Consider the following 57,671-nt stretch of genomic DNA (forward strand, 5'->3'; position numbering starts at 1 on the left):
CCCAGGATACACTCTGTCCCTACACGACGCTCTTCCGATCTGCAGTTCGCCTACACGCCCGTGGCGGGCGAGAATGTCGTGGCGGTGCGCGTCTCGCCACCGCCGCACCCCGGCATCCCGCACGAGCAGTCGGTCGCGGCGGGCGTCGGCGAGAACGGCGGCCAGCTCGCGATCGACGGCCCCACCTTCGTCGCGACCGAGGGCTGGGACTGGATCCCCGGCATCCGCGATCGCAACACCGGCATCTGGCGGCCCGTGGAGCTGGTCGCGACCGGCGACGTCAAGATCGGCGACCCACATGTCGTGACCGACCTGCCGCTGCCGCGCATCGACAGCGCCGATATCTACATCACCGTGCCGTTCGAGAATCGCGGGAGCGCTGCGCAGCCGGTGACGATCCGCGCGGCGTTCGACGATGTGACCGTGGAGAAGACCGTCACCGCGCAGCCCGGCAAGGGCGAAGTCCGCTTCACCCCCGCCGAGTTCCGCCAGCTCGCCGTGCGCAATCCGAAGCTGTGGTGGCCGAACGGCTATGGCGACCCGGCGCTGCACGACCTCAAGATCGATCTCACCGCGAGCGGCCAGCCGAGCGACACGCGCGCGCTCCGCTTCGGTATCCGCGAAGTGAGCTACGATCTTTCGCTGTTCGACCATCTCGGCCAGCTCCGCCGGGTGAACGTGCAGACCACCGATGGCGGCCTGGCCGGCCAGCAACTGATCGACGTCCGCCACGAGGCGCTCAAGCGCAGCCCCACCGGCTGGGCTGAGTCGCTCACCCTCGCCGGCGAGACCTCCAAGGCGGTCACCGCCATTCCCGACGAGACGCTGCCCGAGCCGCATCTGGCACTCCGCGTCAACGGCGTGAAGATCGCCGCGCGCGGCGGCAACTGGGGCATGGACGATGCGATGAAGCAGGTCAGCCGCGAGCGGCTCGCCCCCTATTTCCGCCTCCAGCGCGAGGCGCACATGAACATCATCCGCAACTGGATGGGCAACAACGACGAGGAGGAATTCTACGAGCTTGCCGACGAGAACGGCATGATGGTGCTCAACGATTTCTGGCAGTCGACCCAGAATTTCCAGGTCGAGCCCGACGACGCCGCGCTGTTCCTGGCCAACGCCCGCGACGTGGTGGCGCGCTATCGCAACCACCCCTCGATCGTCGTCTGGTTCGGTCGCAACGAAGGCGTGCCCTATCCCACGCTCAACGAGGGGCTCGACAAGCTGATCCGCGAGCTGGACGGCACCCGCTGGTACACCGGCAGCTCGAACGAGGTGAACCTGCAGGGCTCGGGCCCCTACAACTACCGCAAGCCCGAGGGGTATTTCACCGATCTCGCCACCGGCTTCTCGGTCGAGACCGGCACGCCCTCGCTCTCCACGCTGGAGTCCGTCGCCGCGACGATGCCGGCCAAGGATCGCTGGCCGCTGTCGGACACGCTCGCCTATCACGACTGGCATTTCGGCGGGAATGGCGACACCAAGACCTTCATGGCCGCGCTGACCGGGATGTTCGGCCAGCCGCTCAGCTTCGAGGATTTCGAGCGCAAGGCGCAGATGATGAACCTCGAGACGCACAAGGCGATGTTCGAGGGGTTCCTGGGCCATCTCTGGACCAAGAACAGCGGCCGGCTGCTGTGGATGACCCACCCGGCCTGGCCGTCCAACACCTGGCAGATCTACAGCTGGGATTACGACACCCAGGCTTCCTATTACGGCGCCAAGAGCGCGGCCGAACCGGTGCACATCCAGCTCAACCTGCCGGACAACCAGCTGGTGGTGCTCAACACCACCCGCGACGATCTGCGCGGGCTGACCGCCAAGACGCGCGTGGTCAGCCTCGACAATGTCCAGCTGTTCGCCCGCACCGACAAGGTCGATGCGCGTGCCAACCGGGTGACCACGCTGGACGACGTGCCGCTCGACCGGCTCTATGCGGCCAGCCCGATGCTGCTCGTCGAGCTGACGCTGACCGACGCCAAGGGCATTCAGCTATCGCGCAACTTCTACTGGCGCGGCCGCGACGATACCGCCTATCGCGCGCTGGAAAGCCTCGCCTCGGTGCCGCTCGACGTGCAGGCAAGCACGCCCAAGGTCGACGGCGAGGACAAGGTGATCGCGGTCACCGTTGCGAACAAGGGCACCGTGCCGGTGCTGAACGCCAAGCTCACCCTGGTCGATGCCGAGGGCAAGCGCATCCTGCCCGCCTTCTACAGCGACAATTATGTCTCGCTGCTCCCCGGCCAGCACCGCGTGCTGAGCGTGCGCTATCCGGCGAGCGTAACCGCGGCGGCGCACCTCGCGGTGCGCGGCTGGAACGTCAACGCCGCCAACGTCGCCGCGACGGGGAAATAAGTCAGCGGCCGGCGGACTGCAGGTCCGCCGGCGTGCTGCCGGATGCCAGGTACAAGGCCACGCTGTCCGCCAGCCGGGCGCTCTTCGCCTGAACCAGCTGCACCGACGCCTGCGACGCGGCCGACGCGGCGTTGAGAAGCTGGAGCGTGCCGAGCGCGCCCAGCTCCACCTGCCGCCGCGTCATCGCCAGCGTGCGGCTTGCCGCTGCATCGGCGCGCGCGGCTGCATCCAGCGCGTCGGCATCGGTGCGCAGGCCTGCGATCGCATCGTCGACATCGAGGAACGCCTGCAGCGCGGTTGCGCGATACTGCGCCTTGGCCTCGTCGAGCGCAGCTTCCGCCGCCCGCTGCTGGTGCTTGAGCTGGCCGGCATGGAAGATCGGCTGGGTGATGCCGCCGACGATCGAGAAGAACGGGTTGCCGTCCTGGAACATGTCGAGGAACTTGGTCGCCGAGCCGCCGGCATTGCCGCTGAGCGTGATCGACGGCAGCCGCGCCGCGATCGCCGAGCCGACATCGGCGGCGGCACCGCGCACCTGCGCCTCGGCCGCGCGCACGTCCGGGCGCGCCGCGACGATGTCCGCCGGCAGCGCGACCGGCAGGCTGGCGGGCAGCTGGAGCTCGGCGAGCATCGGCAGGTCGCCCGCGGTGCCCGGCGCCTGGCCGGTCAGCGTCGCGATCAGCCCCGCCTGATGCTGCGCCTGGCGGAGCAGCGGCGGCAGGGTCGCCTCGATCGTGGCGAGTGCGGTCTGCTGCGCGCCGACGTCCGCCTCGCCGATATCGCCGAGCTTGCGGCGCTTCTCGAGCAGGTCGACCAGATCGCGATTGTCGCGGATCGCCGATTGCGTCGCCTCGATCTGCGCCTGCAGCGCGGCATGCTGGATCACCGCCAGCACCAGATTGGCGATCGCGGTGGCCTGCGCCGCATGCAGCCGGTGCGCCGCCACGTCCGCCGCCGCACGCGCGGAACGGACCTTGTTGCGCCCGGCACCGAACAGGTCGAGCGGATAGGCGACGGTCAGCTGGGCAGTGTGCAGCGTGTAGAGATAGTCGTTCTGATCGGCGAGCGGGCCGGACAGCGCCTTCGATATCCGCGTGCGCTGCGCCTGGTAGTTCGCATCCACCTGCGGCCCGGTGCTGCCCGAAGCGGCTTTGGCCAGCTCCTGCGCCTGGCGCAGATTGGCCTCGGCGGCGGCAAGGTCGTTGTTGTGCGCCAGCGCCTGCGCGACGAGCGCATCGAGCCTGGCGCTGCCGAAGCCCTGCCACCAGTTGGGCACCACTGCCGCACCGGCGACCAGCTGCTGCGCAGCACCGCTCACCGGCGCGATCGTTCCCGGCGCCTGCGCAGGCGGCGTCGGCACGGGGTTGGTCAGGTCGTGCGGGCCCACCGTGCAGCCGGCGAGCAGGACGAGCGGGATCATGGAAGTGCGGCGCATCATGCCTGCTCCGTCGGGGTGCCGTCGACATGGTGGCGACGGACGGTGTGGCCATGCGCACCCTGGTGGCGCGAGAACTTGAGGATCAGCGGCGGCAGCACCAGCAGGATCAGCAGCGGCGCAAGCGTCATGCCGCCCACAACCACCAGCGCCAGCGGCTTCTGCACCTGGCTGCCGATGCCGGTCGACATCGCCGCAGGCAGCAGGCCGATCGCGGCGGCGAGGCAGGTCATGATCACCGGGCGCAGCGAATGCTTCACCGTCGCCGCCATCGCGGCGGTGTGATCCATGTCCTCGTTGACGTTCTGGTTGAACGTGCTGACCACCAGGATGCCGTCCATCACCGCGATTCCGAACAGCGCGACGAAGCCGATCGCGGCGGAGATGCTGAACGCCGTCCCCGTCAGCGCCAGCGCCAGCACCCCGCCCACCATCGCCATCGGGATGACGCTGAACGCCAGAAGCGTGTCGCGGATCGAGCCGAAGTTGGCGAACAGCAGGACGAGGATCAGCACCAGGCTGATCGGCACCACCACCTCCAACCGGTTGACCGCGTTGGTCAGGTTGCCGAGCTCGCCGGCCCACTCGAGATGGTAGCCTGGAGGAAGCTGGACATGCTTGGCGATGCGGGCCTGCGCCTCGCCGATCGTGCTGCCCAGATCGCGTCCGCGGACGCTGAACTTGATCGGGACATAGCGCTCCTGATGCTCGCGATAGATGAACGACGCACCGGAGGTGAGCTTGACGGTTGCCACTTCGGACAGCGGGACCTGGATGATGCCGTTGCCGGTCGGCGACGGTGCACCGATCTGGATGCGGCGGATCGATTCGATGTCGTCGCGCTGCGCGGCATCGAGCCGGACCACGATCGGGAAATGCCGGTCGGTCGACTTCTCGTACAGATCGCCGCTCGACTGGCCGCCGACCGCCGCAGCGACGGTGGAATTGATGTCGTCCGGCGTCAGTCCGTAGCGGGCAGCGGCGGCGCGATCGACGTCGATTCGGACGGTCGGCTGGCCGAGCGAATCCGAGATGCCGAGGTCGGCGACGCCCTTCACCTGCGCCATTTGCGCCTTGATCTGGTTGGCGATCGATTCGAGCGTCTCGAGGTCGCTGCCATAGATCTTGAGCGAGTTGGAGCTCTTCACCCCCGACGACGCCTCTTCGACGTTATCCTGGATGTACTGCGAGAATTCGAACTCGACGCCCGGGTACTTCGCCTGCAACCGGGCCTGGAGCTCGGCGGTGAGCTTCTCCTTGGTCACCCCGCTCGGCCAGCTGTCGAAGGGCTTGAGCGGAGTGTAGAATTCCGCGTTGAAGAAGCCGGTGGGGTCGGTGCCGTCATCCGGGCGGCCATGCGTCGAGACGACGCGATCGACCTCGGGATAGCTGGCGATGATCTTGCGGATGCCGTTCACCGCATCCTCGCCCGCTTCCAGCGAGATCGACGCCGGCAGGCTGGCGCGGATATAGAGATTGCCTTCCTCGAGATGCGGCAGGAATTCGACGCCGAGCACACGGATCGTTGCGAAGGAGCCGAGCACCAGCAGCCCGGCGAGCGCGAAGGTCAGCACGCGATTGGCGATGGCGAAGGAGATGGCGGGCTCCAGCACGCGGCGGATCTGCCGCACCACGAACGTGTCGACCTCCTTCAGCTTGTCCGGCAGCAGCAGCGCGGAGAGCACCGGCGAGACGGTGAACGCCGCGAGCAGGCCGCCGGCGATGGCATAGGCATAGGTCTTCGCCATCGGGCCGAAGATATGGCCCTCCACGCCGGTCAGCGTGAACAGCGGCAGGAAGCTGGCGATGATGATCGCGGCGGCGAAGAAAATGCCGCGGCTCACATCGCTGGAAGCGTGCAGGATCGCCGAGAAGCGGTTGGCGGGGCTCGCATGGATCCGCCCTTCGGAGATCGCGGTCGATCGGTCCGCCAGCCTTCGGAAGATCGCCTCCACCATGATCACCGCGGCGTCGACCACGAGGCCGAAGTCGAGCGCGCCGAGCGACAGGAGGTTCGCCGATTCGCCCTGGATCACCAGGATCAGCACCGCGACCGAGAGCGCGAACGGAATGGTGATCGCGACGATCAGCGCGCTGCGCAGGTCGCCGAGGAACAGCCACTGCAGGATGAAGATCAGCAGCACACCTTCGAGCAGGTTGTGCATCACCGTCTTGGTGGTGACGCCGATCAGGTCCGAGCGATCATAGATGCGCTCGATCTTGACCCCCGGCGGCAGCACGCCGCTGGTGTTGATCGCCTCGATCTCGGCCTTCACGCGGTTGATCGTCGGCAGCGACTGGGCGCCGCGCTGCATCAGCACGATGCCCATGACGATGTCGTCGTCCTGTCCCTCGCCCGCCACGCCCAGGCGCGGCAGGTTGCCGATCTTCACCTGGCCGACGTCGCGCAGCAGCACCGGGGTGGTGCCGGCGGTGCCGACCAGCACGTTGTTGATCGCGTCGACCGACTGGATCAGGCCCACGCCGCGGACGATCGCCGCCTGCTCGCCGAAATTGACGGTTTGCCCGCCCACATTGGAATCGCTCTTGCCGATGGCGCTGAGCACCTGCGGCACGGTGATGCCGTGCGCGGTCAGCTTGTCCCGATCGAGCTGGACTTCGTAGGAGCGCAGCTTGCCGCCCCAGCCGGTTACGTCGATCACGCCCGGGATGCGCTTGAAGCGGCGCTGAAGCACCCAGTCCTGGAGGGTCTTGAGGTCCATCACCGAATAGCCGCTCGGGCCGGTGAGCCGATAGCGGTAGATCTCGCCGATCGGGCTGGTCGGCGAGATCAGCGGCTGCGCGTTGCCCGGCAGGTTGCCGAGCTGGGACAGGCGGCCGAGCACCATCTGCTGGGCCTGTTCGTGCGTCACGTCATAGCTGAACTGGATCTTCACGTCGGACAGGCCGAACAGCGAGATCGAGCGCACTGCCGTCAGGTGCGGCAAGCCCGCGATCGCCACTTCGATCGGGGTGGTGACGTTGCGCTCCATCTCCTCGGCGGAGATGCCGTCGCTCTGCGTCACCAGCTCCACCATCGGCGGCACCGGGTCGGGATAGGCCTCGATGTTGAGGTTGAGGAAGCCGAGCACGCCTGCCGCGATCATGCCGATCAGCAGGGTGAGCACCAGCATCCGCTGGCGCAGCGCCATTTCGACGAGGCGGTTCATTCGCCGAGACCCGCCTCGTTGACGAACAGCGCGCCCTTGGCGACGATCCTGTCGCCGGGATTGAGGCCGCTGAGCACGCGGGTCAGCCCGCCGTCGGTTTCGCCGATCTGTACCGGCCGGCCATAGATCAGGCCGTCCTTGGCCTTCACCCACACGCGGGTGGTGTCACCCTCATGGATCACCGCGACCGCGGGCACGAGCACGCCCTTGCCGTTGTCGACCGGGCGGCGGATCGTGAACGACGCGAACATCTGCGGCTTCAGCTCGCCGCCCGGATTGGCGATCGTCGCGCGCACCGGCAGGCGATGCGTCGTCGGATCGAGGCCGGCGGCGACATTGTCGACCGTCGCGGTAAATTCGCGGCCGGGCAGCGCCGGAGTGGTGACCACCACCTGATCGCCGACGCGGATGCTCGCGGCTTCGCTTTCAGCGAGCTGCGCGACGAGCCAGACGCGCGCGGGATCGGTGATCGTCATCACCGGCGTTGCGCTGCCGCTGCTCAGGAACTGCCCCGGCGCGACGTTGCGATCGGCGATGATGCCCGAGACCGGCGCGCGGTACACGGTATAGGCCGAGGTGCCGACACCTTCGGTCTTGCCGAACAGTGCGAGCCGGTCCTGCGCGGCGCGCTGGGCCGACTCGGCCTGGCGGGCAGCGGACTGGGCGGCGACGAAGTCGGCCTGCGCCTGGAGATAGTCCTTCATCGCGCCGCCGGCGGTCTCGTAGATCGCCTTCTGCCGGGTGACGTTGCCCTGGGCGATGCGCAGCGCCTCGGCCGCGCTGGCGCGCTGGGCGCTTGCCGCGAGCAGGGTATTGCGCGCATCGATCAGCTCGGGCGAAGCGATGCGGAGCAGCGGCTGGCCGCGCGTCACACGCTGGCCCGGCTCGACCAGTACCTGGAGCACCTGGCCCGAGAAGGGCAGCACGATCGGTGTGCTGTGGTCGCCGTCCGCCTGGATCGAGCCGCTGGCGCGGACCAGCTCGACATTGGCGCCGCCTTGGACGGTGGCGAACTGCAGCTGCGCAAGCTGCTGCCGGGTCGGACGGAAGGCGCCCGACGGCACCGGTGTTTCGGGGACGGGCTTGGGGGTCAGCGCCGCCTTCACGACCATCGCCGCCACGAGGATCGCCACCACCGCGATCACGATCGCACCCACCAGCAACCCTTGCGAGCGCGTCGTCATCCGGCGCGCTTCGGGCAGGGGGTTGCTTTCCAAATTATGTCCAGTCACCAGAACCACCTCTCGGGTGCAATATAGCAGACACACATCCGTTGCGGTCGATGCTGCACCGCGCCATTATTGGACCCGACTGACAGGAAGCTTACGGGAAGATGAAAACGTGCGGGTGCTGATCATCGAGGACGACCAGCCGCTCGCCACCGCGCTGACCGAAGCGCTGAAGCGGCGGGGCGTGCAGAGCGATGTCGCTGCCAATATCGCGGACGGCCGCCAGATGCTGGAAGCGGCACGCTATGCCGCGCTGCTGCTCGATCTCGGGCTGCCGGACGGCGACGGGCTGGCGCTGATCCGCAGCCTGCGCGCGCAGAACGACCCGATTCCGGTGATCGCGGTGTCTGCCCGCAGCGCGCTCGATGCGCGGATCGCCGGGCTGAACGCCGGGGCGGACGACTATGTGGTCAAACCGTTCGATGTCGACGAACTGACCGCCCGGCTCCACGCGGTGCTGCGGCGGCAGGGTGCGCTGGCCGGCGCCGAGCTGCGCTTCGGCAATGTCCGCTTCGACACGGTTTCGGGCGACCTGACGGTGGGCGATGCCGCCGTTCTGCTCACCGCCCGCGAGCGCCAGTTCGCCGCACTGCTGCTCCGCCGCTTCGGCCAAGTGGTGAGCAAGCAGTTCGCCGAGGACCAGCTCTACGGCCTCACCGAACCCGTGGGCTCGAACGCGCTCGAGGTGCAGGCCTATCGGCTGCGGCGCAAGCTGGAGGCGGCGGGCGCGACGCTGCGCATCGAGACGATCCGCGGCGTCGGCTACATGATGCGCGACATCGCCGCCTGATGGCGGGGCAGCCGGCCATGCGATAGACCGGCGCAATGAAATTCTGGCCGCGCTCGCTGATCGCCCGCATCCTGCTGCTCGAACTGGGCGCGATCGCGATTGCGGCCGTGACGCTGCCGATGCTGCTCACGTCCTTCCTCCGCACCGAGGCCCACCGCTACGAACAGCGCATTCTTGCCGAGCAGGCGCGGGCGATCGCCCGGGGCATCGGCGGCGGCCCGAACGGCCCCGCCGTCCGGCTCGCTCCCGCAATGGTCCGCCTCTATGCCTCGCCCTATGACGGCCGCGCCTTCGTCGTCGTCGATGCGGCAGGCCGGACGCTCGCCGAGAGCCCCTATGCCGATCTTGTGCCCTGGCGAAACGCGCCGCGCGCGGCCGAGCAGGTTCCGTTCCGCGCAGGCGCGTTCGTGGGCGTCAGCCAGCCGGTGCGGGTGGGCCCTACCCGCATCTGGGTCATCGTGACGCAAGACCGCACCGGCCCCGGCGCCATTCTCGACGATGTCATCCATGGCTTCATCCGCCGCTATGATCCGGTACTGATCTCGATCCTGCTGCTCCTGCCGCTGATCAACAGCGCGCTGATCGCCCGACTGTTCTTCGCCGTGCGCGGCGCCTCGCGCCAGGCTGCGGCGATCGGCCCGCACAATCTCGATGTTCGCATCGAAGAAGCCGGCCTGCCGCTGGAAGTGGCGCCGCTGGCCCATGCCACCAACGATCTGCTTGCGCGCCTCCAGGCGAGCTTCCGCAATCAGTCCGAGTTCGTCGCCAATGTCGCGCATGAACTGCGCACGCCGCTTACCGTGCACCGGGTAGAGCTCGAAGGCGTGGCGGACCCCGTCCTGCATGCCCGGCTGCGCGACTCGGTCGATCGGCTGGGCCATGTCGTCGCCCAGCTGCAGGATCTCGCGGCGCTGGAGGTGGCAGCCGAGGACAGCTTCGAGACCTTCGATGCGCGCCTGCTCGCGCAGGAAACGATAGGACTGCACGCACCGCAGATCTTCGCCGCGGGCAACTCGATCGCGCTCGACGCGCCGCCCCGCCCGGTGTCGATCCGCGGCAACCGGGTGCTGGCGGGGCTCGCGCTGGCCAACCTCATTACCAACGCCAGCCGCCACACGCCCGCCGGCACCGCAATCGAGGTGCTGGTCGCGCCCGACGGCGTGCTGATGGTGAGCGATGATGGACCGGGCATCGCCGCGTCCAACCCCCAAGATGCTACCGAACGCTATTGGCGGGCCGACCATCAGCGCTCGGACGGCGCCGGCCTCGGCCTGTCGATCGTCCGCCGGATCATGGACGTGCACCATGGCAGGCTGGTGGTGCAGAGCCGGCCCGGCGAAGGGACTCGCGTCTCGCTACGCTTTCCGCTCGCCCCCGAGGCGGCGGTCACCAGCCCGTCGTAATCCCGATCCGCACGTTGCGCGGCCGCAGCGGGGTCAGCTGATCGCGCAGGCCGAGGCTGAACGGATTCCCGAACGCGAACTGGTTGGCGCGGCGATCGGCGAGGTTGTTCAGCGTTACACTCAGCTCGGCCCTTCCGATGCGCAGCGCAGCGAAGGCGTCGGCAGTCCAGTAGCGCCCCTGGCTCACGTCGAGAAAGTCTCCCGTGCCGAGTACCGAGCGACCGGTATAATCGGCCGAGAGCCCGATCCGCGGCTGCACGCGCGATTCCTCCCACGCATAGGAAAGGCCCGCATGCGCCGCGAAGGGCGGCGTCTCGGGCAGGCGCCGGTTATTGCGCTTGGAGAGGTCCGCGATCGGCCCTTCGACATGATTGTCGGTGAACAGGAACAACGCCTGCGCGCGCAGGCCGCGCACCGGCACCCAATCGAGATTGCCTTCGACCGTGACGATCTTCGCGTTGCCGATATTGGCGGTATAGGGCTGGCCCAAGCGCGTGATCAGATCGGCCTGGACATTTTCCCACCAGGCGGCGGAGATGCTGCCTGAGGCGGCGAGCCCCGTTGGACCACGCCGCAGCTTGCGGATTCCTCCCTCCGCCACCGTGATCGCGTCGGACTTATAGTCCGCCACCCGGCCGATTCCCGGCGCCACCGCGAGACCGCCGGTGCGGTAGCCGGTCTGGAAGCGCGCGAACAGCGCGAGGTCGGATGCCAGCCGCCACGAGGCGGCGAGGGTGGGGTCGAAGCGCTGCGTCAGCCGTCCCTTGACGAAGTTGGACGGGCGGGCCTGCGCCGAGGGATCGCCATCGGTGCGCGCGCTCGAATAGCGCCCTCCCGCCGTTATCGACAGATTGGGCGTGAGCGCAAAGGTCGCCTCGCCGAAACCGGAGACCGCATTGGTGACGTTGGTGACGCCGACGATGCTGACGTCGCGCCCGGTCTGGGCGACGCTGCGAGTCAGCACGTCGCGGTCGCTGACCAGCGTAAAGCCGGCGACCCAGCTGTTGCCGTTGGTCAGCGAGCGCGACAGCCGCGCCTCCTGGCTGAGCAGTTGCTTGTCGTGATTGGCGCGGTAGATCGTCCGCGGCCCCAGCACCGCGCCGCGGGCATTGCGCTGGGTCGCATCGAAGATCTCGCGCGTGTCATAGCCCGTGATCCCGCTCGCGGAGACGAAGCGGAGGCCGCTGTCCCAATCCTTGCTGACCACCAGCCGGCCGAACAGCAGCCGGTTGTCGAACGGCTGGGCAAGCAAGGTGCGGCGCGCGAGCATGCCCTCGGCGCGCTCGGCATATTGGCCGTCAGCGGCGTCGATCCACTGCCCTGCCCCGCTCGCCTCCACCTGCCAGCTGTCGCCGGGGGCGACCCGGATCGCCGCGCGCAGGCCGCCCGTATTGCTGCGGTTGACGTCACGGATCCTGCGGTCCTCGTCGCGCAGATAGCCGCCGTCGCGGATGTGATAGCCCACCAGCCGCACCCCTGCCTTGTCCTGCAGCAGCGGCAGGTTGAGCATGCCGGCAAGGTCATAGCCGGGCTCGGCGCCGCCTGTTGCGGTGATGCCCACCGTGGCAGCCGTCGCGACCTCGTGCAGGTTCACCGGGTTCGAGGTGAGCCGGATGACGCCGCCGATCGCCCCCGAGCCATACAGCGTACCCTGCGGCCCTTCGAGAATTTCGACGCTGGCCATGTCGTAGAGCCGCAGGCCCGGCTCGGGGCCCGAATAGTTGAGCTGGACGTCGTCGAGATAGACGCTGGTCGGTGCCTGGGTGCTGCCGTTGAAGCTACTGTCGGCAATGCCGCGGATGAACACCTTGTTGCGACCGGCGCCCAACTGCGTGCTCTGCAGGATCGGTACCTGGTGGGCGGCGTCGCTCAGCGTACCGGCGGCGGTGCCCGGCAGCGCGGTGCGGTCCGCAACCTGGGTCAAGCTCCCCGGGTAGCGGAGCAGGGTGATGCGCTGCTTGCTGGCGGTGACGACGATGTCGGGATCCGGGGCCGGGGGCGGCGGCGGGGCGACGCGCGGCGAGGCCGGCGTCGGCTTGCGCACGGTGGGCAGCGGCCCGCGTTCGATCCTGTAGCCGCCGCCCGCAAGGCGTCGGGCCCGATACCCCGTGTTCCGCAGCAACTGTTTCAGCGCGGCATCGATGCTCAATGCGCCACGAACGGCAGACGTGCGGACAGACCGCAGCTCTGCGTCGGTGCTGACGATGTCCGCACCGGTCTGGCGCGCCAGCTGGCCTATGGCGACGTCGAGCGTGGTGGCCGGGAGCGAAATCGTGCTGCGCTGGGCGCGTGCAGGTGCCCCCGGCAGCGCCAGGGCAAGCGCGAGGCTAAGGGGCGCTAGGCCCCTGCTCCGCCATAATCCACCGCCCCCCGTCACGACGCCACGTCGCCCCGATCAATTCGGCAAGACGCGGCACATCGCGATCGGCGACGCCCGAGAAATGAACGACACCGGTGAACGGCCTTTCCGACAAGGTGCCCCGCAGGGCGATATCGGTGCCGTAAAGCCGTTTCAACGCCCCTGCAACCTCATGCAAGGGTTGACCGGCAAAGCTCAGACGCCCGCTGCGCCAGCCGCCGACCAATGCCGGCGCCACGCGGGTGCGCGCGACCTCGCCGCCATCGCCGCGCGCCGAAAGTGCGTCACCCGCGCGCAAGGTCACCGCCGCGCTGCCCGGCTGGAACGCCACCGATCCTTCGGACACGGCGACGCTCATGCGGCCGTCGAGATGCGTGACGTTGAATACCGTGCCCAAGTCCTGCACCGCGACGTCGCCCACCTTGAGCGTGAACGCCGCCGCCGAATCGTGGCGGACATGGAAGAGCGCCTCGCCGCGATCGAGCGTGGCGACGCGGGCATTGGCACGATCCAGCGTCAGCTGGGTGCCGCCGCTCAGCTCGATCCGGGTGCCGTCGCCAAGCGCTACCGTCCGCCGCTCGCCATCGCGGGTGGCGACCTGATAGGTCTGCGCGCGCGGCTGGATCGTCGGAACGACCGCGAGCGCGAGCGCTGCCGCAGCCGCGGCGCCGCCCGTCCACCAGAGCCAGCGGCGCGGTGCGGGCAGGTTGTCGTTTTCGCCCGCCGGAGCAGGCGCGGGGAAACGAACCTCAGCGATCAGCCGGTCCGCCGCCGCGACGCGGTCATAGGCTGCGGCATGCGCGGGGCTTTCCTCAAGCCAGGCGACGAACGCGGCCCACACGGCTTCGTCTGCCTCCGCCAGCCGCAGCTGCCAGGCAATCGCCGTCTCGATCGCATCTGTCGTCTCAACCTGCACGGTCGGAACCCCTTTCATAATCGAGACGACGCAGGCCGGCCGAATCCGCACCATTGGAATCGAGCCGCTCCTGAATTTTCTTGTAGGCGCGTTGCAGCAATTTTTCGACGCCGCTCACCGTGATCCCCAATTGCTCGGCGATTGCGCGCTGGGGCTGCTCCTCCAGCCGGAATAGCCGCAATGCCGTCGCCATCCGTTCGGGCATGTCGGCGATCGTTTCTTCCACCGCCTGCCATTCGCTGCGTGCGACCAACGTGCGCTCGGCATCGGGCACTTCTTCCGCACCGGGCTGCGTTTCCATCCAGCCCGCATCCCGGCTGCCGCGGCGGCCCGCCGCAATCCGCCGATCGGTGGCGAGGTTGGCGGCGACGCGGAAAAGAAACGCAGCAGGCTGGGCGATCGGCTGCTCGGCCAACTGGTCGATCCGCAGCCACATGTCCTGCAGCGCATCCTCCGCATCGTCGCGATTGCCCAGCCGCGCGGCGAGCAGCCGCAGCAGCATCGGCCGCTGCGCCAGAAACACCGCCTTCAGACCGTCGTCGCCCACGCCTTTCCGATCCCCGCGAGGGTCAGGCCGGAAACGCCAGTCCCTCGGCACCAGCCATGTCGGCGATCGGCAGCCGGTGCAAGGCCTTGGCTTCGACAATGCGCGCCGCGGCGATAGTGTCGCCGGCGCGTTCGCCCGCCCCGGGATGGCACATCACCAGATGCATCGGCCCCGGCTGGCGGAGGAAGGCCGGGAACAGCGCAGCGTAATCGCCCCCGAAGTCATAATGGCCGGCGAAACCGCGATTGGTGCGCAGTCCCAGCGCCGCCGCTGCCTTGCGCAAGCCCCGGCTGTGCCAGGCACTACCGATCGCCTTCCCGGAAAAAGGGCGTCGCAGAATCGCCAGCGGATGGTCCGTGCAGTCGCGCACCCAGGCGCGCGGCGCGCGCGCGACGGTTTCGGCGAGCACCAGGTCGCGGATGCCGGGCAGCGCGTGGACGTGCTGGTGCCCATCGACGAAATCGGGCGGCCGCCGCATCGCCGCGAAGAACGCGTCGAACTGCGCGGAGACCTCCATCGCCACTTCGTCGAGCGGCACTGCCCATCGCCCCGCCACGCGGGTGAGCGGGTCGATCGCCGGCATCCGACCGCCCGGCGCGAAGCGCGGCATCGCGGTGCGCGGCGCCTCTTCCGTCAGCGTCAGGTGCAGCCCGATTTCGACATGCGCCGGCAGGTCCGCCAGCAGCCGCGAATCCTCTCCCCAGCCGGGCATCACCGCCATGCAGCTGATCGCGTTGATCTTGCCGGCCTGGGCGAGGGTGACGATCGCGGCGCTGATCGCGGGCGAATAGGCGAAATCGTCAGAGCAGAGAATGAGACGCGACAAGCACCGGTCCTTCGAGATGCTGGTACTGGCGCTCGCGGATGCGATTGCTCAGCAGGCGACGGCGCTGCAGCCGGCGGGCGAGGAAGGTGTAGAAGAACCAGTCGCCGGCAGCGGGTGCGGCGGCGGAGTAGAGCAGCCGTTCGAACAGCGTCCAGCGGATCGAATCGCGGTCGCGCTCGCGGGGGGAAGGCGTGCACCAGAGCTCGCCCGAATAGCCCATGCGCCCCTTGCGCATCAGTCGGTGGATCACCTCGTGATCCTCGAGCACGAAGTTCCAGCGCGCTGCATCGAAGCCGCCCGCCGCGCGCAGGCTGCGCGTGCAGAAGGCCTGACCCGCGCCGCCCGCATGGCATTGCCGGGGTAGCAGCCGCGCCGCCGCGAGGAAGCGTCGCGCCTCGATGATCCGGGCGCGCTCGTCGGTCTCGGGCGCGATGAAATAGGCGCCGGCGACGACATGGCCGGGACGCGACAGGATCGCCTCCGCGGCCGCGAGATAGTGCGGCGGGTAGACGGTGTCGGCATCGCAGGTCGCCACCCAGCGGGTGCGCACCCAGGCGAGCCCGGCGCGCAGCGCCGCGACCTTGCCGGGCGTGCGTTCGGTGATCAGGAGATAATCGAGCTTATAGGCCCGGCAGAATGCCTCGGCCACGTCGGCGCTGCCGTCGGTCGAGCCGTTGTCAACCAGCACCAGCATGAACCTGGTCGTCTGCTGGGCTAGGCTCTCGATCGTCGCCGGCAGATAGTCGCGCTCGTTGAAGAACGGGATCAACACGGTCCATTGCAGGTCCGGGCCTTGCGGCTGGCGGTCGAACGGGTCCTTCGAAAGATCCAGAAACATCGCTGCGAGCATCCCATCGATTCGAATGGGCGCAGGGGACCGACTCCAGAACCAGCGCGGCGGCTAAGTATTTGCCTCCGGCCGGTTCCTGGCTTGGTCAGTGCCTCCCCACCCGATCGAAAGACGACGCCTTCGCGGCCGATCCACACTGCCCGGACGATAAAAATTTCGAAGCGGTTAAGCCTGGTCCCTGCGACGATATGGCGGCGGGATTCCACACCTTCGCCCGCAGAAATTTCGCGCATGACGGGGGCGTCCGCGCCGATTAGTTGGTCTCCCCCGTGGAGCATTGGACGCCTGTTCGCACCGCCCGTCCGGCACGGGCGTGGTACCGTATCGTACTGGCACTGCTGCTGTTCGCCTCGGTGGCGGTGGCGCTGCGGGCGCATGATTTCGGCAACCCGGTGATCCATGTCGACGAGCAATATTATCTGCTGGTCGGCGACCGCATGTTGCACGGCGCGCTGCCCTATGTCGATTTCTGGGACCGCAAGCCGCCGGGGCTGTTCCTGCTGTTCGCCGGCATGCGGCTGCTGCCAGGCGACGGCATCCTCGCTTATCAGCTGACCGCGACCATCTTCGCCGCGCTTACCGCCGGATTCATCGCACTGTCCGCCCGGCGGCTGGGCGCAAGTACGCTGGGCGCCGCGGCGGCAGGCTGCGCCTATCTGCTCTGGCTCGGCTATCTGAGCGGACGGGGCGGACAGTCGCCGGTCTTCTACAACCTGTTCATGGCAGCAGCCGGCTGGCTGACGCTGCAGCTGCCCGCGCTCGCCGACGCCCGCGACCGGCGACGGATCGTCCTGCAGGGCGCCGCCGCCTGCCTGCTCGCGGGGCTGGCGATCCAGACCAAGTACACGCCGGTGGTGGAGGGCGCATTCTTCGGGCTGGCGCACCTCTGGTACCTGCATCGCGCGGGGGGGAAGCTGCGACTGCTCCTCGGCGCAGGCGCAATCTGGGCGTTGCTCGGCCTCGCGCCGACGCTGGCGGCGATTGCCTGGTATCATGCCCAAGGGCCCGCGGCGTTCGACAGCTTCTGGTTCTCCAACTTCGCATCGGTGGCGCTGCGGCGCAGCTATCCTGCCGCCAAGATCGTCAGCCGGCTGACAGGCACCACCGCGCAGCTCTCCCCCTTCCTCGTCTGCGCCGCCCTCAGCTGGCGGTGGCATCCGGCAGAGCATCGCGCCGAAGTGCGGGTAGCGTTCGGCTGGCTTGCCGCGGCGCTGATCGGCTTCGCGATGATCGGCGCCTTCTTCGATCATTACGCCCTGCCGCTGCTGGTGCCCTTCGCGATCGTCGCCGCTCCCGCGCTCGGGCGCTCCCGGATCGTCCTCGGAGCGAGCGCCATCGCCGCGGCGATCCTGTTTGTCGTCCACTGGCAGATCGAGCCCGACGACCGCGCTACCGCCCGCGCCGCGGCACGGATCGTCGCCACGCATGCCCACCAGGGCTGCCCCTATGTCTTCGCGGGCGATTCGGTGCTGTACCTGCTCGGCCATGCCTGCGTGCCGACCGCCTATGCCTTCCCCTCCACCCTCGCCTATGAAGCCGAGCAGGGCGCAACCGGGATCGACGAGGCCGCCGAAGTCCGCCGCATCATGGCCGCCCGCCCGCCGGTGGTCGTGACGATGGACCCGCCGCTCTCGCCCTGGAACCGGCAGAGTCTCGCGGTGATGGCACCGCTGCTCGCGCGCGACTATCGCCTCGAACTGCGCAGCCCCCGCGAGGAAAGCCATCTCCTCGTCTATGTCCGCCGCGATCTGGCGCGCTAGGGGTTTACACGGCGGCCCGGCTTCGGCTTGGGTAGCCCGACGTGCAAAAGAAGGGTTTCCGATGAAGCGCATCCTGTTGGTGGTGTTGGCCGCGATCGTGCTGGTCGGAGGCGCCGCCTTCGCCTTCACCCGGATCAAGCCGAGCGGCATTCCCGTGGTCCGCGCCGTCGCCGTGACGACGCTGCCGCACGACACCAGCGCGTTCACCGAGGGCCTCTTCTTCGACAAGGGCGCGATGTACGAGAGCACCGGGCAGGTGGGCGAGTCGGTGATCCGCAAGCTCGATCCCGCCACCGGCAAGGTGCAGCAGGAAACCTCGCTCCCCGCCCCCTATTTCGGCGAGGGCATCGTCGCCTGGGGCGACAGGCTGTTCCAGCTCACTTGGCAGGACAAGACCGGCTTCATCTACGGCCTCGACAAGTTCGAGCCGCGCGGCACCTTCTCCTACACCGGCGAGGGCTGGAGCCTGACGCGCAACGACAAGGGCATCATCATGAGCGACGGCACGCCCGTGCTGCGCTTCCTCGATCCGAACACCATGCAGGTCACCTCGACGCTGCGGGTGACCGCGAACGGCTGCCCGGTCGCGAACCTGAACGAGCTCGAATGGGTCGACGGGCAGATCTACGCGAACATCTGGCAGACCAACCTGATCGCCAAGATCGATCCCGTCAGCGGCAAGGTCACCGGCTTCCTCGACGTGAGCGATCTGGGGCCGAAGGACCGCGGCACCGACAATGTGGCGAACGGCATCGCCTATGACGCGGCGACCAAGCGGCTGTTCGTCACCGGCAAGCGCTGGCCGCAGCTCTACCAGGTAAAGGAAGGCGACACGGTCGCCAAGTCGTCCGAGGCGGTGAAGCTGACGAGCTGCAGCCAGCAGTAAGCGGCGCCCGTCCCTCCTTCTTCCCCCCCCCCGCTTGCGGGAGGGGTTAGGGGAGGGTGCGTGAGGGTAGCGGGCGACACCGTCCAAGAAAGAGCCTCCACGACACACCCTCCCCCAGCCCCTCCCGCAAGCGGGAGGGGAGTGAAGAAGCGGGAGGGGCGTCAGGCTTGCCCCCTCCCCCAACCCCGCTATCACCGCCGGGCCAAGAACAAAGGGGAGGATCCATGGCCAGTCTGTTCCGTCTGAAACCCATCACCGCCGCGGAGGACCAGCCGCACGGGCATCGCCTGGCGCGCACGCTGAGCTGGTATCATCTGGTCGCGCTGGGGGTCGGCGCGATCGTCGGCACGGGCATTCTCACCCTAATCGGGGTAGGCGCGGACCGGGCCGGGCCCGCCGTGATCCTGTCCTTCGTCGTGGCGGGGGCGATCTGCGCCTGCGCGGCGCTCGCCTATGCCGAGCTGGCGACCAGCATTCCCACCTCGGGCAGCGCCTATACCTATAGCTATGTGGCGCTGGGCGAGATCGTCGCCTGGGTAGTCGGCTGGAGCCTGCTCGCCGAATATACGCTGGTAGTCGCCACCGTCGCGGTCGGCTGGTCGGGCTATGCGACGCCTTTCCTGCTTGGGCTGGGCGTCCCGCCCGAGCTAACCCACGGTCCGCAGATGGTCTCGGGCCAAGTGGCGCATTGGGGCGTCAACGTGCCCGCGCTGTTCGTCGTGTGGCTGGTCGCCGGGCTGCTGATCCTCGGCACCCGCGAAAGCGCGACACTCAACGCGATCCTGGTGGCGGTGAAGCTGGTCGCGCTTGCCGTGTTCGTCGCAGTCGCTCTGCCCTATTTCGATGCCGCCAATTTCGATCCTTTCGCCCCCTTCGGTTTCGCCAAACATGCCAGCGGCGGGGTCGAGCGGGGCATGATGGCCGCCGCCGCGATCATCTTTTTCGCCTTTTACGGCTTCGACGCGATCTCCACCGCCGCCGAGGAAGCCAAGAACCCCGGCCGCGATCTGGCGATCGGGATCGTCGGATCGATGGTGGCGTGCGTCGCCATCTACATGATCGTGGCGCTGACTGCGGTGGGCGCGCTCCACTATACCCGCTTCGCCGACAGCCCCGAGCCGCTGGCGCTGATCCTGCGCGAGATCGGCCAGCCGGGCGTTGCCAAGTTCCTCGCGCTGAGCGCGATCGTGGCGCTGCCCACCGTGATCCTCGGCTTCCTGTTCGGCCAAAGCCGCATTTTTTTCGTGATGGCGCGCGACGGGCTGCTGCCGAAGTCGCTCGCGAAGGTTTCGCGGCGCGGATCGCCGGTGCGCATCACGCTGTTCACGGCGGCCATCGTCAGCGTCTTCGCCGCCTTCCTCCCGATCGACGAGATCGCCGCGCTTGCCAATGCCGGCACGCTGACCGCATTCGCCGCCGTGGGCCTGTGCCTGCTGGTGCTGCGCCGTCGCGCGCCCGAGCTCGTCCGCCCGTTCCGCACCCCCGCCGCCTGGGTCGTCGGCCTCGGGGCGATCTTCGGCTGCCTCTACCTGTTCCTCAGCCTGCCGACCAAGACGCAACTGTGGTTCGGCGGCTGGAACCTCTTGGGTCTCGTCGTCTATTTCGCCTATGCCCGCCGCAACGCAGCAAAGGGTGACGCATGAGCGGTTGGACGATCGGAATCATCGGCGGTTCGGGCCTCTACGATGTCGAGGGCATCGAGGGCGGCGAATGGGTGGAAGTGGCGAGCCCCTGGGGCCAGCCGTCCGACGCCTGCTTCGTCGGGCATGTCGGGCAGGTGAAGGCGGTGTTCCTGCCGCGCCACGGCCGCGGCCACCGCATCAGCCCCTCCGACCTCAACGTCCGCGCCAATATCGACGTGCTGAAGCGGCTGGGCGTCACCGACGTGCTCGCCGTCTCGTCGGTCGGCTCGCTGGCGGAAGAGCGCGCGCCGGGCACCTTCACCATCGCCGACCAGTTCATCGACCGCACCAAGGGCCGTCCGTCGAGCTTCTTCGGAGAGGGCATGGTCGCGCATGTCTCGATGGCCGATCCGGTCTGCCCGCGCCTTTCCACGCTGGCGGCCGAGGCGGCGCAGGCCGCTGGGGCCACCACCCATGTCGGCGGCACCTATCTGGCGATGGAGGGGCCGCAATTCTCGACCCGCGCCGAGAGCAACCTCTACCGCAGCTGGGGCTGCAACATCATCGGCATGACCGCGATGCCCGAGGCCAAGCTCGCCCGCGAGGCCGAGCTGCCCTATGCGCTGGTCGGCATGGTCACCGATTATGACTGCTGGCGCGAAGGCGAGGAAGCGGTGGACGTGGCGCAGGTGATTGCCCAGCTCTCCAGCAATGCGGAGAAGGCGCGGAAGATGGTGATGCACCTGCTGCGCAATCTGCCGGCCGAGCGCACGCCGTCGCCGATCGACACCTGCCTCGATATGGCGCTGATCACGGCGCCTTCCGCGCGGGATCCGCAGCTGCTGGCGAAGCTCGACGCCGTCGCTGGCCGGGTGTTCGGCTGATGGCGCGCGCAATCCTCGCAGCGGCGGCGCTGCTGTTCGCCGTCCCCGCCATCGCGCAGGAAGCCCCGGTCGATCGCTCGCAGGACCTGCGGTGGCAGAGCGCCCAGTCGCTGGCGCTGGCCAGCCGCGGCTCGGCACAGGGCTGGCGCGTGCTCGAAGGCGGTCTGCGCTGGCGGCGCGTGAAGGGCGACGGCGCGGGCCAGCACCCCAACGTCAGCGACATGGTGACGCTGCATTATGCCGGCACCTTCGTCGATGGCACCGAGTTCGACAGCTCCTATGGCGGCCCGCCCGCGCGCTTCCCGCTCGATCGGCTGATCCGCGCCTGGCAGATCGCGGTGCCGCTGATGGGCGTGGGCGACACGATCGAAATCGCGGTACCGGCCGAGCTCGGCTATGGCTTCCAGGGCAAGGGGCCGATCCCCGGCGGCGCAACGCTGCTGTTCAAGATCGAGCTGCTCGGCATCGGCGGCTGAGCGGCAGGGGGCTCGCCAATCGTTCGCGAGCCCCCTGTCCCCCCATCGCAAGGGTGCAACCATTCACGGCGCCGCCCGCATCTGGCACGCGCCGGCTAGAATCCTCCCAGCAGCAGCCCGGCCACGATCGGCACGAGAAAAGCCAGCGGAATCCCCGGAACCAAAAGCCAATATCGGAGTTTGGAAACCGAGAACCGCCTTGCCATGCCCACACATCCAAAGCCGGCGATGAGCGTCGCCCACGCCGCCGGCTCCGGCACGGGCGCAAAAGATGCGAACGGGTGTGCAATATTGTATGCCTGATATATCTGTGCTGTCGACATGTGATAGTTGGAGGTCGTCAGCACGTTGACATTCAGGTTCCAGCCGATCGCGTCGAATACCGCCAAATCGGCTGCCGTCACCACGTCGTTCACGCCGTCGCACGAATAGGGGTTCATCATGCCGATGAACCCGGTGCAACCACCAACAACTTTCCAGTGCGACGCCTGCCAGCCGTCCCCGAAATACTCCCCGGTCGAGAAATAGGCGTTGCCGCCGAACGGCGTCGCGCCGCCATCGATCGAGAAATAGGCGGGCACGTTGAATTGCCAGTTAAGCTGGCCAGGCGCCGAATAGCGGAACAGGTCCAAGCCGTACGCGACGGTGGCATCGTTGATGTGCCAGGTCGGACCCGCCGCGGTGTCGAAAGTATCGACGCCGCTGGTAAAGCCCAGCGCATGCCCGATCTCGTGGATGGCGGTGCCGATAAAGTCATAGCTTCCCACGCTGATCCCGTCCGAAGGATCGAAGTCGAACGCCTGGGCGGTGGAGAAGATGATTTCCGCGTCCAGCCCGCTCACATTGTTCACCAGCGCCTTCAGGTTGGCGCTGGTCAGGGCGACGGTGCTGCCGATGTTGCTGCCATTGGGAGGAATCCGGCTGCCCGACGTGGCGATCCCGTCATGATGCGCCGGATCGTCATAGGCCGGGATCAGCACTGAGGGCGTGCCCGCACTGCTCAGCGGCTGGAAATGGCTGACGGCCTGCGCATCGAGCGCGCTGGTGCCGGTGACCGCGAGCGCATTCTGGTAGCTGGCGATGGTGATGCCGTCGAAATAGCGGAAGCTCGTGCCCCCCAGATCGTCCGGATCCAGCGCCTGGAACCCGACATTGATGTGGATCGTGGCGTTGTTGGTGAGAACCGACTCCCAATAGCTGGCCGCGATCCTGAACGCCCTGTCGGCAGGTGATCCCGTTACTCCGCCGATATCGTGCAACACGATGTGAGTCTGTGCCGAGGCCGCTTGCGGTCCCAAAAACGCCAACAGCGCCACTGCGCCGCAAACGAGCAGCCGTATCTTCCCAACAAGCATCGGAGCTCTCTCCCCACGTCGGTTTATCGCGGTTCGGTCGGGCGCGCTTTGACCGGCGGCTAGTTTGCCTTGCGAGAAGGACGATGGGGAAGCGAAGCTAGGTGCGAAATGGACGGACTGGCCCGGGTGAGGCCGTCCGCGAAACGGCCCCGCTTTTGGAAAAGCGAGGCCGTCCAGAGAAGTATCGTAAGAGTTTCAGGCGAGCTTGATCCGTCCCGTGCGGTTGCGATAGCGCATCGCGCCGCCGATCGCGCCGAAGCCGAGGATCAGCATCGTCCAGCTTTCCGGCTCCGGCACCGCGCCGCCGGCGGCGATCCAGGCCTGCGCCACGTCCTTGGTGGTGAACTTGTAGCCGCCGTTCGCCAGCACATCGACGTTCACGTTCCAGCCGATCGCGTCGAGCAGTGCGAGATCGGCCGAGGTGACCACGTCCATCTGCCCGCCGCAGGTGTACGGGTTCATCACGCCGACATAGCCGCTGCAGGTATTGTTCGCCTTCCAGTGCGAAGCCTGCCAGCCATCGCCGTTATTCTCGCCGGTCGAGAAATAATCCTTGCCCTGGAACACGGTCTTGCCGCCGTCGATCGAGAAATAGGAGGGTTGGTCAAACGCCCAGTTCAGCTTGCCGTCACCGCTGTAGCGGAAGAAATCGGCGGCATAGGCCCACCAGTAATTGTCGGTCTTGAAGCCCGAGCCGGCCGAATAGTCGAAATCGTCCGCACCGCTGAGGAAGCCCAGCGCATGGCCCATTTCGTGGATGGCCACGCCGATGAAGTCGGCCGTGCCGGCCTTGATGCCGTCATTGGGATTGAAATCGAAGGCGAAGTCGCTCGAGAACTGGATGACCGCGTCCACGGTCGCGGCGGTGGCGCCGAGCGCCTGGGCGTTGGCGGTGCTGAGCGCCATGGTGTTGCTGATCGGCTTGCCGTCCGGCGTCAGGCGCGTGCCGCTGGTGGCGATGCCGTCGAGCGTCGCGGGCTTGGCATAAGCGGGCACGATCGCCGAGACGCTGCCGGTGGCGCTCAGCGGCGCGAGATGCGAGAGCACGCTCGCGTCGAGCGCCGACGCGCCGTTGATGGCGAGCGCGTCGTAATAGCTGCTCGTCGAGATGTTGGTCAGCAGGTTGCTGTTGGTCCCGCCGAGGATGTTCCCACCGAGATGCGCGAAGCCGACGTCGAAGTGCAGCGTCACGTTGCTGGTGAGGACGCTTTCCCAGTAGCTCGCGGCGATCCTGAAGCCGAGTTCTGCCGGCGAACCCTTCACGCCGCCAATGTCGTTGAGCACGATCTTCGTCTGTGCCGCCGCAGGTGCCGCGGCAGTAATCGCCAGCCCGAATGCCGTGGCAGTCGCGAGCAGCGCCTTCATCTTCGTCGTCTTCATCCGAACCCCCATTTTGGTCGATGACTTCGATCGCACCGAATCCCGGTTTACCGATCGTTAACCAAGGTGATGGAGCCGACGGCATGGGGTCAAGCAAGAAATGTTACGATTTTTTGTTTTGGTGAAACCTTGTGTCACAAGTTCATCACATATCTTCACGTTGGTGAATACTTCGAGCAGGCATAAAAAACCGGCGCCCTCCCTGCGGAGGACGCCGGCCTTTTGCTTGTAGCGACGGATCAGGCCGCGAGCTTGCGCAGCACGTAATGCAGGATGCCGCCGTTGAGGAAATATTCCAGCTCGTTGACGGTATCGATCCGGCAGCGGGTGAGGAAGGTTTCCGACGAGCCGTCGGCGCGGGTAAGCTTCACTTCCACGTCCTGGCGCGGGCGGAGACCCGCGACGCCGGTGATGGTGAAGGTTTCCGAACCGTCCAGCTTCAGCGTCTCGCGGGTCACGCCCTCGGCGAACTGCAGCGGCAGCACGCCCATGCCGACCAGGTTCGAGCGGTGGATGCGCTCGAAGCTCTCGGTGATCACCGCGCGCACGCCGAGCAGGTTGGTGCCCTTCGCCGCCCAGTCGCGCGACGAGCCGGTGCCATATTCCTTGCCCGCAACGATAACCAGCGCGGTGCCGTCGGCCTTGTGGCGCATCGCGGCGTCGTAGATCGGCATCACTTCGCCGGCGTACTTGGTCATGCCGCCTTCGACGCCCGGCACCATCTCGTTCTTGATGCGGATGTTGGCGAAGGTGCCGCGGACCATGACTTCATCGTTGCCGCGGCGCGCGCCGTAGCTGTTGAAGTCCTTCTTCGCCACCTGGTGCTCCTGGAGGAACACGCCGGCGGGCGAATCCGCCTTGATGCTGCCGGCGGGCGAGATGTGATCGGTGGTGATCGAATCGCCCAGGATCGCCAGCGGCTTGGCGTCGACGATGTCCTGCACCGGCGCCGGCGTCATCGACATGCCGTCGAAGTACGGCGGGTTGTGGATGTAGGTCGAGCTGGTCGGCCAGGCATAGGTGTCCGACACGGTCACCGAGATGCCCTGCCAGTGGCTGTCGCCCAGATAGACGTTGCCGTAGCGCGAGCGGAACATCTCGTCGTCGATGTTGGCCGAGATCAGGCCCTGGATTTCCTCGTTCGAGGGCCAGATGTCCTTGAGGAACACCGGGTTGCCGTCCGAACCGGTGCCGATCGGCGTCTCGTACATGTCCTCGGTCACCGTGCCCTTCAGCGCATAGGCGACGACCAGCGGCGGCGAGGCGAGGAAGTTGGCACGCACGTCCGGCGAGACGCGGCCCTCGAAGTTGCGGTTGCCCGACAGCACCGAGGCGGCGACGATGTCGTTGCCGTTGATCGCCTGGCTGATCGGCTCGGCGAGCGGACCCGAGTTGCCGATGCAGGTGGTGCAGCCATAGCCGACCAGGTTGAAGCCGATCGCGTCGAGATCCTCGGTGAGGCCGGCCTTGTTCAGATAGTCGGTCACGACCTGCGAGCCCGGGGCGAGCGAGGTCTTCACCCAGGGCTTGCGGGTCAGGCCCTTTTCGCGCGCCTTGCGGGCGACGAGGCCGGCGGCGATCAGCACCGACGGGTTCGAGGTATTGGTGCAGCTGGTGATCGCGGCGATCACCACGTCGCCGTCGCCGATGTCATGGTCGCGACCCTCTACGCCGACGCGCGCGGGCTGCTCCTTCTTGTACACCTTGGTCAGGTCGCCGTTGAACACTTCGTCGACGCTGTCGAGGCTGACGCGGTCCTGCGGACGCTTCGGGCCGGCGAGCGACGGACGGACGGTCGACATGTCGAGCTCGAGCGTGTCGGTGAAGATCGGCTCCACCGCATCTTCGCCGTGCCACATGCCCTGCGCCTTGGCATAGGCTTCGACCAGCGCGACATTCTCTTCGCTGCGGCCGGTGAGGCGCATGTAATCAAGCGTCTTGTCGTCGATCGGGAAGAAACCGCAGGTCGCGCCATATTCCGGCGCCATGTTGGCGATGGTCGCACGGTCGGCGAGCGTCATCGCATGCAGGCCGGGGCCGTAGAACTCGACGAAGCGGCCGACCACGCCCTTGGCGCGCAGCATCTGGGTGACGGTGAGCACCAGGTCGGTCGCGGTAATGCCTTCCGGCAGCTTGCCGGTGAGCTTGAAGCCGACGACTTCGGGGATCAGCATCGACACCGGCTGGCCGAGCATCGCGGCTTCCGCCTCGATGCCGCCCACGCCCCAGCCGAGCACGCCCAGGCCGTTGACCATCGTGGTGTGGCTGTCGGTGCCGACCAGCGTGTCCGGATAGGCGATCGTCGCGCCATCGGGCGCCTGCGACGACCAGATCGACTGGGCGATATATTCCAGGTTCACCTGGTGGCAGATGCCGGTGCCCGGCGGGACCACCGAGAAGTTGTTGAGCGCCTTGGAGCCCCACTTGAGGAACTCGTACCGCTCGGCATTGCGCTCATATTCGAGCTTGACGTTGTCTTCGAACGCCTGGGGCGTGCCGAACTCGTCGACCATCACCGAGTGGTCGATCACGAGGTGCACCGGCACCTGCGGGTTGATCTTGGCCGCATCGCCGCCGAGCTTGGTGATCGCGTCGCGCATCGCGGCGAGGTCGACCACGCAGGGCACGCCGGTGAAGTCCTGCATCAGCACGCGCGCGGGGCGATACTGGATCTCGCGGCTGGGGGCCTTGGGGTTCTTCTGCCAGTCGACGATCGCCTGGGCGTCCTCGGGCGTGACGGTCACGCCGTCGTCGAAGCGGAGCATGTTCTCCAGCAGCACCTTCATCGAGAAGGGCAGGCGGCTGACGTCGCCGAGCTTCGCCGCCGCCTTGGGAAGCGAGTAGAAGCTGTAGGTCTTGCCGGAGACGGTGAGCGAGTCACGCGTGCCGAGCGTATCGTTGCCGATGGCGGTCATGAGGCGCGGGGTCCTTTCCCTAATTAGGTCCGCCGGGCGCTCGGTGGACGCAGCCCATTATAGGCCACGCGGGCGCACCGCCGGGGTGCTGCGAATGCGAAGATTCGCGAGGGGCCTTAGCGCGGTGTTGCGGGGAGGGAAAGGGGACGTTGGCAGGGGAATAGGTGGTGGTAGCGGTAACCGCCTTCGGCGATAGATTAAACAGTGCATGGTCGCTCTGCATGCCAACAGCGCCCCCTCCAAAGTGCGCGCAAGCTAGAAAAGCGTATTGGAGGGCAGAAAACGCCTTGCCTGCAAAAATAGGGTAATGATATTGACCGAATAATACGAATATTCAGAGCGACGAAAACTCCTTCGGGGACAGGTTGAATGCGAGTCAAGGCGAGTGCGATTGTCGGTTTGAGTATTCTCGTCGGCGCTTGCAGCGGTGGTGGCGACGGCGCGTCCTCGCCGGTTGTGATCGCACCCACCCCCACGCCGGTACCGAGTCCGACGCCATCACCAACGCCCACGCCGACCCCAACGCCAAGCAGTGGCGGGTCGCTAATCAACCTGGTCGCCAGCCAAATCTTTGTGACGACCAGTGCGGGTCTTCAGTCGCCGTTGAATCGCCCCGGCCGTGTCAGCGGGTCGACGAACCGGACCGGGCCGACGTCCGGCGCGCTCTTCCGGTATGACAGCGCGACCCGCGGCTATTTCTACGACGTTGGAAACCCCTTGATGGGGCTCGCCTTCGAAGCGGGCTTCCTGCCCCGCGACGTCGTTGCTTCGCAATCGGATGCGCGAACCACCTATTATGATGCGCCCAGAGATCCGCTTGCTCCTCCCGGAACACCTCCGCGCAATCTGTTGACGCTATTCAATGTTGGATCGGCGAACGATCTATTAGCGCTTGTTTATTCTAGCTTCGGCCTGGCAGACTTTACATATACCGACGGCTCACTGACCGGACATGATTATCGCGCCTTTGCCTATTATGGGGTGACGACACCCGATACCGGCGTTCCTAGAACCGGTACATCGACCTTTACGGGTCGCGTCATCGGGCAGGCCAACCCTTCCGTCACCGATTTGGCGCCGCGATATGCTGTCACCGGCACGATCCAGGTGACGATCAACTGGGCAACCCGCACCTTCAGCGGGAGCGTCACCTTGGTGGGCAATGACGGCATCAACAGCAATGTTGCACTGGGGACGCAGTCGATTGTCCAGGATGGGACGCCGGCCGCATTGGGGCGCTTTACCGGGACCTTTCCCGGCAATGGATCGCCGGCGGGGTTCCTGGGACTGCTCGCCGGCCCCGCAGCGGAAGAGCTGTCGGGCAGCCTGATGACGAGCACTTCCGTGACCACATCCGCGGGTAATGTGGCCGGGATCGACATCGTGGCATCGTTCGGCAGTCGCCGATAAACGGCAACACGCCTCCGGGCTAAGCCGTTCAATGCAGGCCGTTCGGCGAGCGTGGCCGGCGCGCTCTTTATGCGGTCGCGCCTTGGCGACGTTCAGCCTCGCCCCCATTGCCGTTTCCCGCCCCGCTGCTAGCGTCGCGCCCATGACCGAAGGCATGACCTATGGGCGGTACCTCGCCCTCGACCAGCTGCTCGCCGCCCAGCATCCGCTGTCGGACCGGCATGACGAGCTGCTGTTCATCATCATCCACCAGACCAAGGAGCTGTGGCTCAAGCAGATCCTCGCCGAACTGCACCTCGCCAAGGGGCTGGTGCGCGACGGCAAGCTGATCGAGGCCTATAAGGGCCTGGCGCGGGTGAGCCGCATCCAGGCGGTGATGACGCTGAGCTGGGACGTGCTCGCGACGATGACGCCCAGCGACTATACCCGCTTCCGCTCGGTGCTCGGCGGCAGCTCGGGCTTCCAATCGGACCAGTTCCGCGCCGTCGAAACGATGCTGGGGCTGCGCGGCGGCGGGGTGCCGGGGCCGCTGACCAATGAGGCTGCCGCGCTGCCCAGCCTCTGGGACGATGCCAATGCCGCGCTCGCCGCCGCCGGGTTCGACCTGCCCGAGATCGTATTGCACCGCGACTGGCCGACGCCCTATCAGCCGAACGACGCCGTCCGCGCCGCCTGGGGCCAGGTGTACCGCGACACCAATCGCTACTGGGACCTCTACCAGCTCGCCGAGAAGCTGGTCGACATCGACGATGCGATGGCGACGTGGCGGCACAAGCATGTCCTCACCGTCAGCCGGGTGATCGGCGGCAAGCCGGGGACCGGGGGCACGCCGGGCGTGAGCTATCTCGAATCGACGCTCGCCAAGCGCGCCTTCCCCGAACTCTGGTCGCTCCGGACCGACCTGTGAGCAGCTTCAAGCACCTGTTCCAGCGGTCGCTGGCCGCGGCGCCCGACCGGCTGCACTTCGCCGCGCACAGCCATCACCTCTGGCCCGACGCCTCGTGGCTCGGCCAGCAGGCGGCGTGGGACGATGCCGCCCGGCTCGCCGACCGCAAATGGGGCCGGGTGATGGACGAAATCTGGCCCGCCGCCCAAGCCCATGTCGCCGCCGAGCTGCACCTGCCCGATCCGTCGACGGTGGTGTTCGCGTCCAACACCCACGAGCTGCTGCTGCGGATCGTCTCCGCCATGGCGCCGCGCCGGCCACTGCGCATCCTCGCCACCGACGGCGAGTTCCACAGCTTCCGCCGCCAATCGCTGCGCTGGGAGGAGGCGGGCACGGCGGTGGTCACGCGGGTACCGATGGGCGAGATCGTCGCCACCGCCCGCAACGGCGACTTCGATCTGATCGTGGCGAGCCATGTCCAGTTCGGCACCGGCCATATCTTCGACGGCGTCGCCGATCTCGCCGCGGTGGCGCAGCCCGAGGGGCCGTGGGTGCTGATCGACGGCTATCACGGCTTCATGGCCGTCGAGACCGACCTGTCGGCGGTGGCGGACCGCGTGTTCTACGTCGCGGGCGGGTACAAATATGCGATGGCGGGCGAAGGCGTCGGCTTCCTCCACGCGCCCCCGGGCTTCGGGCCGCGGCCGGAGATCACCGGCTGGTATGCCGAGTTCGAAGACCTCGCGCTGCCGCCGGGCCGAATCGCCTATGCGCCCGACGCGCGGCGCTTCCTCGGCGCGACCTTCGATCCGTCGGGGCTCTACCGCTTCGTCGCGGTACGCGAGATGCTGGCGCGCGAGGGGCTGACGACGGCGGCGATCAACGCCCATGTCGCGCCGCTGCGGGCACAGTTGCTGGCCGACTTCCCCCTCGACGCCGAGCGGATCAACCCCGCCGCACCAGATGCCCCCCAAGCCCGCTTCGTCGCGTTGCGCAGCCCGCACGCGGCGGACTGGCAGAAGGCGCTGCTCGAAGACGAGATCGTCACCGACGTACGCGGCGACGTGCTGCGGATCGGGCTGGGCCTCTACCAGGATGCGCGCGACGTGGCGCGGCTGCGCGAGGCGCTCGCCGCGCTTTGATCAGGCGGCGGCGAGCGGCGCGAGGCCGAGGCGGCGGATCTCGATCGCCGGACAGCGGTCCATCACCACCTTGAGCCCGGCGGCCTCGGCGCGCGCGGCGGCTTCGTGGTCGATCACGTCGAGCTGCATCCACACCGACCGGGCACCCGCCGCGATCGCCGCGTCGACAACCGCGCCGGCATCCGCCGACTTGCGGAAGATGTCGACCATGTCGATCGGCACGCCGATCTGGTCGAGCTCACGGAAGACGAATTCGCCATGGATGTGCTCGCCCGTAATGCGCGGGTTGACCGGGATCACGCGATAGCCGTGGCGCTGCAACAGCAACATCACGCCATTGCTGGGTCGATTGGGACGATCGGACGCGCCGACCATCGCAATGGTGCGCGTTTCCTCGAGCAGAGCGCGGATGTCTTCGTCACGCGTAAGCGGCATGCATCACCTCTTTAGCCAATCATAGACCGAATCGGCGAGCGTTACAAAGGATCCGGTAGAGTCCGTATCGCCGGCAGCGGGGGGCGTGCCTGCATCCGAAGCGGCGCGGATTTCCATCGCCAGCGGGATGCGGGCGAGGAACGGGATACCGAGCGCCCCCGCCGCCTTCTCCGCGCCGCCGCTGCCGAACGGATCGGAGACGCCGCCGCAATGCGGGCAGCAATAGCCGGCCATGTTCTCGACGAGGCCCACGATCGGCACCCCGGCCTTGTTGAACAGGTCGACCGCGCGGGTCGCGTCGATCAGCGCGAGGTCCTGCGGGGTGGAGACGATCACCGCGCCCGCCGGCTTGTGCTTCTGGATCATCGTCAGCTGGACGTCGCCGGTGCCGGGCGGCAGGTCGAGCACGAGCAGCTCGGTATCGCCCCAATCGGCATCGACCATCTGGCCGAGCGCCCCGCCCGCCATCGGCCCGCGCCAGGCGATCGCCTGCCCCTCGGCGACGAGCCCGCCCATCGACAGCATCTTGAGCCCGAACGGCGTCTGAATCGGCAGCAATACTTTGTCACGCGCCTGCGGCTTCACGCCCTCGACGCCCAGCAACTTGGGCTGCGAGGGGCCGTAGATATCGGCATCGACCAGCCCGACCTTGAGCCCCCGCCGGGCGAGCGCGATCGCGAGATTGGCGGCGACGGTCGACTTGCCCACCCCGCCCTTGCCGCTGGCGACGGCGAGGATGCGGCGGGTGCGGCGCTCGCTGGTGAGGAGCACGCGCACTTCCGCCACCCCCGGCAGCGCGGCGGCGGCATCGCGCACTTCGGCTTCGAGCGCGTCGCGGGTCTCGGGCGCGAGGCCGGTCACGTCGAGCACGACATTGGCGCGGCCGCCTTCGAGGCGCACGGTGGCGCGGCCGGCGGAAACGGGGGCGAGGGCGGCGGAAAGGTCCTGCGGGTCAGTCATCCCGCGGCACATAGGTACACAATCGTCCGACGCCACTGTAAATCCGCGTCGCCCTGCTTATAAAGGTCGGCATGGTGAATAGTTCTGGCCGTGACGCGCTGTCCGGCACCTTCCACAACGAGCCGCCGAAAAGCCCCTGGGGCGGCGGCTCGGACAAGGATGACGGCAATGGCGGGGGCCCGCGCAACCCGTGGTCCGTCCCGCCCGAGGGCCGGCGTGCCCGCGCCGGTTCGCCCAGCGCGCTCGACGAGCTGTGGCGGCGGGCGCGGAGCGGCGGCGGCGGCGGCCTGCCCGGCGTGCCCACCGGCGCGCGGCTCTGGCTGCTGATCCTCGCCGGCCTGCTGGCGGTTTGGGTGCTCTACACCTCGATCCATCCGATCGGGCCGCGCGAGAAAGGTGTCGTCACCTTCCTCGGCCGCTATTCGGGGACGCTCGATCCGGGCATCCAGTTCACCCTGCCCGCCCCCTTCCAGCTGGTCGACGTGGTCGATGTCGGTAACATCCGCACCGAGAATTTCCCCAACAGCGGCGAGAATCTGATGCTGACCGGCGACCAGAACATCGTCGATCTCGCCTATTCGGTCCGCTGGGACGTGCGCAGCGCCTCGGCCTATGTGTTCCAGATCGCCGATCCGCGCGAGACGGTGCGCGCCACGGCGGAGAGCGCGATGCGCGCGGTGATCGCCAACACCACGCTCAACGAGGCCATCGGCGAGGGCCGCTCGAAGATCGAGGCCGAGGCCCAGGTCGCGATGCAGAAGATCCTCGACGAATATGGCGCGGGCATCCGCATCCAGGGCGTCGCGATCCAGAAGGCCGCCGCGCCCGCGCAGGTCGACGACGACTTCAAGGCCGTCACCGCCGCGCAGCAGGAAGCCGAATCGAACCGCAACAACGCCAATGCCTATGCCCAGCGCGTGATCGCCGCGTCGCAGGGCGAGGCGGCCGAGTTCGACAAGATCTACGAACAGTACAAGCTGGCGCCCGAAGTGACCAAGCGCCGGCTCTATTACGAAACCATGGAGGCCGTGCTGGCCAACACCAACAAGACGATCGTCGAGGCTCCGGGCGTGAACAGCTACCTGCCGCTGCCGGCGCTGCGGCGGGGCACGGCGCCTGCCGATGCGCAGACCTCGGGAGGCGCCAAGTGATGGCCTGGGCCCGCAATCCGATCGCGCTGGTCGTCGGCGTGATCGTGGTGCTGATCGTGCTGATGAGCACCGTGGCGATCGTGCCGGAGACCAAGCAGGTCGTCGTGCTGCGGCTGGAAAAGCCGTATCGCACGGTCAACGCCTACAAGGCCGGGGAAGGCTTCGGCCGCACCAATGCCGGCCCGGTGTTCCGCATCCCGTTCGTCGACCGCCTGGTGTGGGTCGACAAGCGCGTGCTCGACGTCGACCTGCCCGACGAACCCGTGCTGTCGACCGACCAGCTGCGGCTCGAGATCGACGCCTATGCCCGCTATCGCGTTACCGATCCGCTGCGGATGGTGGTGACCGTCGGCACCGAGGATCGGTTGCGCGAACAGCTCCAGCCGCTGCTGCGCTCGTCGCTGCGCAACGAACTGGGCAAGCGCCGATCGAGCACGCTGCTCAGCCCCGAGCGCGGCCAGGTGATGGACAATGTCCAGGATTCGCTCCAGCGGCTCGCCAGCCAGTATGGCGTGCAGATCGTCGACGTGCGGATCAAGCAGACCGAGCTCCCCTCGGGCTCTCCGCTGACCAGCGCGCTGACGCGCATGGCCACCGCGCGCCGCCAGGAGGCGGAGACGATCAAGGCGCAGGGGTTGAAGGACGCGCAGATCATCCGCGCCAACGCCCAGGCGCAGGCGGCGCAGATCTATGCGGCAGCGTTCAACAAGGATCCGAAATTCTACGACTTCTATCGCGCGATGCAGTCGTACCGGACCACCTTCCTGAGCCCGGATGCCAAGGGCGAGAGCCAGATCATCCTGTCGCCGAACAATGAATATCTGCGGGAGTTCACCGGGCAACGATGAGTCTGTCCGCTCGTTCATATTCAAACTTGGTTCAGCCGCGCTGGGTAGAAGCGCGGTTCGAGACGAATACCGTTCCTTTCGAGAGGAAATGACCCCGTGCGTTACGCCTACGCCTTGACTACTGCGATCCTGCTGGGTGGCGCTGCCACCGCACTGTCGCTCAACCAGCCGGCCGGCGCGCAGACCGCGCAGAACGAGCCGGGCACCATCCAGGCGATGGCCCCCAAGGCCGGTGCGCCGATGAGCTTCGCCGACCTGGTTGCCCGCCTCCAGCCCGCCGTCGTCAACATCTCGACCACGCAGCGCGTGAAGGTGAACGCCAATCCGTTCGCCGGCACGCCGTTCGAGATGTTCGGCCAAGGCCAGGGCCAGGCGGTGACGCGCGAGGCGCAGTCGCTGGGTTCGGGCTTCGTGATCTCGGCCGACGGCTATGTCGTCACCAACAACCATGTGATCTCGGCCGGCGCGCAGGGCGCGGTGGTCGAATCGATCACCGTCACGCTGGCCGACGGCCGCGACTTCAAGGCCAAGCTGATCGGCCATGATGCGCAGTCGGACCTCGCCGTGCTCAAGATCGACGGTACCGCGCTGCCCTTCGTCAAGTTCGGCGATTCGGCACGTGCCCGCGTCGGCGACTGGATCCTCGCGATCGGCAACCCATTCGGCCTGGGCGGCACCGTCACCGCCGGCATCATCTCGGCAACGCACCGCGTCACCGGCACCGGTGCCTATGACCGCTTCATCCAGACCGATGCCTCGATCAACCGCGGCAATTCGGGCGGCCCGATGTTCGACCTGAACGGCAACGTGATCGGCATCAACTCGCAGATCCTGTCGCCCACCGGCGGCAATGTCGGCATCGGCTTCGCGATTCCCGCCGAGGAAGCCAAGCCAATCATCGACAAGCTGATGAAGGGCCAGACGATCACGCGCGGCTATCTCGGCATCGCGATGCAGGACCTGACCAAGGATCTGGCGGCCGGCTTCGGCCTGCCCTCTGACCGCGGCACGCTGGTGGCACGCGTCGAGCCCGGCCAGCCGGCCGAGAAGGCGGGGATCAAGCAGGGCGACGTGATCGTCAAGGTCAACGGCAAGGACGTGACCCCGGAGCAGACGCTGTCCTACATCGTCAGCAATGTAAGCCCCGGCACGCGCATCCCGGTGGAGCTGATCCGCGACGGCAAGCGCCAGACCGTCACCGTCACCGTCGGCACGCGCCCGCCGGAAGAGCAGCTCGCCCAGTTCGATCCGAACGACCAGGACGGCGCGCAGGGCGATGACGGCGACGACGGCAGCAGCGCCGCGGCCGCGCCCACTGCACTGCTCGGCATCGGCGTCACGCCGCTGACGCCGCAGATCGCGCGTTCGATCGGTGTTGACCCCTCGATCGGCGGCGTCGTCATTCTGGGCGTGAACCCCAGCAGCGACGCAGCCGGCAAGGGTCTGCAGCGCGGCGACGTGATCGTCTCGATCAACCAGCAGCCGGTACGCTCGATCGCGGACCTGACCAAGGCCGCCGCCGCCGCCAAGGCCGCCGGTCGCAAGCAGGTCGTGCTCTACGTCCAGCGCCGCAATGTCGGCAATTACATCCCGGTGGGTCTCGCCGGGAACTGATCCGCCGCAAAGCGGCTGACCAAGGCCCGTTTCTTCCCTATGCCTGCCCCTCCATAGAGGAGCAGGAAATGGCGGAAGAAACGGGTCTTTTCGTTGGTGCAGCCGGAGACACGCGGATCGAGTTGAACCTGCGCCGGGCCAATCGCCACGGGCTGATCGCGGGGGCTACCGGCACCGGCAAAACGGTGACGCTGCAGGGGCTGGCCGAGGGGTTCGCCGCCGCCGGGGTGCCGGTGTTCGTGGCCGACGTGAAGGGCGATCTGGGCGGGCTCGGCATGGCCGGATCGCCGCTCGCCAAACCGCATGCCGCCTTCGCCGCGCGGGCGCAGACGATCGGCGATGGCGACTGGAAATACCAGGCGATGCCGGTGCAGCTGTGGGACCTGTTCGGCGAACAGGGCCACCCGATCCGCGCCACCGTCTCCGAAATGGGCCCGCTGCTGCTCGCCCGGCTGATGGATCTCAACGAGGTGCAGGAAGGCGTGCTGACCATCGCCTTCCACGTCGCCGATGCCGAGGGGCTGCTGCTGCTCGACCTCGACGACCTGCAGGCGATGCTGGCGCACTGCGCCGAGCGTGCCGAGGAACTGAGCACCACCTACGGCAATGTCTCGAAGCAGAGCGTCGGCGCGATCCAGCGCCAGCTGCTCCAGCTGCGGGCCCAAGGCGGCACGCACTTCTTCGGCGAGCCCGCGCTAAGCATCCAGGATTTTCTCGCGCAGGACGACAGCGGTCGCGGCGTGATCAACATCCTCGCCGCCGACAAGCTGATGGCAAGCCCGCGCCTCTATGCCAGCTTCCTGCTCTGGCTGCTGTCCGAGCTGTTCGAGACGCTTCCGGAGATCGGAGACCCGGAGAAGCCGGTGCTCGTCTTCTTCTTCGACGAGGCGCACCTGCTGTTCGACGATGCCCCCAAGGCGCTGCTCGAGAAGATCGAGCAGGTGGTACGGCTGATCCGCTCGAAGGGCGTGGGCGTCTATTTCGTCACGCAGAACCCGATCGACATCCCCGAGGACGTGGCCGCGCAGCTCGGCAATCGCGTTCAGCATGCGCTGCGCGCCTTCACCCCACGCGACCAGAAGGCGATCCGCGCCGCCGCCGAGACCTTCCGGGCGAGTCCGGGGCTCGATGTTGCGACCGCGATCACCGAGCTGGCGGTGGGCGAGGCGCTGGTCTCGCTGCTCCAGGCAGACGGATCGCCCGCGCCGGTATCGCGCACGCTGATCCGCCCGCCGGCCTCGCGCGTCGGGCCGCTCGCGCCGGACGAGCGCAAGGTGCTGATCGAGACCGACGCGATCGGCACCAAATACGACACGGCGATCGACCGCGAATCCGCCGAGGAACTGCTCGCCGCCAAGCGCGCGGAGGCGAGCGCCGCCGCCGCCGAGGCCCAGGCACGCGATGCCGCCGAGAAGGCCGCCGCCGCACAGGCCAAGGAAGACGCCCGCCGCGCCAAGGAGGAGGGACGCGCCCGTATCGCCGCCGAGCGCGAGGCCGCGAACAACCCACTCAACCGCGCGATCCGCTCCGCCACCCGCTCGGCCTCGTCGGCGGCGGGGCGCGCGGTGGCGAACGAGGTGAGCAAGGCGGTATTCGGCAGCAAGGGCGGCGGCGGCGTGCTGGGGCAGGTCGTGCGCGGCGTTCTGGGCGGGCTGTTCCGGGGCTGATCGCCCGGAAAAGCCTGTCCTTTCGCGATTGCCGGTGCCACGGTGCCGGCAATGCGATGGCGAGGATGCCCATGCTGATCCGGATGGACCACTGCGTGCTGCAGTGGCGCGGTTTCGCACGCCCCGCCCCCACCCCCATTCGGAGCCTCTAGCGCATGGCTACTGCCCCTGCCCGCGCGCCGCTTGAACTCACGCTGCGCGGCGTGCTGCTCGGCGGCGCGATCACGCTGCTGTTCACCGCCGCCAATGTCTATCTCGGCCTCAAGATCGGCCTCACCTTCGCCACCTCGATCCCCGCCGCGGTGATCTCGATGGCGATCCTGCGCTTCTTTCCCGGTTCGACGATCCTCGAAAACAATATCGTCCAGACCGTCGCCAGCGCAGCGGGGACGCTGGCGGCGATCATCTTCGTGCTGCCGGGCCTGGTGATGATCGGCTGGTGGAACGGCTTCCCCTATGTCGAGACCGCCGCGATCACGATGTTCGGCGGCATCCTCGGCGTGATGTTCTCGGTGCCGCTGCGCCGCGCGCTCGTCGTCGACTCGCCCGACCTCCCTTATCCCGAAGGCCGCGCCGCCGCCGAAGTGCTGCAGGTCGGCGCCGGCAGCCGCGAGGGCGCGGAGGAAAGCGCGCGCGGGCTCAAGGTGATCGTGGTCAACGCGCTCGCCTCGGCGGGCTTCGCGCTGGTCACGCGGATGAAGCTGGCGGCCGAGGAAGGCGCGGTGTTCTTCAAGGCGGGCGCGGGCTCGACCGGGATCATCGGCGGGCTGCAGTTCGCGTTGATCGGCGCGGGGCATTTGATCGGCCTCACCGTCGGCATCGCCATCCTGGTCGGCGTGGCGATCGGCTGGTGGATCGCGCTGCCGATCCTCAGCGCCGGCATGCCCGGCGCGGCGGAGGCGGTGGCCAACACCGTGTTCCGCAGCGACGTGCGCTTCCTCGGCGCGGGCACGATCGGCATGGCGGCGATCTGGACGCTGCTCAAGATCATCGGCCCGGTGATCGGCGGCATTCGCTCCTCGCTCGCCGCCTCGGCCGCCGCGCGGAGCGGCGCGGAGGTGGCGATCGGCGAACGCGACCTGCCGATCGGGATCGTTGCCGTGGTAACGCTCGGCATGTTGCTGCCGATCGGCTGGCTGCTGTGGAGCGTGCTGGCGAGCGGGCCGCTCTCCGCCTCGGCGGGGCTGCTGGTGGCGGGGTCGCTGGTGTTCGTGCTGGTCGTCGGGCTCGTGATCGCTTCGGTGTGCGGATACATGGCGGGCCTGATCGGCGCGTCGAACAGCCCGGTTTCGGGGATCGGCATCCTGTCGGTCGTCGCTGCCTCGCTGATGCTGGTCGGCATGTTCGGGCGCAACCTCGATCCGGGCACGACCCAGGCCCTGATTGCCTATGCGCTGATCGTCACCGGCATCGTGTTCGGCGTGGCGACCATCTCCAACGACAATCTCCAGGACCTCAAGACCGGCCAGCTGGTCGGCGCCACGCCGTGGAAGCAGCAGGTCGCGCTGATCTTCGGCGTGATCTTCGGCAGCCTCGTCATCCCGCCGGTGCTGAGCGTGCTCAACGCCTCGTTTGGCTTTGCCGGCGTGCCGGGTGCCAGCGCCGATGCGCTGCCCGCCCCACAGGCGGCGCTGATCTCGTCGCTCGCCAAGGGCGTGCTGGGCGGGGACCTACGCTGGGACCTGATCGGGATCGGTGCGCTGATCGGCGCGGGCGTGATCCTGCTGGACGAGCTGCTGGCCCGCACCACCAGGTTCCGCCTGCCGCCGCTGGCGGTGGGCCTCGGCATCTATCTGCCGATGGGCGTGACGTTGACCGTGGTAGTCGGCGCGGTGATCGGCTGGTTCTACGACCGCGCCGCCGAGCGCGCCCGCGACCCCGAGTTCGTCAAGCGGATGGGCGTGCTGATGGCGACGGGCATGATCGTCGGCGACAGCCTGTTCGGGGTGTTCTACGCCGGCGTGGTGTACGAGACGGGGAGCGAGTCCCCGCTGGCGCTGGTGGGGCCTGGGTTCGCGGGTGTGGCGCTGGCAGGGGGCACGGCGCTGTTCTTGGCGATCACGGCGGGGCTGTATCTCTACACGCGGCGACAGGCGCGGTGATTCTCTGATCCTCCCCTGTAAGGGGAGGTGGCGCGCGCAGCGCGACGGAGGGGTGTCAGCGCTGAAATGGCGCCAGCCGCTTGGACGGGGACACCCCTCCACCACCGCCTGCGGCGGCGGTCCCCCTCCCCCTCCGGGAGAGGATCTTTAAGCCTCACCCGGCCAGCAGCTCGCCGATCTTGCCGGCCTGGATCGCCGCGAATGCAGCGCCGAGCGCCTCGCGATACCGCGCATCCTCAGCCACCCTTGCCGGGAACACCTGCCGCAGCGCAAGGATCGCCTCCACCGGCGCCGCATCGGTCGCCGCCGCCGCCAGCACATCCGCCAGCGGGTCGGTGATCTTCTCGCCGGCCTTCGCCTTCGCCGCGAGGAACACGATCCACGCCGCCACCGGCATCGCCAGCCGCTCCACCGGCCGCCCGGCATCGAGCGCCGCCGCCGTCGTATCCAGCAGGCGATAGGGCAGCTTTTGCGACCCGTCCCAGGCGATCTGCGCCAGCAAATGCCGGATCGCCGGGTTGCGGAAGCGGTCCAGCACCGCGTCGACATAGCCCGGCAAATCCAGCCCATCGACCGGCCCCAGCGACGCCGCGATGTCCTGATGCGCCAGCCGCGTCACGAAGCCGCCGAGCACCCCGTCCGACATCGCCTCGAACACCGTCTCATGGCCGAGCACCAGCCCGATATAGGCGAGGCTCGAATGGCTGCCGTTGAGGATGCGCAGCTTGGCCTGCTCATAGCCGCGCACGTCATTGGTCAGCGTGACGCCCGCCGCAGCGAGGTCCGGGCCGTCGGCCATGTCGAAGCGCTGCAGCACCCATTGGGTGAAGGATTCGCGCTGCACCGCCGCCTTGTCCTCGACGCCGAGTTCGTCCGCCACCTTGCCGAGGAACGCCGCGTCACTGGCAGGCGTGATCGAATCGACCATCGAATCCGGAAACGCCACCTCCGCCGCGATCCAGTCGGCCAGGCCCGAATCCCATTCGCGGGCCAGCGCCACGCAAGCGGCGCGGAGCTTGCCGCCATTGCCGGTCATGTTGTCGCAGCAGAGCATCGCAAAGGGCGCCACGCCCGCCGCGCGGCGATCGGCAAGGCCGGTGACGATCCAGCCGATCACGCTGGCCGGCTCTTCCGGGCGCGTGCGATCATGGACGATGTCGGGATGATTCATGTCGAGCGTGCCGTCGCCGCCCAGGCAATAGCCCTTCTCGGTCACCGTGCTGGTGGCGATGCGGACCTCCGGGCTGGCGAGCAGCGCGCGCAGGCGGGCGCCTTCACCCGGGCCGATTGCATCCGAGTGCGCCGCGATGATGCGGGTGGAGGGTTCACGGTCAATCACCGCCAGCGTGTAGAGCCCGTCCTGTGCCTTCAGCGCGTCGGTGGTGGTGCCGCTGCGCAGCGACACCGCGGCAATGCCCCAGCGCGGATCGCTGTCAAGCACCTTATCGATGAAGGCCGCCTGGTGGGCGCGGTGGAACGCGCCGGGGCCGAAATGGACGATGCCGGTGCGGATCGCGGCCAGGTCGTGGCCGGGGCGGAGGATGCCGGCAGGAAGGCCGGCCAGCGTCGCGCGCGAGAGCGTGGTCATATGGTCAGGCCAATCAGACCCGACGGGTAAAGTCAATCGCGCGCGGGGTTGCGCAAGCCGGGCGGCAGCAGCGGCGCTTCGAAATTGGCGCGCTTGTCCCGCGTGCCGCGCGGCAGGAAGAAGCGCACCCGCCGGTTGGGAAAGTCGATCTCGACGCGGCGGAAACTCCGCATTGCGTCCATGCCGAGCATGATCGCCGGCCGCCTGGTGAGCCCGAAACGCTTGAACGGCTCGGCCTCGGCAAAGGCGACCGGCAGCGCATCGAATGCGACGTTGCTCACCCGCATGTCCGGCACATGGCCATATTGTGCCAGCGTCTTCCCGCCATCGACGCTGGTCAGCTCGATCGTCTGCAGCACGCCCACGCTCTTGCCCACCTTCCGGCGCAGCGCCTCATTGCCCATCGTCACCTGCGAGCCGGTATCGAGCACCACCTGCACGCGGGCATTGCCATAATAGGCATCGGTGACGATCAGCTGGCCGAACTGGTCCTTCGCCGAGACGATGATCTCGTCCGGATCGTGCTTCTCGTTCCGCTTGCGCTTGACGCTGGGGCGCACCGCCATGGTCGCGGTATCGAAGTCGATCGTCACCTCGTGATCGCGCAGCGTGTCGATGCCGAGCAGCCCGGCGGCGCCGATATTGGCGGCATCGAAGGCAGGCGCGACGATCTGGTGCGCGGTGCCGATCGATTCGATCTTGAGATCCGGCACGATCACGGTGGTGGCGAGGCTGCGCCCGGTCATCGAGGTGACGTGCACCGACGCACCCGCGGCGAGCCCGAGTCGCGCCGCCAGCTCGCGCGACACCACCGTGCGCTCGGCGCCGGTATCGATGATGAAGTTGTACGGGCCCTGCTGGGTGATCGCCACCGGCACGGTGAGCCGCGCATTGGTCTCGCCGAGCGCCAGCTGGATCGCGTCGGGCTGGCCGGCGGCGGGTGCCGTTTCCGGGTCCGTACGCACGCCGAGAGGCCCGCTCGCCAGCAAGCCGAGCGGCAGGGCCCAAAGGACAAGCGAGGACGAGACTCCGAACATTGCGCGAAAATATGCCTGTCCATGTTGCGCAGCAATCCCGCAAAAGAACGGGGTCAGTCGAGCCGCATCGCCTCGGCAGCAATAGCCTCCGCTTCTTCGAGCAGCGCATCTTCGGTGGTGCCTTGCGCGACCGACTCCCGACCAATCATGATCAGCACCGGAACGGCCATCGGGCTCACCCGCTCCAGGTCTACATGGAGCATCCGCGCGCGCGCCTCGTCGAGCAGCCGCGCGAGTCGACCGACATCGGTCATCTTGGCGCGCGCATCTTCCCAGGCGGCGCGCAGCAGCAGGTGGTCGGGCTCGTATCTGCGCAGCACGTCGTAGATCAGGTCGGTCGAGAAGGTGACCTGCCGCCCGGTCTTCTTCTTGCCGGGATGCTGGCGCTCGACCAGCCCGCCGATGATCGCCACTTCGCGAAAGGCGCGCTTGAGCAGCGCCGAGCCCTGCACCCAGTCGACGAACTCATGTTCGAGGATGTCGGGCGAGAAGAGCGGGCGCGGATCGACGATCTTCTCCAGCCCGTATACCGCCAGCGCATAGTCGTTGGCGACGAAGCCGAGCGGCTTGAGCCCCATCGCCTCCATCCGCCGCGTGACCAGCATGCCCAGCGACTGGTGCGCGTTCCAGCCTTCGAAGCTGTAGATGACGAGATGGTAGCGGCCTTCGTGCGGGAAGGTTTCGACCAGCAGCTGGCCCGGTGCTGGCAAGGTCGAGCGCCGGTCCTGTGTCTCCAGCCATTCGCGCACGTCCGCCGGGAAGCGGGTCCACTGGCTGCGATCGAACAGGAAGGTTCGCACGCGGTCGGCAAGGTTGGCGGTGATCGCCAGCCGCGCGCCCATATAGCTCGGCACCCGCGCCTGCTTGGCGGTGGCGCGGACGATCAGGTCGGTCGCCTCGACCCGCTCCACTTCCAGTGCGAGGCCGCCGAAGAAGAAGGTGTCGCCCGGCGAAAGCGAGGCGGCGAACCCCTCCTCCACCTTGCCCAGCCGCTTGCCGTTCTTGAACCGCACCTCCAGCATCGGCGATTCGACGATAATGCCCGCGTTGAGCCGATGCTGCGCAATGAAATTGGGCTGGGTGACCCGCCAGACGCCGTCCTTGCCTTGGGTCAGCCGCTTGAACTTATCATAGGCGCGCAAGCTGTAGCCGCCATCGGCGATGAAATTCAGGACGCGGTCGAACACCTCCTCGGTCAGCGCCGAATAGGGCAATGCTGCACGTACTTCCTGCAGCATATCCGCGGCGCGGAAGGGCGCGGCGCAGGCGCAGCCCATCACATGCTGGGCGAGCACGTCGAGCGCGCCGGGACGGAAGATGTCGGGATCGAGCTCGCCCGCCTCGACCGCATCGAGCGCCGCGCGTGCCTCGAGATATTCGAAGCGATTGCCGGGGATCAGCACCGCCTCGCTTGCCTCGTCGAGCCGGTGGTTGGCGCGGCCGATCCGCTGGAGCAGCCGCGACGAGCCTTTGGGCGCCCCCATCTGGATCACGCAGTCGACATCGCCCCAGTCGACCCCAAGGTCGAGGCTGGCGGTGGCGACCAGCGCGCGCAGCCGCCCGTCGGCCATCGCCTGCTCGGCCTTTTGCCGCGCCTCCAGGCTGAGGCTGCCATGGTGCACGCCGATCGGCAGCTTGAGCTCGTTGACCTTCCACAGCTGCTGGAAGACGAGTTCGGCCAGGCCCCGGGTGTTGCAGAAGACGATCGTCGTCTTGTGCGTCTCGATCTCGGCCATCACCTGCGGGATGGCATAGATGCCCGAATGCCCGGCCCAGGGCACGCGGCCTTCGGGGAGCAGGATCGCAATGTCCGGATCGGCGCCCTTTTCGCCCTGCACCAGCGTCACCGCATCGATGTCGCCATAGGGGGCGAGCCAGGCGCGATAGCCGTCGGGATCGGCGACCGTCGCGGACAGGCCGACGCGGCGGAACCCCGGCGCCAGCCGCTCCAGCCGGGCGAGCGCCAGCGCCAGCAGGTCGCCGCGCTTGCTGGTGGCGAAGGCGTGGATCTCGTCGATCACCACCGTCTTCAGCCCGGCGAACATCGTCAGGCTGTCCTCATAGGAGAGCAGCAGGCTGAGCGATTCGGGCGTGGTCATCAGCACCTGCGGCGGGCGGGCGCGCTGGCGGACCTTCTTCTCGTGCGGGGTGTCGCCGGTGCGCGTCTCGACGCGGATCGGCAGCCCCATCTGCTCGATCGGGGTGAGCAGGTTGCGCTGGACGTCCACCGCCAGCGCCTTGAGCGGCGAAATGTATAGCGTGTGCAGCCCCTCGACCGGCGCCTCGATCAGATCCGCGAGCGTCGGCAGGAAGCCGGAGAGCGTCTTGCCCGCCCCCGTCGGTGCGACGAGCAGCGCATGCCGCCCCGCCCGGGCGGCCGCGAGCATGTCCCACTGGTGCCGCCGCGGCGCCCATCCGCGCGCGGTGAACCAGTCGGCCAGAGGTGCGGGGAGATCGGCGGGCACGAGCCCTATGTAGGGAGCGCGGAAGCGTCTGTGGAGGCGCTTCCCTTCTCCCCTTTCCCATGCTCCATTGCGCGCAGGGCAAATGGGGAAAACCGGATGAAGATGCTTCTCGCCACCGCCGCGCTCGCCGTCGCGATCGCCGCACCCGCCGCTGCGCAGACGCGGCCCGATCAGGCCAAGTTCTTCGACCTCTACAAGGAACTGGTCGAGACCAACACCGTGGTGAATGTCGGCAGTTGCACCCAGGCAGCCGAGCAGATTGCCGCGCGGCTGAAAGCTGCCGGGTTCAAGGACGACCAGCTCACCCTGTTCGCCACGCCCGAGCATCCCAGGGACGGCGGGCTGGTCGCGGTCTATCCGGGCACGTCGAAAAAGGCCAAGCCGATCCTGCTGCTCGCGCATCTCGACGTGGTGGCGGCCAAGCGCGAGGACTGGACCCGCGATCCGTTCAAGCTGGTCGAGGAGAATGGCTATTATTACGCCCGCGGCACCGCCGACGACAAGGCGATGGCGGCCACCTGGGCGGACACGCTGATCCGCTTCCAGCAGGCGGGGTACAAGCCCAAGCGCACCGTGAAGCTGGCGCTCACCTGCGGCGAGGAGACGACCTGGGCGTTCAACGGCGCCGAATGGCTGGCCAAGAACAAGCGCGACCTGATCGACGCCGAATTCGCGCTCAACGAAGGCGGCGGCGGCAAGTCGGACGGGCATGGCAAGGTGCTCGTCCAGAGCATGCAGGTCGGCGAGAAGGCGGTGCAGAACTTCCGGCTGGAAACGAGCAACCCCGGCGGCCACAGCTCGATCCCCGTGCCGGACAATGCGATCTACGAACTGGCCGACGCGCTGGTGAAGATCCGCGCTTATGATTTCCCGCTGGAGCTCTCCGGCACCACCCGCGCCTATTTCGCCAAGGCGGGTGCGGCGCGGAGCGATGCGATGGGCAAGGCGATGGTGGCGATCGCCGCCAATCCGGCCGACAAGGGTGCCGAGACGCTGCTCAACACCGATCGCATCTACCATTCGATGCTGCGCACGACCTGCGTCGCAACCTTGCTGGAGGGCGGCCACGCCAACAACGCCCTGCCCCAGCGGGCTGCTGCGAACATCAATTGCCGGATCTTCCCCGGGCACAGCAGCGAAGAAATCCAACAGGCGCTGGCCACGGCGATCGGCGACGCGAAGGTGACGATCACCATGGTCCCGCCGGTGCGGCCGATCGCCAAGTCGCCCGCGCTCGATCCGAAGGTGGTGGGCCCGGCCGAGAAGCTGGTCGCCAAATATTTCCCCGGCGTGCCGCTGGTGCCGACCATGTCGACCGGCGCGACCGACGGCATCTTCCTCGCCGCCGTGGGCATCCCGACCTATGGCGTGCCGGGCGCCTGGGGCGATCCTGACGGCAACGGCGTGCACGGGCTGAACGAGCGGATCGAGGTCCGCTCGCTCTATACCGGCCGCGACTATTTGTTCGATCTGGTGAAGGCGTATGCCGAGCAGGAGTGAGGCTCAGGCGGGCTCCACCCTGCCGTCTGCTACCCGGTAGAGGGTGGCGGTGGCGGGGACCGCCTCGAACAGCGCGGGTTCGGTGCCGGTCATCCATACCTGCCCGCGTCCCGCAAGCCGCTCGAACAGCGCCGCGCGGCGGCCCGGATCGAGATGCGCGGCGACCTCGTCGAGCAGCAGGATCGGCGGGGTACCGACCCGGTCTGCCACCAGCTCGGCATGGGCCAGCACGATGCCGAGCAGCAGCGCCTTCTGCTCGCCGGTCGAGCAGAGATGCGCGGGCTGGGCCTTGTCGAGATGCATGACCTGCAGGTCGGCGCGGTGCGGGCCGGTGAGGGTGCGCCCGGCGGCGGCATCGCGGCGGCGGCCCTCGCGCAGCGCGGCGGCGAGCGCGGGGGCGTCGCCCTGCCAGCCCTCCAGCGTCAGCCCGGCACGCGCAAAGGGCCCCGCGGGCTGGTCGGCCAGACGTGCGCCCAGTGCCGCCACAGCATCGCGGCGGGCGGCGTCGATCGCCGCGCCATGCTCGGCCATCCGCGCCTCCAGCGCGTCAAGCCAGGCGGGGTCGGGCGGCAGCTCGTCGGCGAGCAGCCGGTTGCGTTCGCGCATCGCCGCTTCATAGCGGGTCGCTTCATGGGCGTGACGGGGGTTGAGCGCGAGCGTCAGCCGGTCGAGGAAGCGGCGGCGGTCCCCAGGCGCCTCCAGGAACAGCCGGTCCATCGCGGGCGTAAGCCACAACACCACCAGCCACTGCGCGAGGCTGGTCGCCGCCGCCGTCGCACCGTTCACACGCACGATCCGCCGCTCGGGCGCGTCGGCGCGGGTGCCGGTGCCGATCTCGGCCTCGTCGAGCGTAGCCGCGATGCCGAACCCCCCCGCCCCGCCCTGCCGCGCCATCTCGCTCAGCGGCGCGCCGCGCAAGCCCCGGCCGGGGGCGAGCAGCGAGACGGCCTCCAGGATGTTGGTCTTGCCCGCGCCATTCTCGCCGCTCAGCACGACGAAGTCCGCCCCCGGGGTCAGCAGGGCATCCTCGTGGTTGCGGAAGTCGGTGAGCAGGAGACGCTTGACGGCCATGAAAGGGGCTGTAGCGCAGCACCTTGCCCACGAACACCGCTTGGCCGATAGATCAGGGCGAAGGGATAGAAACACATGATCCGCAAGACTGTTACGATTGCCGCGCTCGCGCTGGTGGCGGCCTGCTCCAAGGCGCCCGAGGACGTGACCGCGACCTACGCCGCCGCCGGCGGCCGCGGCACGATCACCGTGAAGGCTGCCGCCAATGGCGACGCCAAGGTGGAAGCCGGCCCGCAGACCCTGATCCACAAGGGCGGCACCGATTACGTCGTGATCACCGACGGCAACGACAAGTTCGCCGCCAGCTTCGCCGATTTCGTCGGCGCGACGCAGGACATGGCCATGGCCAAGGGCATGAAGCCCCAGGCGCTGCCGCAGGACCCGGACTATGAGGCGGTCCAGGTCGGCGAGGAGAAGGTCGGCGACCAGAAGGGCACGATCTGGAGCGTGCAGCCCAAGGGCAACCCGCAGGGCGATTCGATCCGCATCGTCGTCAGCGACGACAGCCGCCTGAAGAACATCGCCGCCGCAATCGGCATGCAGACCAAGCTGACCGGCGCGCGCATGGCGACCGTGTTCACCAGCGTGCCCAAGGCCGAGAAGGTGCTGGAAGACGTGATCGCCAAGGGCGCCGTGCTCCGCCTGGGCGAAGCGCTGACGCTGCAGAGCATCAAGCCGGGTGCCATCCCCGCCAGCGAGTTCGCGCTGCCGAAGGTGCTCGACCGCGCGGCGCTCCGCAAGCGCATCGAGGACCAGGCCAACAAGGCGCTCGAAGCCGCCAAGGCCGCCGGCGACAAGGCCGGCGAAGCACCGGCTCAGGGCGCGCCTGCAGCACCTGCCGCACCTGCTCCCGCACCGGAAGCGACTCCGGCCGCGAAGTAATGCGCAAGCGTCTCGCACGCGCATTGCCGATCCTGCTGGCGCTGGCCCCGTGGCCGGCGCTGGCGGACGTCACCGCGACCTACAAGGCCGGCATCGACCGGCTGATCGTGGAAGTGGCCGACAATGGCGATGCACGTGTCCAGATCGACGACGTCATCTATGTCCGGCACGGCGGCGAGGACTATGTCACGTTCGGCAAGTTCGACGGCATGGCGATCTCCGGCCGCCGCGACGACATGCTGGAGTTCGTCCGCGTACTGTTCCACGCGGCCGGGAGGACGCCGCCGCCCTCCGCACCGGCTACGGCCGCCCCGCGTCTCGAACCGCTGCGCGCAGTCGAGGTGCTGGGGTTGCAGGGGCAGGTTTGGCGGCTCTGGCTTGCCGGCAAGAGCGACCCGGCCGACAGCATCGAAGCCGCGTTCACCGACTCGCCCAAGCTGGCGCCGGTGAACCGCGCACTCCGATCGGCGGCCCGCGGCTTTTTTGATACGTTCGGTCCCCTGGACAAGCGCGGCCAGTTCCGCGCGGCCCTGGTGGCGATGGCGGAAAAGGGCGCGCCGCTGATGATCGGTGACGCCAAGACCGTGCAGTTGCTCGCGGTCGACTTTGGGCCGATCGCCCCTGCCCGCTTCGCCGTCCCCAAGGATCTGTCCAGCCCCGAGGCGCTGCGATCCATCGCGAAAGAGATGGAGGAGAAGCGGCAGGAGGAAAAGCGGAACTGGGGCGATACCCCTTAAAGCGCCCCGATTCCCGCTTCGGCCAGCCGCGTCTGGGCGATGCGATACCGTTTCGGCTCGGCAATCCCCAGCCGCGCCCGCGCCGCGTCCAGCGGCTCCTCGAGCAGCTTCTCGTAATCCTCAGCGTGCAGCCAGCCGGCGCGCTTGCCGTGGCGATAGCCTTCCCAAATCGCCTTCACGCAGTCGAGCCGCCCGGTGGTGCGAATGCTCTTGAGCGCCCCGCCAACGGCGATGAAGCCCCAGCCGGTGCCGCCGGTCTGCGCATAGGAAAAGGCGACGAGGCACAGCTCGCCGAGATGCTCGTCGGCCTTGTAGCCGGTCAGCACGTGCCAGAGATCGTGGATGTCGCGCTCGCGCCGCCCCATCCAGGCATAGGGGTGTTCGACCTCGATGCCCTGGAACCCGCCCTCGACCATGCTGACCTGGACCAGACCGTCGGCCGAATAGCCGGTCGAATCGAGGAAGTCGCGGTACGCCGCGCCGAGCGTACCGGGGGCGAAGCTGTCGATCCAGCTTCGGTCGGACAGGCGCTGCGACAGCTCCAGCCGGCGATAGGCGAGCTTGCCGCCGCCGGGCATGGTGAGCAGCTTGCGATAATTGCGCTGGCTGACGTCCCCGTTCAGCGCGCGCATGATCTTGAAGACCTGTTCGGTATCGTCGCCATTGGCGAGCAGCTTGCGCAGCGCCGACAATGCGGTGCCCCATTCGCGCTTGAGCGGCACCCCGGGGTTGAGCAACGGTTGCGGAGCCTTGGTCGCCATGCAGTCCGATTCCACTAACTGACACGGCTGTTAATAGCAGAGACGCCCGGCCTTTTCAACGCGCGCGACCATTCGACCGAGGCGGACGACGGATCCAGGGAGATCCGCCGCCCGACCCAAGTCCCGTAAAGTGCGACCCTCGGGGCTTGGCCCTGCTTATGGTCGCAAAGAAAGTGCCGACATAGCCGGGGAAAGCGCGGGGTGCGCTCGAAAGCGGCCGTCAACCATGGACAAGCCGCTTTGCTGCCAAGAAAAACCGGTGCGGGATCAGACGCGCATCGGCATCAATACGTAGAGCGCGGGCGACGAATCATTCTCGCGGATCAGCGTCGGCGCCGCCGCATCTGCCAGATGTACTTCGACGAGATCGCCTTCGATCTGGCCGAGAATGTCCATCAGGTAGCGGCTGTTGAAGCCGATCTCGAAACCCATCGCGGCATATTCGCCCGGCACTTCTTCCGCCGCGACGCCATTCTCGGGGCTGGTCACCGAGAGCACCACCTTGTCGCGCTCCAGCGCCATCTTCACCGCGCGGGTCTTCTCGGTCGCGATGGTCGAGACGCGGTCGACGCCTTGCATCAGGCTCTTCGGATCGAGCTTGAGCAGCTTGTCGTTCGCAGTCGGGATCACGCGGCTGTAATCGGGGAAGGTGCCGTCGATCAGCTTCGAGGTGAGGATCGCCTGGCCCAGGTCGAAGCGAATCTTCGACGGCGAGAGCGACACGCCCACCGAACCGTCGACCTCGTCGAGCAGCTTGCGCAGCTCGGCCACGCACTTGCGCGGCACGATCACACCCGGCATCGCGTCGGCGCCGTCCGGGCAGGGCACAGTGACGCGGGCCAGCCGGTGGCCGTCCGTCGCCGCCGCGCGCAGCATGCGGCTGGCATCGTCGGTCACGTGGAAGAAGATGCCGTTCAGATAATAGCGCGTCTCCTCGGTGGAGATCGCGAAGCGGGTCTTGTCGATGATCTGCTTGAGCGTCTCCGCCGGCAGCTCGAACGTGGTCGGCAGCTCGCCCTCGGCGATCATCGGGAAATCGTCGCGCGGCAGCGTGCCGAGCTGGAAGCGGGCGCGGCCGGCCACCACCGTCAGCTTGCCCTCGGCGGCGGTGAGCACCACCTGCGAACCCTCGGGCAGCTTGCGGACGATGTCGAACAGCGTGTGCGCCGACACCGTCGTAGCACCCACCTGGTCGACCGCCGCCGGGATCGTCTCGTCGATCTGCAGATCGAGATCGGTCGCCATCAGCCGGATCGTGCCGCCCAGCTGCGCATCGATCAGCACGTTGGACAGGATCGGAATCGTGTTGCGCCGCTCGACCACGGACTGGACGTGGCTCAGGCCCCTCAACAGAGTTGCGCGTTCGATCGTCGCCTTCATGTACCTCAAACCCCCGGGCCGTCGCCCTGCTTTCTACCCGGCGCGACCCGGCCGGTGGCAATGCGCCATGACGTACCCTTAACGCGAAAAAGGGCCGGAGCAAGCTGCCCCGACCCTCTTTTCCACAGTCAGACTGCCTTTTCGGCGATCAGAAGCGGACGCCCAGCCCCGTGACGATCTGGTGACGCTCGGGATCGACGCCGCCCGCCTGCGAGCCATAGTTGGAATAGCGATATTCCGCCTTGGCGAAGACCTTGTCGGTCAGCTTGAACTCGGCACCCGCACCGAGGCGCCAGCCGTCGTAATTGTCGCGCTGGCGGAAGGACAGCGCCGGCGCGGTGGCGGTGGCCGGCGAATCATAGTCGGTGATGAACTGCGCGTTGGTATATCCGGCCTTGGCGTAGATCAGCGTACGCGGACCCGCGAGGAAGCCGAGGCGACCGCCGACATAGAGGTCGCGGCCCGCCTTCACACGCAGCCGGTCGCCCGCGGTGAGCACATCGCCGCTGCGATCGCTGATCGACGACCCGGTCACTTCGCCTTCGACGCCGAACACGGTGCTGCCGCGCTGGATGTCATAGCCGATATTGCCGCCATAGGTGACGCCGTCGCGCGACGCGTCATAGGACGACTTGTCGTTCACGCGGTCCCAGCCGGCAATCACTTCGGCGTGCGAGCCGTTGAAGCTCTGGTCCTGCGACTGGGCGAAAGCCGGCGCGGCGAAGGCCGTGGTGGCGATCAGCGCGGCGATGGAAAGCTTGGTACGCATAACGATTACTCCTCACTGAAGCCGCACCGACAGGGTGCGGCCTGACTTCAGCCGCAAGCCCGAGGGGCTTCGGCTGGACGCTCGGTATCGAGGGGAAGGGGCGGCCCGCCATGGGCGCCGCGACCTGTTCTTCCTCCCGTTCGCTCCCGGCGTGCTCCGCGAGCGAGGGGACGGATGCACCCCCGGGCCTGTCGCCCGCATGAACGAATCAGGGCCAAATTGGGACATTGCGTTTCCGGCGGTTTCGCGGGAGAGACTTGACATGGCCAGCACCCGGAAAGGCCGCGATTTCATCGCGCGGCATGGCGAGACCGTGTTCAACATCGCCCGGCGGATGCAGGGCGACCATCCCCATACCCCGCTAACCCGCGCCGGCTTCGCCCAAGCGGATGCGATGGGCGCGGCGCTGCGGGAACTGCTGGGCCCGCGCGCCAAGCTGACGCTGTGGGCCTCCAGCGCCGGCCGTGCCCTGCAGACGCTGGCGATCATTGCCGAGCATCTCGAGCTCGACTGGCACCAGACGCGCACCGACGACCGCCTGGTCGAGATCGGCATGGGCGCGTGGAGCGGGCGTTATTATGCCGATCTGGAGCGCGAGGTCGGCAGCTTCCTCGACCCCGAGCACGGACTCTACACGCGGCCGCCGGAGGGCGGCGAATGGTATGACGCGATCGCCGCGCGCGTCTCGGGCTGGCTGGCCGATACCGACGAGGATCCCGGCGACCGACTGGTGATCATGCACGGCATGTCGAGCCGCATCCTGCGCGGGGTGATGACCGGCCGCGACGTGCTGCCCCAGTTCGACGCGCCCGTCGCACCGGACCTGCCGCAAGGCTCTATCGTGCGGATCGAGGGCGGCGTGGAGACGGTGGTGCATCTCGGCACCGGGCGCGGCGCGGCGCCGGCATGATGCTGGCGCTGGCGCTGCTCGTGCTGGCGGGCCCGCGCGAGACCATCGGCATCTTCGAGCGCTGGGGCGCCTTCCGCGACACCGCGCCCACGCGCTGCTTCGCGGTGGCGCGACCGACCGACCTCGCCCGGCGCGGCGAGGCCTATCTCAGCATCGCGAGCTGGCCGGGGCGCGGGGTGCGGCACCAGCTCTATGTCCGCCTCAGCCGGGCGCGCGCGGACCATGCGCGGGTGATGCTGGTGGCGGGCGAGCGGCGCTTTGAATTGACGGCCAGCCGGCATGACGCCTGGGCGCCGGATGCGCGGACCGACTCGGCAATCGTCGCGGCGATGCGCGACGGCCGCGCGCTGAGCGTGGAGAGCGTCGATACAGGCGGCGTGCCGTTCGTCGACGGCTACACGCTGCAGGGCGCGGCGAGCGCGATCGACGCGGCAACGCTGGCCTGCCTGTAGAACGGCGACAGCAAGCCACCACCTCGCGCCTCTATCGCCCCCCTCCCGCCTGCGGGAGGGGACGGGGGAGGGTGAGAGAGGGAGGAAAGGGCTGTCAGAGAAAAAGTGCAATGAAGCGGTGCGGCCAAATCGCGACAGCTCGCCCGCTACCCTCACTCACCCTCCCCTAACCCCTCCCGCAGGCGGGAGGGGGGACCAGAAGGCAGGAGAGGGAACAAACCACTGGCACCCAACGCGCGACGCACTATCTTGTCCCCCGTGCGATCCCCATCCATCACCGCTCGCCTCGCCGACGGCGTCGCCTCGATCCCGGCGGCGGAGTGGGATGCCTGTGCGGGACCCGACAACCCGTTTCTCAGCCACGCCTTTCTGTCGATTCTCGAATCCTCGGGCTCCGCCACCGCACAGGCCGGCTGGCAGCCGCTGCCGATCGTCGTCGACGGACCGGACGGCACCCCCGCCGCGATCGCGCCCGCCTATGCCAAGAGCCACAGCCAGGGCGAATATGTGTTCGACCATAGCTGGGCCGACGCCTGGGAGCGCGCGGGCGGGCGCTATTATCCCAAGCTGCAGATCGCGGTGCCGTTCACGCCCGTCCCCGGCCCGCGGCTGTTGCTGCGGGATCCGACGCAGGCACCCGCGCTGATCGCCGCGATCGAGGCGGTGGTGAACCAGCACGGCCTCTCTTCCGCCCACGCCACCTTCGTCGCGGAAGCGCAGGTGCCGCTGTTCGAGGCGGCGGGCTGGCTGATCCGTACCGGCACCCAGTTCCACTGGCAGAATGACGGTTATGCCAGCTTCGACGATTTCCTCGGCGCGCTCGCTAGCCGCAAGCGCAAGGCGATCCGCAAGGAGCGCGCCGCCGCGGTGGAGGGGCTGACGATCCGCCACCTCACCGGCGCCGAGATCACCGAGGCGCACTGGGACGCCTTCTGGGCCTTCTACCAGGATACCGGCAGCCGGAAGTGGGGCCGCCCGTATCTCACCCGGCCGTTCTTTTCGATGCTCGGCGCGGCGCTGGGCGATAAGGTGCTGCTGATGCTCGCCGAGCGCGACGGACGGCCGATCGCGGGCGCGCTCAACCTGATCGGCGCCGATGCGCTGTACGGCCGCTATTGGGGCTGCGTCGAGGACGTGCCGTTCCTCCATTTCGAGCTCTGCTATTACCAGGCGATCGACGCCGCGATCGCGCGTGGCCTGCCCCGCGTCGAGGCGGGCGCGCAAGGGGAACACAAGCTCGCCCGCGGCTATGTGCCCGTGACGACCTGGTCGGCCCATTACCTCCCCGACCCCGGCTTCCGCCGCGCCGTCGCCGACTTCCTGGTGCGCGAGCAGCAGGCGGTGGAGCGCGAGCAGGAATATCTGGAAGAACTGACGCCGTTCAAGAAGGCGGAGTAGTCGAGCGCTCGCTTGGGCCCACAGTTACGCCAAAGCAGCTGCCAGTCGCAGCCCGACATGCACCAGCAAGGCGCCAGCGGCAGCACCCTTCACAAAGCTGAAAGCCAGTTTCGCACCGCGCATAGACATCTCCTCGAAGACGCTATCGCGGTTGACTGCGCTCGCCAACAGCGGAGATCGTCAGGACGGCGGCGCGGTGCCATTCCCCGGCAGTTCACCCGCCGCCTCGGCCTCGCGGATCAGCACGGCTTCGGGCCGCGGGATCGGCAGGTCGCCGGGGTTGAGGCCGGGACCCGGCACATCATGGTCGACCCGGTAGAGCACGCTCGGCCCGTCGCGCCACACCGGAACCAGCCCCTGCTCGTAGCGCTTGTCGAAGGCCGGCGGGCGGATCAGCCAGACATAGTCGAACGCGTCGCGCGGGAAGAGCGCCAGGCTGCGCGCGATCGGGCGCCACCATTCGCGCGGGCACTGGACGTTGGTCACCAGCTCGGACGGGTCGTGGGCGAAGCGCTTGGCCGCGCGGTAGCGCACCGTCATCAGCTGGCCGCCGGCCATCGACCATTGGTCGTTGGTATAGGCCAGCCGCCGCTCCAGCGCGAGGCCGGGAACGTGCTGCAGCCGGGTCATCGCCCATTCGTTGTAGCAGGTCTCGCCGACGAAGCTCACCAGCCGCGCCCCCACCGGCACATGCGCCAGTGCCTTGAGCTCGCGGTCATAGGCCTTGTCGTAGAGGTAGAAGCTCGCCGTCGTCGCCCCGATGCGGGCGAGGAAGAAGGCGAGGCCGAGCACCGCCACCAGCGTCGCGCCGCGCATCGACAGGCCCGGCTTGGGCCGAATCGCCAGGATCGCGATGGCGATCAGGAACGGCACCATCCGCATGTCGGCATAGGCCGATCCGAACACCACGCGCGGCAGGAGGAGATAGACCAGCAGCAGCAGCGCCGCGGAGAGGCCGAGGTTGCGCGAGTATTGAAGGTTCGGGTCGCGCACCGCCTTGAGCATCAGCAGGAAGATCACGCCGACGCTGGCGATGTCGAACAGCTGCCAGCGATCGCGGAACACCTGCGTCACCCACAGCGTCTTGGCGCGCCAGTTGAACCAGTCGAAGGTCTGGCCCGAGACATGCTCGCCGCCGCGCCAGATCACCATCAGCACCGCCGGTAATGCCAGCACCAGGCACTGCACGCCGGCGTGGAAGCACGGGGCGAGCCATCCGCCCACCAGATCCTTGTACCAGGGCAGCGCGCGGTCGCGCCGCAGGTCGTGCTGACGGATCAGTTCGGCCGAGAAGGCGAGCACGCCCAGCACGCCCCAGCCGAAGGTGTGGGTGATCCAGATGATCACCGACAGCGGCACGAACACCATCGAGCGGAACTGGAACTTGCCCAGCCGAGCCAGCCGCAGCCACCAGCCGAACGCCAGCATCGCCATGCCGAGCGACAGCGCGAAATTGACGAAGCCGAAATGGAAGGGGAAGGCATAGGCGAGCGGCAGCGCGAACAGCGCGGTCGCCGGAATGCGGCCATGCACCTCGCGCGCGATCATCAGGAAGCCGGCAACGGTCATCGCCGGGATCGCGATGACGATCAGCTTCACGCCCAACTCGAGCCCGAAGAGCTTGGCCATGGGGAAGACCAGCAGGTCCACCCCCAGATTGCCCATCAGCTGCCAGCGGAAATCATACCATTGGCGCAGCCACGGCACCTGGTCATAGACCAGCTGCACCCGGTAGCGGCCCATATGGCCGGGCAGGTCGACCAGCGGCGGGATGTCCGGCCACAGCAGCGGCACCGTCGCCACCAGCGTCGCGAACAATACGAACCAGCGCGTCTGCCACCAGCGCAGCGGAACCCCTTTATCCATCGCGCCGCTTTAGTGCGCGAGCGGGCGGTACGGCAAGCGCTTGTCGGTGGAGCGCCGCGGCGGCTAGCGCGCAGCTATGCCCCCTTGCGGTTCAAGCCGATAGAGCGCGTCCCTGCCATCGCTCCAGACGCGGGCGGCACCCGCGACACGCAGATCGGCCGGCGGATCAATCAGCCAGACATGGTCGAAGGCGCCCCGCGAAAGCCGCGCCAGCGCTGTGCGGAGCGTCGGGATTCCCGCAGTGGCGGCGCAGCGATCCTCGACGACGATCTGCGAGGGATCGTTGGCGAAGGCGCCGAAACCATCGCGCCGCACCTGCATCAGGCCGGTCGAGCCGAGATCGAACTGGTCATTGGCGAAGGCCGAACGGCGGACAACGGCCATGCTCGGCAGGTGGTTCAGCCGCGCGATCGCCCAGCCCGCCTCGCATCGGTTCAGGACGAACGCCGCGACTCGCGCGCCGACCGGCAGATGCTCCAGCGCCACCAGCCGCCGCTGCCAGTCTCGCCCCTCCATGGCGAGGTCCGTGGTGACCGCCAGCGTACGGACGAGCAGAAAGCCAAGGCCGACCCAGGCGAGCAGCCGGCCACGGTCGGGCAAGGTTCCCTCCGCGAGCAGCGCAAGAATCACCGCATAGGGCAGTATCCGCGCATCGACATAGGCGGTGCCGAACGGCAGCAGCAGGAACAGCGCGGCCATCGCCAGTGCCGCCGCGGCAAGGCTCGCCGATCGCGCCTGTCCGCGCCGTCGCCAGCTGCCATAGAGCAGCAGCACGAGCAGGAGCAGCGAGGCGAGGTCGATCCACTGCCAGCGGTCGCGGAACAAGGTGACGAACCAGCCGAGCTTCATCGGAAAGCGGGTCCAGAGGTCGCTGCCCCCGGCGCCGTCCCCGGGATGCCAGCGCAGCAGCACCAGCGCCGGCGGGGCGAGCGGCAGGCAAGCGACAGCCGCCCCGAGGATCGCGCGCGCCCAGCTGCGTCCCAAAGCACGGTACCGCGCGACTTCGGCGGCGAAGACCATCGCGCCCAGCGTCAGCCAGCCGAACAGATGCGCGGTCCAGACCAGCCAGGCAATGGCGAGAAACAGCGCGGCGCGCAGGCGGAAGCGGCCCTGCCGGGTCAGCCGCAGCCATAGTGCGAAGGCGTTGAGCGCCAGCGCCATGGCGAGCGTATAGTTGAGGAAGCCGTAGAGAAAGGGGAGCGTGTAGGCGAGCGGCAGCGCAAGTAGCGCCATCGGCTGCACCCGGCCATGCGCCTCGCGCGAGAGCCACAACATGCCCGTGATGGTCAGCGTCTGGATGGCGACCGCGATCACCTTGACCGTCGGCTCAAGGCCGAACCAAGGAGCGAACGCCGCGACGAGCAGGTCCACGCCGAGATAGCCGACGAACCGCCAGTGGAAATCATACCATGTCGCCAGCGGCGACGTGCCGCCGTCCAGCATCACCCGGTAGCGCGCCATATGGCCGGGCAGGTCGACGAG

At 68.0% G+C, this 57,671-nt stretch carries 44 protein-coding genes (1 of these 44 running past the window's edge); 22 read left to right on the plus strand and 22 right to left on the minus strand.

Features of this window, described 5'->3' with window-relative positions:
- The first annotated feature begins 60 nt into the window (after positions 1-60).
- Positions 61-2,355 carry a glycoside hydrolase family 2 TIM barrel-domain containing protein gene (locus tag QZ670_RS00005; RefSeq protein ID WP_294250030.1) on the plus strand — a complete coding sequence of 765 codons (2,295 nt, stop codon included), beginning with the start codon at positions 61-63 and terminating at the stop codon, positions 2,353-2,355.
- 1 nt (position 2,356) lies between these two features.
- Here QZ670_RS00005 and QZ670_RS00010 read toward each other — a convergent pair whose 3' ends face one another.
- From QZ670_RS00010 to QZ670_RS00020, 3 genes are read right to left on the minus strand one after another with little or no spacing between them, the layout of a single operon-like run.
- Positions 2,357-3,790, minus strand: coding sequence for an efflux transporter outer membrane subunit (locus tag QZ670_RS00010; RefSeq protein WP_294250032.1), 1,434 nt, complete (start codon positions 3,788-3,790; stop codon positions 2,357-2,359).
- Positions 3,790-6,960 (minus strand): CusA/CzcA family heavy metal efflux RND transporter, encoded by a 3,171-nt coding sequence (locus tag QZ670_RS00015; protein WP_294250035.1) that lies wholly within the window; start codon positions 6,958-6,960, stop codon positions 3,790-3,792. The genes QZ670_RS00010 and QZ670_RS00015 overlap by 1 nt, the downstream gene beginning before the upstream one ends.
- Positions 6,957-8,177 carry an efflux RND transporter periplasmic adaptor subunit gene (locus QZ670_RS00020; RefSeq protein ID WP_365894579.1) on the minus strand — a complete coding sequence of 407 codons (1,221 nt, stop codon included), beginning with the start codon at positions 8,175-8,177 and terminating at the stop codon, positions 6,957-6,959. The genes QZ670_RS00015 and QZ670_RS00020 overlap by 4 nt, the downstream gene beginning before the upstream one ends.
- A gap of 124 nt (positions 8,178-8,301) precedes the next feature.
- On the opposite strand from QZ670_RS00020, the gene QZ670_RS00025 reads away from it, so the two are divergent.
- Positions 8,302-8,979: a response regulator transcription factor gene (locus QZ670_RS00025; RefSeq protein ID WP_294250038.1), complete on the plus strand. Its 678-nt coding sequence runs from the start codon at positions 8,302-8,304 to the stop codon at positions 8,977-8,979.
- 35 nt (positions 8,980-9,014) lie between these two features.
- Positions 9,015-10,382, plus strand: coding sequence for a HAMP domain-containing sensor histidine kinase (locus QZ670_RS00030; protein WP_294250040.1), 1,368 nt, complete (start codon positions 9,015-9,017; stop codon positions 10,380-10,382).
- Here QZ670_RS00030 and QZ670_RS00035 read toward each other — a convergent pair.
- From QZ670_RS00035 to QZ670_RS00055, 5 genes are read right to left on the minus strand one after another with little or no spacing between them, the layout of a single operon-like run.
- The gene (locus QZ670_RS00035) at positions 10,366-12,759 is read right to left on the minus strand and encodes a TonB-dependent receptor (RefSeq protein ID WP_365894581.1); all 2,394 of its coding nucleotides are present in this window, start codon (positions 12,757-12,759) and stop codon (positions 10,366-10,368) included. The two genes, QZ670_RS00030 and QZ670_RS00035, sit on opposite strands and share 17 nt — an antisense overlap.
- Positions 12,710-13,657: a FecR domain-containing protein gene (locus QZ670_RS00040; RefSeq protein ID WP_294250042.1), complete on the minus strand. Its 948-nt coding sequence runs from the start codon at positions 13,655-13,657 to the stop codon at positions 12,710-12,712. The genes QZ670_RS00035 and QZ670_RS00040 overlap by 50 nt, the downstream gene beginning before the upstream one ends.
- Positions 13,647-14,204 (minus strand): sigma-70 family RNA polymerase sigma factor, encoded by a 558-nt coding sequence (locus QZ670_RS00045; RefSeq protein ID WP_294250044.1) that lies wholly within the window; start codon positions 14,202-14,204, stop codon positions 13,647-13,649. Before QZ670_RS00045 ends, QZ670_RS00040 begins: the two co-directional genes overlap by 11 nt.
- Before the next feature lie 22 nt (positions 14,205-14,226).
- On the minus strand, positions 14,227-15,030 hold the full coding sequence (locus tag QZ670_RS00050; RefSeq protein WP_294250047.1) for a ChbG/HpnK family deacetylase: 804 nt from the start codon (positions 15,028-15,030) through the stop codon (positions 14,227-14,229).
- On the minus strand, positions 15,005-15,868 hold the full coding sequence (locus tag QZ670_RS00055) for a glycosyltransferase family A protein (RefSeq protein ID WP_294250049.1): 864 nt from the start codon (positions 15,866-15,868) through the stop codon (positions 15,005-15,007). The genes QZ670_RS00050 and QZ670_RS00055 overlap by 26 nt, the downstream gene beginning before the upstream one ends.
- A 281-nt stretch (positions 15,869-16,149) precedes the next feature.
- Here QZ670_RS00055 and QZ670_RS00060 point away from each other — a divergent pair, with 281 nt between their 5' ends.
- The 5 genes from QZ670_RS00060 (at position 16,150) to QZ670_RS00080 (ending at position 21,508) form a co-directional block, all read left to right on the plus strand.
- Positions 16,150-17,640 (plus strand): hypothetical protein, encoded by a 1,491-nt coding sequence (locus tag QZ670_RS00060; RefSeq protein WP_294250052.1) that lies wholly within the window; start codon positions 16,150-16,152, stop codon positions 17,638-17,640.
- A 61-nt stretch (positions 17,641-17,701) separates the two neighbouring features.
- Positions 17,702-18,526 (plus strand): glutaminyl-peptide cyclotransferase, encoded by an 825-nt coding sequence (locus QZ670_RS00065; RefSeq protein WP_294250056.1) that lies wholly within the window; start codon positions 17,702-17,704, stop codon positions 18,524-18,526.
- A gap of 224 nt (positions 18,527-18,750) precedes the next feature.
- Positions 18,751-20,169: an amino acid permease gene (locus tag QZ670_RS00070; RefSeq protein WP_294250059.1), complete on the plus strand. Its 1,419-nt coding sequence runs from the start codon at positions 18,751-18,753 to the stop codon at positions 20,167-20,169.
- On the plus strand, positions 20,166-21,032 hold the full coding sequence (locus QZ670_RS00075) for an S-methyl-5'-thioadenosine phosphorylase (RefSeq protein WP_294250062.1): 867 nt from the start codon (positions 20,166-20,168) through the stop codon (positions 21,030-21,032). The genes QZ670_RS00070 and QZ670_RS00075 overlap by 4 nt, the downstream gene beginning before the upstream one ends.
- Positions 21,032-21,508 carry an FKBP-type peptidyl-prolyl cis-trans isomerase gene (locus tag QZ670_RS00080; protein WP_294250065.1) on the plus strand — a complete coding sequence of 159 codons (477 nt, stop codon included), beginning with the start codon at positions 21,032-21,034 and terminating at the stop codon, positions 21,506-21,508. The genes QZ670_RS00075 and QZ670_RS00080 overlap by 1 nt, the downstream gene beginning before the upstream one ends.
- 95 nt (positions 21,509-21,603) lie before the next feature.
- Here the strand turns inward: QZ670_RS00080 and QZ670_RS00085 are convergent, their stop codons facing one another.
- The 3 genes from QZ670_RS00085 to acnA form a co-directional block, all read right to left on the minus strand.
- Entirely contained in the window at positions 21,604-22,824 is a 1,221-nt protein-coding gene (locus tag QZ670_RS00085; protein ID WP_294250068.1) for an NF038122 family metalloprotease, read from the minus strand.
- Positions 22,825-23,058: 234 nt separating this feature from the next.
- Positions 23,059-24,243 carry an NF038122 family metalloprotease gene (locus QZ670_RS00090; protein WP_294250071.1) on the minus strand — a complete coding sequence of 395 codons (1,185 nt, stop codon included), beginning with the start codon at positions 24,241-24,243 and terminating at the stop codon, positions 23,059-23,061.
- 239 nt (positions 24,244-24,482) lie between these two features.
- On the minus strand, positions 24,483-27,158 hold the full coding sequence (acnA, locus tag QZ670_RS00095) for an aconitate hydratase AcnA (protein WP_294250074.1): 2,676 nt from the start codon (positions 27,156-27,158) through the stop codon (positions 24,483-24,485).
- A gap of 399 nt (positions 27,159-27,557) precedes the next feature.
- Here acnA and QZ670_RS00100 point away from each other — a divergent pair, with 399 nt between their 5' ends.
- From QZ670_RS00100 to QZ670_RS00110, 3 genes are all read left to right on the plus strand, one after another.
- Positions 27,558-28,568, plus strand: coding sequence for a hypothetical protein (locus tag QZ670_RS00100; RefSeq protein ID WP_294250077.1), 1,011 nt, complete (start codon positions 27,558-27,560; stop codon positions 28,566-28,568).
- 142 nt (positions 28,569-28,710) lie between these two features.
- Positions 28,711-29,475 carry a tryptophan 2,3-dioxygenase gene (locus tag QZ670_RS00105; RefSeq protein ID WP_294250080.1) on the plus strand — a complete coding sequence of 255 codons (765 nt, stop codon included), beginning with the start codon at positions 28,711-28,713 and terminating at the stop codon, positions 29,473-29,475.
- Positions 29,472-30,596 carry an aminotransferase class V-fold PLP-dependent enzyme gene (locus QZ670_RS00110; protein WP_294250083.1) on the plus strand — a complete coding sequence of 375 codons (1,125 nt, stop codon included), beginning with the start codon at positions 29,472-29,474 and terminating at the stop codon, positions 30,594-30,596. Before QZ670_RS00105 ends, QZ670_RS00110 begins: the two co-directional genes overlap by 4 nt.
- Here QZ670_RS00110 and QZ670_RS00115 read toward each other — a convergent pair whose 3' ends face one another.
- Both QZ670_RS00115 and QZ670_RS00120 read right to left on the minus strand, forming a co-directional pair.
- Complete coding sequence (locus QZ670_RS00115; RefSeq protein ID WP_294250085.1) at positions 30,597-31,031, minus strand: CoA-binding protein; 435 nt, start codon at positions 31,029-31,031, stop codon at positions 30,597-30,599.
- 3 nt (positions 31,032-31,034) lie between these two features.
- Complete coding sequence (locus QZ670_RS00120; RefSeq protein ID WP_294250088.1) at positions 31,035-31,991, minus strand: P-loop NTPase; 957 nt, start codon at positions 31,989-31,991, stop codon at positions 31,035-31,037.
- A 71-nt stretch (positions 31,992-32,062) separates the two neighbouring features.
- Here QZ670_RS00120 and QZ670_RS00125 point away from each other — a divergent pair, with 71 nt between their 5' ends.
- The 5 genes from QZ670_RS00125 to QZ670_RS00145 all read left to right on the plus strand — a co-directional run bounded on the left by QZ670_RS00125 (position 32,063) and on the right by QZ670_RS00145 (position 39,373).
- On the plus strand, positions 32,063-33,142 hold the full coding sequence (locus QZ670_RS00125; protein WP_294250091.1) for a protease modulator HflK: 1,080 nt from the start codon (positions 32,063-32,065) through the stop codon (positions 33,140-33,142).
- Positions 33,142-33,990: a protease modulator HflC gene (locus tag QZ670_RS00130; RefSeq protein ID WP_294250093.1), complete on the plus strand. Its 849-nt coding sequence runs from the start codon at positions 33,142-33,144 to the stop codon at positions 33,988-33,990. Before QZ670_RS00125 ends, QZ670_RS00130 begins: the two co-directional genes overlap by 1 nt.
- Positions 33,991-34,086: 96 nt before the next feature.
- Entirely contained in the window at positions 34,087-35,604 is a 1,518-nt protein-coding gene (locus QZ670_RS00135) for a Do family serine endopeptidase (protein ID WP_294250095.1), read from the plus strand.
- A 68-nt stretch (positions 35,605-35,672) separates the two neighbouring features.
- Positions 35,673-37,271 carry a helicase HerA-like domain-containing protein gene (locus tag QZ670_RS00140; protein WP_294250097.1) on the plus strand — a complete coding sequence of 533 codons (1,599 nt, stop codon included), beginning with the start codon at positions 35,673-35,675 and terminating at the stop codon, positions 37,269-37,271.
- A gap of 155 nt (positions 37,272-37,426) precedes the next feature.
- A complete protein-coding gene (locus QZ670_RS00145; RefSeq protein ID WP_294250098.1) occupies positions 37,427-39,373 on the plus strand; it encodes an oligopeptide transporter, OPT family in 1,947 nt (648 codons plus the stop codon).
- A 154-nt stretch (positions 39,374-39,527) separates the two neighbouring features.
- Here the strand turns inward: QZ670_RS00145 and QZ670_RS00150 are convergent, their stop codons facing one another.
- Genes QZ670_RS00150 through QZ670_RS00160 form a run of 3 tightly spaced genes read right to left on the minus strand, consistent with a single transcriptional unit; the run spans position 39,528 to position 44,463 of the window.
- Positions 39,528-40,961 carry a mannitol dehydrogenase family protein gene (locus tag QZ670_RS00150; RefSeq protein WP_294250103.1) on the minus strand — a complete coding sequence of 478 codons (1,434 nt, stop codon included), beginning with the start codon at positions 40,959-40,961 and terminating at the stop codon, positions 39,528-39,530.
- Between the two features lie 32 nt (positions 40,962-40,993).
- Entirely contained in the window at positions 40,994-41,998 is a 1,005-nt protein-coding gene (locus QZ670_RS00155) for a retroviral-like aspartic protease family protein (protein ID WP_294250107.1), read from the minus strand.
- 53 nt (positions 41,999-42,051) lie between these two features.
- Complete coding sequence (locus QZ670_RS00160; protein ID WP_294250110.1) at positions 42,052-44,463, minus strand: ligase-associated DNA damage response DEXH box helicase; 2,412 nt, start codon at positions 44,461-44,463, stop codon at positions 42,052-42,054.
- Positions 44,464-44,559: 96 nt separating this feature from the next.
- Here QZ670_RS00160 and QZ670_RS00165 point away from each other — a divergent pair, with 96 nt between their 5' ends.
- Positions 44,560-45,963 (plus strand): M20/M25/M40 family metallo-hydrolase, encoded by a 1,404-nt coding sequence (locus tag QZ670_RS00165; RefSeq protein WP_294250113.1) that lies wholly within the window; start codon positions 44,560-44,562, stop codon positions 45,961-45,963.
- 3 nt (positions 45,964-45,966) lie between these two features.
- Here QZ670_RS00165 and recF read toward each other — a convergent pair whose 3' ends face one another.
- The gene (gene recF, locus QZ670_RS00170; RefSeq protein ID WP_294250115.1) at positions 45,967-47,034 is read right to left on the minus strand and encodes a DNA replication/repair protein RecF; all 1,068 of its coding nucleotides are present in this window, start codon (positions 47,032-47,034) and stop codon (positions 45,967-45,969) included.
- A gap of 75 nt (positions 47,035-47,109) precedes the next feature.
- Here recF and QZ670_RS00175 point away from each other — a divergent pair, with 75 nt between their 5' ends.
- Together QZ670_RS00175 and QZ670_RS00180 are read left to right on the plus strand one after the other, a co-directional pair.
- Positions 47,110-47,916 (plus strand): hypothetical protein, encoded by an 807-nt coding sequence (locus QZ670_RS00175; RefSeq protein WP_294250118.1) that lies wholly within the window; start codon positions 47,110-47,112, stop codon positions 47,914-47,916.
- On the plus strand, positions 47,916-48,653 hold the full coding sequence (locus QZ670_RS00180) for a hypothetical protein (protein ID WP_294250121.1): 738 nt from the start codon (positions 47,916-47,918) through the stop codon (positions 48,651-48,653). Before QZ670_RS00175 ends, QZ670_RS00180 begins: the two co-directional genes overlap by 1 nt.
- Here the strand turns inward: QZ670_RS00180 and QZ670_RS00185 are convergent.
- The 3 genes from QZ670_RS00185 to QZ670_RS00195 all read right to left on the minus strand — a co-directional run bounded on the left by QZ670_RS00185 (position 48,650) and on the right by QZ670_RS00195 (position 51,563).
- The gene (locus QZ670_RS00185; protein ID WP_294250123.1) at positions 48,650-49,414 is read right to left on the minus strand and encodes a Coq4 family protein; all 765 of its coding nucleotides are present in this window, start codon (positions 49,412-49,414) and stop codon (positions 48,650-48,652) included. The genes QZ670_RS00180 and QZ670_RS00185 overlap by 4 nt on opposite strands.
- Before the next feature lie 267 nt (positions 49,415-49,681).
- Positions 49,682-50,794 (minus strand): DNA polymerase III subunit beta, encoded by a 1,113-nt coding sequence (gene dnaN, locus QZ670_RS00190; RefSeq protein ID WP_121072435.1) that lies wholly within the window; start codon positions 50,792-50,794, stop codon positions 49,682-49,684.
- A 148-nt stretch (positions 50,795-50,942) separates the two neighbouring features.
- The gene (locus QZ670_RS00195; RefSeq protein WP_294250138.1) at positions 50,943-51,563 is read right to left on the minus strand and encodes a porin family protein; all 621 of its coding nucleotides are present in this window, start codon (positions 51,561-51,563) and stop codon (positions 50,943-50,945) included.
- Positions 51,564-51,825: 262 nt separating this feature from the next.
- Between QZ670_RS00195 and QZ670_RS00200 the strand changes: the two genes are divergently transcribed.
- The 3 genes from QZ670_RS00200 to QZ670_RS00210 all read left to right on the plus strand — a co-directional run bounded on the left by QZ670_RS00200 (position 51,826) and on the right by QZ670_RS00210 (position 54,323).
- A complete protein-coding gene (locus tag QZ670_RS00200) occupies positions 51,826-52,473 on the plus strand; it encodes a histidine phosphatase family protein (RefSeq protein WP_294250143.1) in 648 nt (215 codons plus the stop codon).
- Positions 52,470-52,925, plus strand: a complete 456-nt coding sequence (locus QZ670_RS00205; protein WP_294250146.1) for a hypothetical protein — start codon at positions 52,470-52,472, stop codon at positions 52,923-52,925. The genes QZ670_RS00200 and QZ670_RS00205 overlap by 4 nt, the downstream gene beginning before the upstream one ends.
- 258 nt (positions 52,926-53,183) lie before the next feature.
- On the plus strand, positions 53,184-54,323 hold the full coding sequence (locus QZ670_RS00210) for a GNAT family N-acetyltransferase (RefSeq protein ID WP_294250152.1): 1,140 nt from the start codon (positions 53,184-53,186) through the stop codon (positions 54,321-54,323).
- A gap of 180 nt (positions 54,324-54,503) precedes the next feature.
- Here QZ670_RS00210 and QZ670_RS00215 read toward each other — a convergent pair whose 3' ends face one another.
- The gene (locus QZ670_RS00215) at positions 54,504-56,189 is read right to left on the minus strand and encodes a hypothetical protein (RefSeq protein WP_294250155.1); all 1,686 of its coding nucleotides are present in this window, start codon (positions 56,187-56,189) and stop codon (positions 54,504-54,506) included.
- 63 nt (positions 56,190-56,252) lie between these two features.
- Positions 56,253-57,671, minus strand: partial view of a hypothetical protein gene (locus QZ670_RS00220; RefSeq protein WP_294250158.1) — the 3' portion only. The gene runs 93 nt beyond the window's last position; only the last 1,419 of its 1,512 coding nucleotides appear in the window; the start codon falls outside the window, past its right edge; its stop codon occupies positions 56,253-56,255.

Origin of the sequence: uncultured Sphingomonas sp. (genome assembly GCF_913774285.1) — a bacterium.
In the GTDB taxonomy this organism is placed as follows: domain Bacteria; phylum Pseudomonadota; class Alphaproteobacteria; order Sphingomonadales; family Sphingomonadaceae; genus Sphingomonas.

Bases quoted from the DNA above. Each gene is read 5' to 3' on its own strand.
- QZ670_RS00180 (WP_294250121.1), top strand. From the start codon at position 47,916: ATGCGCAAGCGTCTCGCACGCGCATTGCCGATCCTGCTGGCGCTGGCC.
- QZ670_RS00055 (WP_294250049.1), bottom strand. From the start codon at position 15,868: ATGTTTCTGGATCTTTCGAAGGACCCGTTCGACCGCCAGCCGCAAGGC.
- QZ670_RS00115 (WP_294250085.1), bottom strand. From the start codon at position 31,031: ATGCCGCTTACGCGTGACGAAGACATCCGCGCTCTGCTCGAGGAAACG.
- QZ670_RS00165 (WP_294250113.1), top strand. From the start codon at position 44,560: ATGAAGATGCTTCTCGCCACCGCCGCGCTCGCCGTCGCGATCGCCGCA.
- QZ670_RS00120 (WP_294250088.1), bottom strand. From the start codon at position 31,991: ATGACTGACCCGCAGGACCTTTCCGCCGCCCTCGCCCCCGTTTCCGCC.
- QZ670_RS00185 (WP_294250123.1), bottom strand. From the start codon at position 49,414: ATGGCGACCAAGGCTCCGCAACCGTTGCTCAACCCCGGGGTGCCGCTC.
- QZ670_RS00205 (WP_294250146.1), top strand. From the start codon at position 52,470: ATGATGCTGGCGCTGGCGCTGCTCGTGCTGGCGGGCCCGCGCGAGACC.
- QZ670_RS00140 (WP_294250097.1), top strand. From the start codon at position 35,673: ATGGCGGAAGAAACGGGTCTTTTCGTTGGTGCAGCCGGAGACACGCGG.
- QZ670_RS00155 (WP_294250107.1), bottom strand. From the start codon at position 41,998: ATGTTCGGAGTCTCGTCCTCGCTTGTCCTTTGGGCCCTGCCGCTCGGC.
- QZ670_RS00105 (WP_294250080.1), top strand. From the start codon at position 28,711: ATGACCGAAGGCATGACCTATGGGCGGTACCTCGCCCTCGACCAGCTG.
- QZ670_RS00070 (WP_294250059.1), top strand. From the start codon at position 18,751: ATGGCCAGTCTGTTCCGTCTGAAACCCATCACCGCCGCGGAGGACCAG.
- QZ670_RS00125 (WP_294250091.1), top strand. From the start codon at position 32,063: ATGGTGAATAGTTCTGGCCGTGACGCGCTGTCCGGCACCTTCCACAAC.
- QZ670_RS00200 (WP_294250143.1), top strand. From the start codon at position 51,826: ATGGCCAGCACCCGGAAAGGCCGCGATTTCATCGCGCGGCATGGCGAG.
- QZ670_RS00090 (WP_294250071.1), bottom strand. From the start codon at position 24,243: ATGAAGACGACGAAGATGAAGGCGCTGCTCGCGACTGCCACGGCATTC.
- QZ670_RS00010 (WP_294250032.1), bottom strand. From the start codon at position 3,790: ATGCGCCGCACTTCCATGATCCCGCTCGTCCTGCTCGCCGGCTGCACG.
- QZ670_RS00195 (WP_294250138.1), bottom strand. From the start codon at position 51,563: ATGCGTACCAAGCTTTCCATCGCCGCGCTGATCGCCACCACGGCCTTC.
- QZ670_RS00145 (WP_294250098.1), top strand. From the start codon at position 37,427: ATGGCTACTGCCCCTGCCCGCGCGCCGCTTGAACTCACGCTGCGCGGC.
- QZ670_RS00030 (WP_294250040.1), top strand. From the start codon at position 9,015: ATGAAATTCTGGCCGCGCTCGCTGATCGCCCGCATCCTGCTGCTCGAA.
- QZ670_RS00175 (WP_294250118.1), top strand. From the start codon at position 47,110: ATGATCCGCAAGACTGTTACGATTGCCGCGCTCGCGCTGGTGGCGGCC.
- QZ670_RS00075 (WP_294250062.1), top strand. From the start codon at position 20,166: ATGAGCGGTTGGACGATCGGAATCATCGGCGGTTCGGGCCTCTACGAT.
- QZ670_RS00150 (WP_294250103.1), bottom strand. From the start codon at position 40,961: ATGACCACGCTCTCGCGCGCGACGCTGGCCGGCCTTCCTGCCGGCATC.
- dnaN (WP_121072435.1), bottom strand. From the start codon at position 50,794: ATGAAGGCGACGATCGAACGCGCAACTCTGTTGAGGGGCCTGAGCCAC.
- QZ670_RS00215 (WP_294250155.1), bottom strand. From the start codon at position 56,189: ATGGATAAAGGGGTTCCGCTGCGCTGGTGGCAGACGCGCTGGTTCGTA.
- recF (WP_294250115.1), bottom strand. From the start codon at position 47,034: ATGGCCGTCAAGCGTCTCCTGCTCACCGACTTCCGCAACCACGAGGAT.
- QZ670_RS00130 (WP_294250093.1), top strand. From the start codon at position 33,142: ATGGCCTGGGCCCGCAATCCGATCGCGCTGGTCGTCGGCGTGATCGTG.
- QZ670_RS00065 (WP_294250056.1), top strand. From the start codon at position 17,702: ATGAAGCGCATCCTGTTGGTGGTGTTGGCCGCGATCGTGCTGGTCGGA.
- acnA (WP_294250074.1), bottom strand. From the start codon at position 27,158: ATGACCGCCATCGGCAACGATACGCTCGGCACGCGTGACTCGCTCACC.
- QZ670_RS00080 (WP_294250065.1), top strand. From the start codon at position 21,032: ATGGCGCGCGCAATCCTCGCAGCGGCGGCGCTGCTGTTCGCCGTCCCC.
- QZ670_RS00015 (WP_294250035.1), bottom strand. From the start codon at position 6,960: ATGAACCGCCTCGTCGAAATGGCGCTGCGCCAGCGGATGCTGGTGCTC.